Here is a 51,665-nt window from a genome sequence, read left to right on the forward strand (position 1 = left end):
TTTACGCGTATGACAGGCTCCGGAAGACGGTTGTTGCGCACGTATTCGGTGAACGCACTATGGCGACGCTGGGGCGTCTTATGAGCTTGCTGTCACCCTTTGACGTGGTGATATGGATGACGGATGGCTGGCCACTGTATGAATCCCGCCTGAAGGGAAAGCTGCACGTAATCAGCAAGCGATATACGCAGCGAATTGAGCGGCATAACCTGAATCTGAGGCAGCACCTGGCACGGCTGGGACGGAAGTCGCTGTCGTTCTCAAAATCGGTGGAGCTGCATGACAAAGTCATCGGGCATTATCTGAACATAAAACACTATCAATAAGTTGGAGTCATTACCCACTAACCAGACGGTAATTTATCGAATACACCCTGATGCGCGTAATCGCCTGACCGCAGGTTACATGACCAGCTACTTTATTGGCGGTGCCGCCGGTTCGCTAATTTCAGCCTCAGCCTGGCAACATGGCGGTTGGGCTGGTGTTTGTCTGGCTGGCGCGACGATTGCCCTGGTTAACTTACTGGTCTGGTGGCGAGGTTTTCATCGTCAGGAAGCCGCAAATTAAGCAATCAGCAACCGTTTTCGTGGCTTTACACTTATAAGGGTGTTAAGAAGCCCATCAGTCTGATAAGGTTAAGATATTCATTCAGTCTATTTATAATATTAACAATCGTTAAGCGTACACTCTATGGAAAGCCCTACTCCACAGCCTGCTCTTGGTTCGGCGACCTTCATGGAAGGATGCAAAGACAGTTTACCGATTGTTATTAGTTATATTCCGGTGGCCTTTGCGTTCGGTCTGAATGCGACCCGTCTGGGATTCTCTCCTCTCGAAAGCGTTTTTTTCTCCTGCATCATTTATGCAGGCGCGAGCCAGTTCGTCATTACCGCGATGCTGGCAGCCGGGAGTAGTTTGTGGGTTGCTGCACTGACCGTCATGGCAATGGATGTTCGCCATGTGTTGTATGGCCCGTCACTGCGTAGCCGTATTATTCAGCGTCTGCAAAAATCGAAAACCGCCCTGTGGGCATTTGGCCTGACGGATGAGGTTTTTGCCGCTGCAACCGCAAAACTGGTACGCAATAATCGCCGCTGGAGCGAGAACTGGATGATCGGCATTGCCTTCAGTTCATGGTCATCGTGGGTATTTGGTACGGTAATAGGGGCATTCTCCGGCAGCGGCTTGCTGCAAGGTTATCCCGCCGTTGAAGCTGCATTAGGTTTTATGCTTCCGGCACTCTTTATGAGTTTCCTGCTCGCCTCTTTCCAGCGCAAACAATCTCTTTGCGTTACCGCAGCGTTAGTTGGTGCCCTTGCAGGCGTAACGCTATTTTCTATTCCCGTCGCCATTCTGGCAGGCATTGTCTGTGGCTGCCTCACTGCGTTAATCCAGGCATTCTGGCAAGGAGCGCCCGATGAGCTATGAGGTTCTGCTGCTTGGGTTACTGGTTGGCGTGGCGAATTATTGCTTCCGCTATTTGCCGCTGCGCCTGCGTGTGGGTAATGCCCGCCCAACCAAACGTGGCGCGGTAGGTATTTTGCTCGACACCATTGGCATCGCCTCGATATGCGCTCTGCTGGTTGTCTCTACCGCACCAGAAGTGATGCACGATACACGCCGTTTCGTGCCCACGCTGGTCGGCTTCGCGGTACTGGGTGCCAGTTTCTATAAAACACGCAGCATTATCATCCCAACACTGCTTAGTGCGCTGGCCTATGGGCTCGCCTGGAAAGTGATGGCGATTATATAACCCACAAGAATCATTTTTCTAAAACAATACATTTACTTTATTTGTCACTGTTGTTACTATATCGGCTGAAATTAATGAGGTCATACCCAAATGGATAGTTCGTTTACGCCCATTGAACAAATGCTAAAATTTCGCGCCAGCCGCCACGAAGATTTTCCTTATCAGGAGATCCTTCTGACTCGTCTTTGCATGCACATGCAAAGCAAGCTGCTGGAGAACCGCAATAAAATGCTGAAGGCTCAGGGGATTAACGAGACGTTGTTTATGGCGTTGATTACGCTGGAGTCTCAGGAAAACCACAGTATTCAGCCTTCTGAATTAAGTTGTGCTCTTGGATCATCCCGTACCAACGCGACGCGTATTGCCGATGAACTGGAAAAACGCGGTTGGATCGAACGTCGTGAAAGCGATAACGATCGCCGCTGCCTGCATCTGCAATTAACGGAAAAAGGTCACGAGTTTTTGCGCGAGGTTTTACCACCGCAGCATAACTGCCTGCATCAACTCTGGTCCGCGCTCAGCACAACAGAAAAAGATCAGCTCGAGCAAATCACCCGCAAATTGCTCTCCCGTCTCGACCAGATGGAACAAGACGGTGTGGTTCTCGAAGCGATGAGCTAACGCGTCATCTCGCTCAAAAATCCAGATTTATAAAAGAAAAAATGACCGGCCAGCATCGCAACATGCTGGCCTTTTTGGCAAGCAGGTCGGCTCAGCCGATGAGTTAAGAAGATCGTGGAGAACAATATGAGCGCAAATGCGGAGACTCAAACCCCGCAGCAACCGGTAAAGAAGAGCGGCAAACGTAAGCGTCTGCTCCTCCTTCTCACCTTGCTCTTTATAATTATTGCCGTAGCGATAGGGATTTATTGGTTTTTGGTACTGCGTCATTTCGAAGAAACCGATGACGCATACGTGGCAGGGAATCAGATTCAAATTATGTCTCAGGTGTCTGGCAGCGTGACGAAAGTCTGGGCCGATAACACCGATTTTGTAAAAGAAGGCGATGTTCTGGTCACTCTCGACCCGACAGATGCTCGCCAGGCGTTTGAAAAAGCCAAAACTGCACTGGCTTCCAGCGTTCGCCAAACCTACCAGCTGATGATTAACAGCAAACAGTTACAGGCGAATATTGAGGTGCAAAAAATCGCCCTCGCGAAAGCACAAAGCGACTACAACCGCCGTGTGCCGCTGGGCAATGCCAACCTGATTGGTCGCGAAGAGCTGCAACACGCCCGCGACGCCGTCACCAGTGCCCAGGCGCAACTGGACGTCGCTATTCAACAATACAATGCCAATCAGGCGATGATTCTGGGGACTAAACTGGAAGATCAGCCTGCCGTGCAACAGGCTGCCACCGAAGTACGTAACGCCTGGCTGGCGCTGGAGCGTACCCGTATTGTCAGTCCGATGACCGCTTATGTCTCCCGCCGCGCGGTACAGCCTGGGGCGCAAATTAGCCCAACGACGCCGCTGATGGCGGTCGTTCCAGCCACCAATATGTGGGTGGATGCCAACTTTAAAGAGACGCAGATTGCCAATATGCGTATCGGTCAGCCGGTCACTATCACCACGGATATTTACGGCGATGATGTGAAATACACCGGTAAAGTGGTTGGTCTGGATATGGGCACAGGTAGCGCATTCTCACTGCTTCCGGCGCAAAATGCGACCGGTAACTGGATCAAAGTCGTTCAGCGTCTACCTGTGCGTATCGAACTGGACCAGAAACAGCTGGAGCAATACTCGCTGCGCATTGGTTTGTCCACGCTGGTGAGCGTCAATACCACTAACCGTGACGGTCAGGTACTGGCAAATAAAGTACGTTCAACACCGGTCGCGGTAAGTACCGCGCGTGAAATCAGCCTGGCACCTGTCAATAAACTGATCGACGATATCGTAAAAGCTAACGCTGGCTAATCCAGAGGTGCGTGTGATGCAACAGCAAAAACCGCTGGAAGGCGCGCAACTGGTCATTATGACGATTGCGCTGTCACTGGCGACATTCATGCAGGTGCTGGACTCCACCATTGCTAACGTGGCGATCCCCACTATCGCCGGGAATCTGGGCTCATCGCTCAGCCAGGGAACGTGGGTAATCACTTCTTTCGGGGTGGCGAATGCCATCTCGATCCCGCTTACCGGCTGGCTGGCAAAGCGCGTCGGGGAAGTGAAACTGTTCCTTTGGTCCACCATCGCCTTTGCTATTGCGTCGTGGGCGTGTGGTGTCTCCAGCAGCCTGAATATGCTGATCTTCTTCCGTGTGATTCAGGGGATTGTCGCTGGGCCGTTGATCCCACTTTCGCAAAGTCTTTTGCTGAATAATTACCCGCCAGCCAAACGCTCAATCGCGCTGGCGTTGTGGTCGATGACGGTGATTGTCGCGCCAATTTGCGGCCCAATCCTCGGCGGTTATATCAGCGATAATTACCACTGGGGCTGGATATTCTTCATCAACGTGCCAATTGGCGTGGCGGTGGTGTTGATGACACTGCAAACCCTGCGCGGACGCGAAACCCGCACCGAACGGCGGCGGATTGATGCCGTGGGGCTGGCACTGCTGGTTATTGGTATCGGTAGCCTGCAGATTATGCTCGACCGCGGTAAAGAGCTGGACTGGTTTTCATCACAGGAAATTATCATTCTTACCGTGGTGGCGGTGGTGGCGGTGGTGGCGGTGGTGGCTATCTGCTTCCTGATTGTCTGGGAGCTGACCGACGATAACCCGATAGTCGATCTGTCGTTGTTTAAGTCGCGCAACTTCACCATCGGCTGCTTGTGTATCAGCCTCGCGTATATGCTCTACTTCGGCGCGATTGTTCTGCTGCCGCAGTTGTTGCAGGAGGTCTACGGTTACACGGCGACCTGGGCAGGTTTGGCCTCTGCGCCGGTAGGGATTATTCCGGTGATCCTGTCGCCGATTATCGGCCGCTTCGCGCATAAACTGGATATGCGGCGGCTGGTAACCTTCAGCTTTATTATGTATGTCGTCTGCTTCTACTGGCGTGCCTATACCTTTGAACCAGGTATGGATTTTGGCGCGTCGGCCTGGCCGCAGTTTATCCAGGGGGTTGCGGTGGCCTGCTTCTTTATGCCGCTGACCACCATTACGCTGTCTGGTTTGCCACCGGAACGACTGGCGGCGGCATCGAGCCTCTCTAACTTTACGCGAACGCTGGCGGGGTCTATCGGCACGTCGATAACCACGACCATGTGGACCAACCGCGAGTCGATGCACCATGCGCAGTTGACTGAGTCGGTAAACCCGTTCAACCCGAATGCCCAGGCGATGTACAGTCAACTGGAAGGGCTTGGGATGACGCAACAGCAGGCATCAGGCTGGATTGCCCAGCAGATCACTAATCAGGGGCTGATTATTTCCGCCAATGAGATCTTCTGGATGTCAGCCGGGATATTCCTCGTCCTGCTGGGGCTGGTGTGGTTTGCTAAACCGCCCTTTGGCGCAGGTGGCGGCGGAGGTGGTGCGCACTAAGTACAACTAAGCCAGTTCATTTGAACTGGCTTTTTTCAATTAATTGTGAAGATAGTTTACTGACTAAATGTGCAGTTCCTGCAACTTCTCTTTCGGCAGTGCCAGTTCTTCGTTGCTGTTGATGCGTACGTCACGTTCCAGAATGCTACGCGCAATATCCTGCGCTTCCTGCAACGAGTGCATCTGGTAAGTGCCACACTGGTAGACGTTCAGCTCCGGGATCTGATTCTGATCCTGCACTTTCAGCACGTCTTCCATTGCCGCTTTCCAGGCATCAGCAACACGCTGCTCATCTGGCGTACCAATCAGACTCATATAAAAACCGGTGCGGCAGCCCATTGGCGAGATATCGATAATCTCTACACCATTACCGTTAAGATGGTTACGCATAAAACCAGCAAACAGGTGCTCCAGAGTATGGCTCCCTCTTTCTGGCATCACTTCTTTGTTCGGCACGCAGAAGCGCAGATCGAACACGGTGATTGCGTCGCCATGCGGGGTGTTCATTGTTTTCGCCACCCGAACTGCAGGCGCTTCCATCCGGGTATGATCGACTGTGAAGCTATCTAACAACGGCATTTAGCCACCTCCGGTAATTTTTTTAAAAATTTTCTGAACTCTTTCTTCCCAGGCGAGTCTGAGTATATGAAAGACGCGCATTTGTTATCATCATCCCTGAATTCAGAGATGAAATTTTGGCCACTCACGAGTGGCCTTTTTCTTTTCTGTCAGGCGTGTTTTTCCAGCCACACCGCAAACGGTTCGGTATCAGCGGTTTCCATTTCCTGCTGACGGCGTTCAGATGCCTCGCGCTCGGCTACAAAATCCTCTTCGCGCAGAATTTCCAACGGCTCTTCACGCAGCAGATTACGGTAGGCTTCTGCAAACGCTTTGCCTGTTCCGCCAATACCAGTATCAATCATAGACCTTAAGATACGGGCAGAGAAAGTCAGATCGGGATTATCGAAGCAGGCGACCAGTTCATCACACACTTTCTGATACGCTTCGCCGCCGTTAATGCTATCCAACGTTTGCGCGACGCGTTTCAGATCGCGGAACAGATCTTTACCCACCTGCGGTAACGGGAACTGCGCGGTTTCGCAGCCGATACCCAGCGTCAGGCCCGGTTTGCGACCTTCGAGGATCACCCGGTTCCAGTTAACGCGTGTACAGGCAAGTTCGCTACTGCTCATTTCCGGTGCATCAGCCAGCGCACACCAGACCATAAACAGGTCGAGGAATCGCACCTGCTGTTCATCTACACCAATCGGCGAGAACGGGTTGATGTCCAGCGAACGCACTTCAATATATTCAATGCCGCCACGTAACAGCGCATCAGAAGGTGACTCGCCGCTGCGGGTAACGCGTTTTGGACGAATCGGCGCATACAGTTCGTTTTCAATTTGCAGCACGTTGCTATTGATTTGCAGCCTCTTACCGTCTTTCTCAATACCAATCTTCGCGTACTCTTCCGATGGCGTTTTGATTGCCTGTTTAAGGCCCGCTACGTACTCGTAAAGATCGTTGAAGGTAATACCAAGATTGCTTTGCGATTTATTGGTATAGCCGAGATCGCTCAAACGAAGAGAGGTCGCATACGGCAGGTAATACATACCGCACTCGGTTTTCTCAAACGGCAGCGACGTTGGTTTTCCTTGCAGGAAAGAAGAAAAAATCGCCGGAGATGCACCAAACAGATAAGGAATGACCCAACCGAAACGATAGTAATTGCGGATAACGCGGAAATAGCCCGCAGAAATTTTCTCTTTGGCATCAGTGCCCGAGATATCACCGCACTTCGCTTGCCAGAATGCCATTGGCAAAGAGAAATTGTAGTGCACGCCGGAAATGGTTTGCATCAGCGCGCCGTAGCGATTTTTCAGCCCTTCACGATACAGCGTTTTAAAGCGTCCGGTGTTAGAAGTGCCGTACTGTGCCAGTTCGATGTCCTGACCTTCTGCGATGTAGCATGGCATACTTAACGGCCACATCCGCTCATCGCCCATATTGCGCGCCGTATAACGATGCAGATCGCGCATAAAGGTCAACATATGTTCAATATCACCATCCACTGGTGTAATGAATTCCAGCAATGCTTCCGCAAAATCGGTAGTAATCCATTTGTGCGTCAGTGCGGAACCTAATGCTTCAGGATGACCTGTTGTTGCCAGTGTGCCATCAGCATTAACACGCAAAGTTTCGCGCTCCAGCCCACGCTGTATCCCCTTTAACGCCTGAGGATGTTTTTCCAGCCAGGCCAGCGCCTGTGATACGTCCGGGATCAAATTGACCTCCCGCCTGTCAAAATCGTTTTAATTAGCATAACTGTAATGGTGACCATATGTGCAGGCCTACAATTAGTGCCACCACATCATGCCCTGAACGGTAGCTGCTGCAACTGCAACATAGCGTAACGCTTTACCAAGGCACAAAAAAAAGATTACCGGTCCCCACGAGATGCGCATCCATCCCGCTAACAGACACAGTAAATCGCCAACCACGGGCATCCAGCTTAATAATAGCGTGACTGCACCATAGCGTTTCAGCCAGCCAGTAGCTTTCTCTTGCCAGCGCGATGTTTTACGCAATGGAAAGAAACGCCCAAGGATAACGTTAGTTAACCCTCCAAGGCTATTACCCATTGTTGCTGTTAAAACTAAAACCCAGGGATAACTGATCCCGGAAAGCAACATTGCCACCAGCACGACTTCGGAGTTGCCGGGTAATAGTGTAGCGCTGAGAAAACTACGGGCAAACAACGAGAAAAGCGATAACGCTTCACTCACAGCAAGCGAACATCCACGGCGTCCATGCCTGCTGCACGGGCCGCCTGAATACCGAAATCGGCATCTTCAAAGACCACACACTGCGTCGGTTGCACGCCCATACGCTGCGCGCACAAAAATGTGTCTGGCGCGGGTTTATGGTGTTTGACGTGATCAGCAGCGACGACGGCGTCAAAATAACGGCGTAATCCCAGGTGCGCCAGCAATGCCTCAGCGATGGCGCTTTCACTCCCCGTTCCTACAGCCATTGGGCGACGACCATGCCAACTTTTCACCACTTCAACAAGAGGAAGCGGCTCGACACTATCCAGCAGCATACTTCTTACTGCTTCTGTTTTTTCACGCGCTAACGCATGCGGGTCGAGATCGGCCTGATTCAGCTCAATAATTGCCTGAGCAATACGCCAGGTGGGCGATCCATTAAGCGCAATCATTGCCTGAACATCGTACTGAAGACCGTAGTGCCCTAATACTTCGCGCCACGCTTTACGGTGCGTAGGCTCCGTATCCAGGATTGTGCCATCCATATCAAAAATTAAACCTGCATAACGCTCGTACATGGTCTTCTCGCAAGTCGAAAAATATGACGCTACTTTAGCGTAATTGCTTGATTTTGTCGCTGATGGCGAAGGAGAAGAAAATTCAGGAAATGGATAAAGTAGTTATTTAGAAATGAGATATTTTTGAAGGAAATTTTTGGGAGAAGATGGTGCATCCGGGAGGATGACTCACTGGCGTTCGCCCTTCGGGCCTTGCTGACGCAACGTTATCCTCCCTGGTGCCTGCGGTTAATACCGCTATCTCTTCGATACCTTCATTGCTGAAGGTTACGGAGAATATGGTGCATCCGGGAGGATTCGAACCTCCGACCGCTCGGTTCGTAGCCGAGTACTCTATCCAGCTGAGCTACGGATGCATCGGGAAAATTTATTTTACTGCTGATATTGATATCGCTACTAAAGCCATATCAAGTAAGAGATGGTGCATCCGGGAGGATTACTCGCCTTGCGGCTCGCCCTTCGGGCCGTTGCTAAAGCAACGTTATCATCCCTGGTGCCTGCGGTTAATTCCGCTACCTCTTCGATACCTTCATTGCTGAAGATTTCGGAGAATATGGTGCATCCGGGAGGATTCGAACCTCCGACCGCTCGGTTCGTAGCCGAGTACTCTATCCAGCTGAGCTACGGATGCATCGGGAAACTTACTTTACTGCAGATTTTTTGATACCGCTACTAAAGCCGTATCAAGTAAGAGATGGTGCATTCGGGAGGATTACTCGCCTTGCGGCTCGCCCTTCGGGTCGTTGCTAAAGCAACGTTATCCTCCCTAGTGCCTGCGGTTATACCGCCACCTCTTCCATACCTTCATCGCTGAAAGTACGTAGAATATGGTGCATCCGGGAGGATTCGAACCTCCGACCGCTCGGTTCGTAGCCGAGTACTCTATCCAGCTGAGCTACGGATGCAAATGGCGGTGAGGCGGGGATTCGAACCCCGGATGCAGCTTTTGACCGCATACTCCCTTAGCAGGGGAGCGCCTTCAGCCTCTCGGCCACCTCACCACACGCCTCTTACGAGTGCTTCGAAGAACTTGTTTATCGCTCATCGTCGCTGCGTGGCGCACATATTACTTTCTGAGACTTATAAGTCAAACAATTTTTCCCACACTTTTATCGTTTGCACACTTCACGCTCAATTAGTCTGTAAAAACGTCAAAGAGTGTTTTATCTACAGAAAAACGGAGGTCTGGCAGATAGCAGTAATGCAAAAAAATGGAGACTTAAGTTGAATGAACGGGAGTAAAGCGAAAAGACTATAGAGTGAAGGAGAAATTTTGAGGGTGCGTCTCACCGATAAAGATGAGACGCGGAAAGATTAGTAACTGGACTGCTGGGATTTTTCAGCCTGGATACGCTGGTAGATCTCTTCACGGTGAACAGAAACTTCCTTCGGGGCATTTACGCCAATACGTACCTGGTTGCCCTTCACCCCTAAAACTGTCACGGTGACCTCATCCCCAATCATGAGGGTCTCACCAACTCGACGAGTCAGAATCAGCATTCTTTGCTCCTTGAAAGATTAAAAGAGTCGGGTCTCTCTGTATCCCGGCATTATCCATCATATAACGCCAAAAAGTAAGCAATGACAAACACATTACATGTAAGCAGTCATGGCATTACATTCTGTTAAACCTAAGTTTAGCCGATATACACAACTTCAACCTGACTTTATCGTTGTCGATAGCGTTAATGCGAATGCCGTGAAGCGAGTCCACGGCATTGCCTGACGCTTATATTATTGCAATTTCGCGCTGACCCAGCCTTTCACACTGGCTAACGCTGCAGGTAAGGCCGCAGCATCCGTACCACCGGCTTGCGCCATGTCAGGACGTCCACCACCCTTGCCGCCCACCTGCTGAGCGACCATACCAATCAGTTCCCCTGCTTTCACACGATCTGTGACGTCCTTAGATACGCCTGCAATCAGAGAAACCTTACCTTCGGCTACCGTTGCCAGCACGATAATTGTCGACCCCAGCTGATTTTTTAAATCGTCAACCATGGTACGCAACATTTTCGGCTCAACACCGCTAAGCTCGCTAACCAACAGCTTAACACCATTAACATCAATTGCCTTACTGGAAAGATTTGCGCTCTCCTGTGCGGCAGCTTGTTCTTTAAGCTGTTGTAGTTCTTTTTCTAACTGACGCGTACGTTCCAGTACTGAGCGCACTTTATCCGCCAGATTATTGCTATCGCCTTTCAGCAGATGCGCGACTTCGCTTAAGCGATCGCTGTCTGCATGAACGGTGGTGATAGCGCCTTCTCCGGTTACCGCTTCGATACGACGAACGCCTACAGCAGTACCCGATTCAGAGATGATGCGGAACAGACCAATATCACCAGTGCGGCTGGCGTGAGTACCGCCACACAGCTCGGTGGAGAAATCGCCCATGCTCAGCACGCGTACACGCTCATCATACTTCTCGCCGAACAGCGCCATCGCACCTTTCGCTTTCGCCGCTTCGAGATCCATGATGTTGGTTTCGATCGGCAAATTGCGACGAATCTGTGCGTTCACCAGGTCTTCGACCACACGAATCTCTTCCGGTTTCATCGCTTCGTTGTGTGAGAAGTCGAAGCGCAGCACCTTGTCGTTAACCAGTGAACCTTTCTGCGATACATGAGTCCCCAGAACCTGGCGCAGCGCAGCGTGCATCAGGTGCGTTGCGGAGTGATTCAGACGAATACGGGCGCGACGAGCCTCATCAACATCAGCCTGCACAGCGTCGCCCACTTTCAGAGAACCCGCAGCAAGTTTACCGATGTGACCAATCGCCTGGCCGTATTTCTGCGTATCTTCCACCGCGAAGGAGAAGTTAGCGCCTTTCAGTTCGCCTTTATCACCAACCTGACCGCCGGATTCCGCATAGAATGGTGTTTGATCTAGCACGACCACAGCTTCCTGGCCTGCATTGATGGCATCAACCGCTTTACCATCAACAAACAGCGCGGTCACTTTGCCGTTCAGTTCCAGATGGTCATAGCCTTTAAATTCAGATGCACTATCAACACGGATCATTGCGTTGTAATCGGCACCAAAGCCGCTGGCTTCGCGCGCGCGACGACGCTGCTCTTCCATTGCTGCTTCAAAACCAGCTTCGTCAACTTTGATGTTGCGCTCACGACAAACATCAGCCGTCAGGTCAACCGGGAAGCCATAGGTGTCGTACAGACGGAAAGCCGTTTCACCATCCAGCGTATCACCAGAAAGTTTTGCCAGCTCTTCATCCAGCAACGCCAGACCGCGCTCCAGAGTACGGGCAAACTGCTCTTCTTCAGTCTTCAGCACCTGCTCAACCTGCGCCTGCTGGCGTTTCAGGTCTTCACCCGCAGAGCCCATAACGTCGATCAGCGGACCAACCAGTTTGTAGAAGAAGGTTTCTTTCGCGCCGAGCATATTGCCGTGACGCACTGCGCGACGAATGATACGACGCAGTACATAACCACGGTTTTCATTGGACGGCATTACGCCATCCGCGATCAGGAACGCACAAGAACGAATGTGGTCAGCGATTACGCGCAGCGATTTATTGCTCAGATCGGTCGCGCCAGTGACTTTCGCTACCGCCTGGATCAACGTGCGGAACAGGTCGATGTCATAGTTAGAGTTAACGTGTTGCAGCACCGCAGCAATACGCTCCAGACCCATACCGGTATCTACAGACGGCTTCGGCAGCGGTTCCATCGTGCCATCTGCCTGGCGGTTGAACTGCATGAAGACGATGTTCCAGATCTCAATGTAGCGGTCGCCGTCTTCTTCCGGACTTCCCGGAGGGCCACCCCAAATGTGGTCGCCGTGATCGTAGAAGATTTCGGTGCACGGGCCGCACGGACCAGTGTCACCCATCTGCCAGAAGTTGTCAGATGCGTATGGCGCACCTTTGTTATCGCCGATGCGAATAATACGTTCGCGCGGGATCCCGACTTCTTTTTCCCAGATTTCGTAGGCTTCGTCGTCGCTTTCATAGACGGTAACCCACAGACGCTCTTTCGGCAGGGCAAACCATTTTTCGCTGGTCAGCAGTTCCCATGCAAACTGAATGGCATCGTGTTTGAAATAGTCGCCGAAGCTGAAGTTGCCCAGCATTTCGAAGAAGGTATGGTGACGCGCGGTGTAACCGACGTTTTCCAGGTCGTTGTGTTTACCACCCGCACGCACGCAGCGTTGGGAAGTGGTAGCGCGGGAATAATTACGCTTGTCGAGCCCAAGGAACACATCCTTGAACTGATTCATCCCGGCGTTGGTAAACAACAAAGTTGGGTCGTTATGGGGTACCAGGGAGCTGCTGGCAACTACCTGATGTCCCTTACTATGGAAAAAGTCGAGAAACGCCTGACGGATCTCAGCGGTGCTCTTGCTCATAATTATCCTGAAATCAAGCTAACGAAATATCGCCACCAGCTCCAGCGTGTCTTAACCGCCGGGCTGGTAACTGAAAAGTGGGAATAAGATAAGTTTTCTTGACTGGGAAGTAAAATACCGTATGCGTTCAGTCGGCAAAATTTCGCCAAATATCCTGGATATCTTCCATCAGATAGCCACGATAGAGCAGAAAACGCTGGATCTTAACTTTTTCTGAAAAGACAGTTGGCAAAGGTTCACCATATTTTCGCGTCGCCTGATCGCGCGCCAGTGCGCACCAGTCGATGTCACATTCACGCATCGCTTTTTCTGTCGCTTCGCGGGAAATACCTTTCTGATTCAGTTCCTGACGAATACGTGCAGGTCCATAACCTTTGCGGCTACGGCTGGCGATAAAGCGCGCAACAAATCGGCTGTCATCGAGATAGCCATGTTCATGGCACCAGGCAATAACGCGCTCGTAATCTTCTGCCGTAGCATCAATCTCTTCTGGGCCATTTTTGCCCATAATCGGTGCCGCGAGTTTACGTCGCAGTTCTTGCTCACTGTGATCGCGCACCGCCAGAATGTGTACCGCACGATCCAACAGGCGAGCATATGCCGGGCGACGGGACGTTGATTCTGTCATGGCATATCCTTACAACTTAAAAAAGCAAAAGGGCCGCAGATGCGACCCAGGTTTTGCTGATAAACAGATTTAATAGTCAATGAGTGTGCAGAATGTTCCCGCAGGCCCAATTCGTTAGAGGATCGAGGTGAGAGTAATTTTTCACGCCAGTGCTGGCCTGTTCCCCTCACCCTAACCCTCTCCCCAAAGGGGCGAGGGGACCGTCCGTGCACACATTATCTATTATCATCAATAACGAACGATTAAAAATCTTCGTTAGTTTCTGCTACGCCTTCGCTGTCATCTACAGAGAAATCCGGCGTTGAGTTCGGGTTGCTCAGCAGCAACTCACGTACTTTCTTCTCGATCTCTTTCGCGGTTTCCGGGTTATCTTTCAGCCAGGCAGTTGCATTCGCTTTACCCTGACCGATCTTCTCACCTTTGTAGCTGTACCACGCGCCTGCTTTCTCGATCAGCTTCTCTTTTACGCCCAGGTCAACCAGTTCGCCGTAGAAGTTGATACCTTCGCCGTAGAGGATCTGAAATTCAGCCTGTTTAAACGGTGCAGCGATTTTGTTCTTCACCACTTTCACGCGGGTTTCGCTACCCACCACGTTTTCGCCCTCTTTCACCGCGCCGATACGACGGATGTCGAGACGAACAGAGGCGTAGAATTTCAGCGCGTTACCACCGGTAGTGGTTTCCGGGTTACCGAACATCACACCAATTTTCATACGGATCTGGTTGATGAAGATCAGCAGCGTGTTGGACTGCTTCAGGTTACCCGCCAGCTTACGCATCGCCTGGCTCATCATACGTGCCGCAAGGCCCATGTGAGAGTCGCCGATTTCGCCTTCGATTTCCGCTTTCGGCGTCAGTGCCGCCACGGAGTCAACGACGATAACGTCTACTGCACCAGAACGCGCCAGGGCGTCACAGATTTCCAGTGCCTGCTCGCCGGTGTCCGGCTGGGAGCACAGCAGGTTGTCGATATCGACGCCCAGTTTACGTGCGTAGATTGGGTCCAGCGCGTGTTCAGCATCGATAAACGCACAGGTTTTACCTTCACGCTGCGCTGCGGCGATCACCTGCAGCGTCAGCGTGGTTTTACCGGAAGATTCCGGTCCGTAGATTTCGACGATACGGCCCATCGGCAGACCACCTGCCCCAAGCGCGATATCCAGTGAAAGCGAACCGGTAGAGATGGTTTCCACATCCATGGAACGGTCTTCACCCAGGCGCATGATGGAGCCTTTACCAAATTGTTTCTCAATCTGGCCCAGTGCTGCCGCCAACGCTTTCTGTTTGTTTTCGTCGATAGCCATTTTTACTCCTGTCATGCCGGGTAATACCGGATAGTCAATATGTTCTGTTGAAGTAATTATACTGTATGCTCATACAGTATCAAGTGTTTTGTAGAAATTGTTGCCACAAGGTCTGCAATGCATACGCAGTAGCCTGACGACGCACCGCATCACGGTCGCCGCTGAAGCATTCCCGCCGGGTAATGCCTTCACCGCGGGCAGTGGCAAAAGCAAACCAGACGGTGCCGACAGGCTTCTCTTCACTGCCGCCATCCGGCCCGGCGATACCACTAATAGACACGGCATAATCAGCACGAGCCGCTTTCAGTGCGCCTATCACCATTTCCACCACGACGGGTTCACTCACCGCGCCATGCTGCGCCAGCGTCTCTTCGCGTACGCCGATCATCTGCGCTTTGGCTTCGTTACTGTAGGTGACAAATCCGCGTTCAAACCAGGCGGAGCTATCGGCAATATCGGTAATCACTTTCGCTACCCAACCACCGGTACAAGACTCGGCAGTTGTTACGGTTGCGCCACGGGCTTTCAGCGCCTGCCCAACCTGTTCACTTAACTGCATCAGTTCACTGTCAGTCATCACAACCTCTGTCAGTCAAAAATTTATGCCGGACAAGATAGCACTTTCGTCAGGAAGATGGTGTTGGCGTTGCAATTTTACGAGGAGGATTCAGAAAAAAGCTGATTAGCCAGAGGGAAGCTCACGCCCCCCTCTTGCAAATAGTTACTGCACGCGCGCCAGCGCCACGGCTTGTCCTAACTGCCAGACCGCCATTGCGTAATGGGTGCTGTGGTTATAACGGGTAATGGTGTAGAAGTTCGGCAGACCGTACCAGTACTGGTAACCGGTACCGACATCCAGACGCAGCAGGCTGGCTTGTTGATGGTTGCCCAGCGGCTGCTGTGGCGTTAAACCTGCCGTGGCAAGCTGCGAAATGCTGTACCTGGTTTTGAAGCCATTTGGCAAGCCTGGAGCCTGACCGTTTGCCATTACCGCGACCTGATCGCCTTTCACCCAGCCGTGCGCTTTGAAATAGTTCGCCACGCTACCGATCGCATCAACCGGATCCCACAGGTTGATATGCCCGTCGCCGCTGAAATCTACCGCATATTGTTTGTAAGACGACGGCATAAACTGTCCGTAGCCCATCGCCCCGGCAAAGGAACCTTTCAGATTGAGCGGATCGTCCTGCTCGTCGCGCGCCATCAGCAGGAAGGTTTCCAGCTCGCCAGAGAAATACTCCGCGCGGCGTGGGTAGTTAAATGACAGCGTTGCCAGCGCATCGAGGATGCGAGTTTTCCCCATCACGCGCCCCCAGCGGGTTTCAACGCCGATAATCCCGACGATAATTTCCGGCGGTACGCCATACACCTGCCACGCGCGATTCAACGCATCTTCATACTGATTCCAGAAAACCACACCGTTCTGCACGTTGTCCGGCGTAATAAATTTTTTGCGATAACGCAGCCATGCGCCGTTCGGACCTGATGGCGGTTTCACCGATGTGGTTGGTGCCTGGTTATCCATCAGCCGCAGTACCGAATCCAGACGCTTCGCCTGGGAGAGAATTTCCTGCAACTGCTGACGATCGAAACCGTGTTTGTTCACCATTTTGTCGATGAACTGCTGGGCATTCGGGTTATTAGCGAAATCGCCGCCCATCTGCATCACATTGTGCTGCGGCTCAAGCAGGAAGCCGCCAGACGGCGTTCCGGTGGTCGTTTCAGTCTCAGTAGGTTTTGGCTTGCTGCTACAGGCGGCAAGCAACACAAAAAGGGGAAGCAATGTTACATAACGACGCTTGAACATGAGGGGGCCATTTAACAGATTCAACCAGGGGCAAGTATGGTAAAGCATCACGCCCCGCACAAGGAAGCGGTAGTCACTGCCCGATACGGACTTTACATAACTCAACTCATTCCCCTCGCTATCCTTTTACTCAAACTTTCAAATTAAAATATTTATCTTTCATCTTTAGATCAAAATAACACTTTTAAATCTTTCAATCTGATTAGATTAGGTTGCCGTTTGGTAATAAAACAATAAATCCTGAAGGAGAGAACAATGATAGAAACCATTACTCATGGTGCAGAGTGGTTTATCGGGCTGTTCCAAAAGGGCGGAGAGGTGTTTACCGGGATGGTGACCGGCATTCTTCCGCTGTTGATTAGCCTGCTGGTTATCATGAACGCACTGATTAATTTTATCGGTCAGCATCGTATTGAACGTTTTGCTCAACGTTGCGCCGGTAACCCTGTTTCCCGTTACCTGCTGCTACCGTGCATTGGCACGTTTGTCTTTTGCAATCCGATGACCTTAAGCCTGGGTCGCTTTATGCCGGAAAAGTACAAACCCAGCTACTACGCGGCGGCCTCTTATAGCTGCCACTCAATGAATGGCCTCTTTCCCCATATCAACCCTGGCGAACTGTTTGTTTATCTTGGCATTGCCAGCGGTCTGACAACGCTGAACCTGCCACTTGGCCCACTGGCGGTGAGCTATCTGCTGGTTGGTCTGGTCACCAACTTCTTTCGCGGCTGGGTGACCGATCTGACCACCGCCATTTTTGAGAAAAAGATGGGCATTCAACTTGAACAAAAAGTTCACCTGGCAGGAGCAACATCATGACGTGTATTCGGATCGAAAAAGGAACGGGTGGCTGGGGCGGCCGCTTGAGCTGGAAGCCACGCCGGGCAAAAAAATCGTCTATATCACCGCCGGTACCCGGCCTGCGATTGTTGACAAACTGGCACAACTTACTGGCTGGCAGGCTATTGACGGATTTAAAGAAGGTGAACCCGCGGAGGCGGAAATTGGTGTCGCGGTAATCGACTGTGGCGGCACATTACGCTGCGGCATCTATCCGAAACGACGTATTCCCACCATTAATATCCACTCGACGGGCAAGTCCGGTCCGCTGGCGCAGTACATTGTGGAAGATATTTATGTCTCTGGCGTAAAAGAAGAAAACATCACTGTAGTGGGTGATGCGACACCACAACCCTCTTCCGTGGGACGTGACTATGACACCAGTAAGAAAATCACCGAACAAAGCGATGGTTTACTGGCGAAGGTGGGAATGGGCATGGGGTCCGCCGTTGCGGTGCTGTTTCAATCTGGTCGTGACACCATCGACACTGTATTAAAAACCATTCTGCCGTTTATGGCATTCGTCTCGGCGCTCATTGGCATCATTATGGCTTCTGGCCTTGGTGACTGGATTGCCCACGGTCTTGCTCCGCTGGCGAGCCATCCACTGGGTCTGGTCATGCTGGCGCTCATCTGCTCCTTCCCACTGCTTTCACCTTTCCTCGGCCCAGGCGCAGTTATCGCACAGGTTATCGGCGTATTGATTGGCGTGCAGATTGGTCTCGGCAATATTCCGCCGCATCTGGCTTTACCGGCACTGTTTGCCATCAACGCGCAGGCGGCCTGCGACTTCATCCCGGTCGGTTTGTCGCTGGCGGAAGCCCGTCAGGACACGGTTCGCGTCGGTGTCCCTTCTGTACTGGTGAGCCGCTTTTTAACCGGCGCACCGACTGTACTGATCGCCTGGTTTGTCTCCGGTTTTATCTATCAATAGAGGCTGAAACATGACCGTTATTTATAAGACCACCATCACCCGTATCGGCGCGAGTGCCACTGACGCCCTCAGCGACCAGATGCTCATCACCTTTCGTGAAGGCGCGCCAGCGGACCTCGAAGAGTATTGCTTCATTCATTGCCACGGCGAGTTGAAAGGTGCACTCCATCCCGGTTTGCAATTTACGCTCGGGCAGCATCGCTATCCGGTGACCGCTGTTGGCAGTGTGGCGGAAGACAACCTTCGCGAACTGGGTCATGTCACCCTGCGCTTCGATGGTTTAAACGAAGCGGAATTTCCGGGCACTGTCCATGTGGCAGGCCCTGTACCCGACGATATCGCGCCGGGATCGGTTTTGAAGTTTGAATCTGTTAAGGAGTAAAAAATGAATCAGGTTGCCGTTGTCATCGGTGGTGGGCAAACCTTAGGCGCGTTCCTGTGCCACGGTCTGGTTGCCGAGGGGTATCGCGTCGCGGTTGTCGATATTCAGAGCGACAAAGCCGCAAATGTGGCACAAGAAATTAACGCCGAATATGGTGAAAGTATGGCGTACGGTTTTGGTGCTGACGCCACTAGCGAGCAAAGCGTTCTGGCGCTCTCTCGTGGGGTAGATGAAATCTTTGGTCGCGTGGATTTGCTGGTCTATAGCGCCGGAATAGCAAAAGCAGCCTTTATCAGCGACTTCCAGCTCGGCGATTTTGACCGTTCGCTACAAGTGAATCTGGTGGGTTATTTCCTGTGTGCCCGTGAATTTTCGCGTTTGATGATCCGCGACGGGATTCAGGGTCGCATTATTCAGATCAACTCGAAATCCGGCAAAGTGGGCAGCAAACACAACTCTGGCTACAGCGCAGCGAAATTTGGTGGCGTCGGGCTGACTCAATCACTGGCGCTGGATCTGGCGGAGTACGGCATTACGGTGCATTCACTGATGCTCGGTAACCTGCTGAAATCGCCGATGTTCCAGTCACTGTTGCCACAATACGCGACCAAGCTGGGTATCAAACCGGATCAAGTCGAGCAGTATTACATCGACAAAGTACCGCTCAAACGCGGCTGCGATTATCAAGATGTGCTGAATATGCTGCTGTTCTACGCCAGTCCTAAGGCGTCGTACTGCACCGGACAGTCGATCAATGTCACCGGCGGTCAGGTGATGTTCTGATCAACAGCGAGATCCATTAAGGATCTCCGTGAGACTATAGAATGCCTGATGCGCTACGCTCATCAGGCATACAGGACTTCCGCCACTACATTAAGGGAAAGTTATGGTATCCGCACTCATCACCGTCGCCGTTATCGCCTGGTGTGCGCAACTGGCCTTAGGCGGCTGGCAAATTTCTCGTTTTAACCGTGCCTTCGACACACTATGCCAGCAAGGGCGGGTTGGCGTGGGCCGTTCCAGCGGGCGCTTTAAACCGCGGGTCGTGGTCGCCATCGCGCTGGACGATCAGCAGCGCATCGTCGACACCTTGTTTATGAAAGGACTGACCGTCTTCGCCCGACCGCAAAAAATTCCCGCAATTACCGGTATGCATGCGGGTGATTTACAGCCCGATGTGATCTTTCCCCATGATCCACTATCACAGAATGCTCTATCATTGGCGCTTAAACTGAAACGTGGATAATTTCGTTGTGAATGTTACTTGCTTGCGAAGTTATCATTTTGAAACCTAAATCAGGTAATCACGCCCATGAAACCTCGTCAGCGTCAGGCCGCCATTCTGGAGTATCTGCAAAAGCAGGGTAAATGCTCGGTTGAAGAATTGGCGCAATACTTTGACACCACAGGCACAACCATTCGCAAAGATCTGGTCATTCTGGAACATGCCGGAACCGTCATTCGTACTTATGGCGGAGTGGTGTTGAATAAAGAGGAATCCGATCCGCCTATCGATCATAAAACACTCATCAACACCCACAAGAAAGAGCTGATTGCAGAAGCTGCCGTTAGTTTTATCCATGATGGCGATTCGATCATTCTTGATGCTGGCAGTACCGTTTTGCAGATGGTTCCCCTGCTCTCGCGCTTTAATAACATCACGGTGATGACCAACAGCCTGCATATCGTCAATGCGCTATCCGAACTGGATAACGAACAAACTATCCTGATGCCAGGCGGAACGTTTCGTAAAAAATCGGCCTCATTTCACGGACAGCTGGCAGAGAATGCCTTCGAACATTTCAGTTTCGATAAATTGTTTATGGGCACCGACGGCATCGATCTCAATGCGGGCGTAACCACCTTCAACGAGGTTTATACCGTCAGTAAGGCAATGTGCAATGCCGCGCGCGAAGTGATTTTGATGGCGGACTCATCAAAGTTTGGCCGTAAAAGCCCCAACGTAGTTTGCAGTCTTGAAAGCGTCGATAAGCTGATTACCGACGCAGGTATCGATCCGGCGTTTCGTCAGGCGCTGGAAGAGAAAGGGATCGATGTGATCATAACCGGAGAGAGCAATGAGTGAAGCACTACTGAACGCGGGACGTCAGACGTTAATGCTGGAGTTGCAGGAAGCAAGCCGTTTACCGGAACGTCTGGGCGATGATTTTGTTCGCGCCGCCAATATCATCCTGCACTGCGAAGGCAAAGTGGTGGTTTCGGGAATTGGCAAATCGGGCCACATTGGTAAGAAAATCGCCGCAACACTTGCCAGTACCGGCACACCGGCTTTTTTGTCCATCCGGCAGAAGCACTGCACGGCGATCTGGGGATGATTGAAAGCCGCGATGTGATGCTGTTTATCTCTTACTCCGGTGGCGCGAAGGAACTGGATCTGATTATTCCGCGTCTGGAAGATAAATCTATCGCGCTGCTGGCGATGACCGGCAAACCGACGTCACCGCTGGGCCTGGCGGCAAAAGCGGTGCTGGATATCTCCGTAGAACGCGAAGCCTGCCCGATGCACCTTGCGCCGACCTCCAGCACCGTCAATACCCTGATGATGGGTGACGCGCTGGCGATGGCGGTCATGCAGGCGCGCGGATTTAATGAAGAAGATTTTGCCCGCTCCCACCCAGCCGGGGCACAGGGCGCTCGCTTGCTGAATAAAGTGCATCATCTGATGCGCCGTGACGATGCCATCCCACAGGTGGCGTTAACCGCCAGCGTGATGGATGCGATGCTGGAACTCAGCCGCACCGGTCTGGGGCTGGTGGCGGTATGTGACGCTCAACAACAGGTACAAGGCGTCTTTACCGACGGCGATTTACGTCGCTGGCTGGTAGGCGGCGGCGCACTCACCACGCCAGTTAATGAAGCGATGACGACAGGCGGCACCACGTTACAGGCGCAAAGTCGCGCCATCGACGCCAAAGAGATCCTGATGAAGCGCAAAATCACTGCCGCACCGGTGGTGGATGAAAACGGCAAACTCACCGGCGCAATTAACCTGCAGGATTTCTATCAGGCCGGGATTATTTAATCCTTCATTCCCAGACGTTTCGCCAGCCGATGCAGGTTGCGACGTCGGTTTCCAGCATCCGCGCGCAGGCAGCCCAGTTATGATGATTTTGTGCCAGTGCCTGGCGAATAGTTTCACGCTGGAACGCTTCTGTCGCTTCACGCAGGTTTTGCTTAACAACGGGCACCGCCGCCGCTTCTGGCGGCGGCAACGTCACCTCAGGAAAAGCAAAATGTTGCGCCTCAAGAATCACTTCATCGCCGTTGCGGGTGGCTCTCGCCAGCACTACCGCCCGATGAATAGCATGTTCCAGTTCGCGCACGTTCCCCGGAAAACGATAGTGTTGCAGTAAATTTCGCGCTCCGGCACTTAATACCACGCGGGAGAGCCCCAGCCGCAAACGACACTGTTCGCAGAAATACCCCGCCAGCAGAATGACATCATCGCCCCGCTCACGCAGCGGCGGCACCGAAAGTGGAAACACGCTCAGGCGATGAAACAAGTCAGCGCGAAATCGCCCTGCCAGCACCTCTTCGCGTAAGTCGCGGTTAGTCGCCGCCAGCACGCGCACATCGACCCGCAAACTACGGTCATCGCCAACGCGCTGAATATCGCCATACTGCAACACCCTCAGCAGCTTGGCCTGCAATGCCAACGACAACTCGCCGATCTCATCCAGAAACAGAGTGCCGTTATCCGCCATTTCAAACTTCCCGCTGCGGTTACTGATAGCGCCAGTAAACGCTCCTTTCACATGCCCGAACAACTCACTTTCCGCCACACTTTCCGGCAGTGCAGCACAGTTGAGATAGACCAGCGGATTCACCGCCCGTGGCGAGGCTTCATGAATCGCTTTCGCCACCAGCTCCTTACCGGTTCCCGTCTCACCGCTGATCAGGACGTTGAGATCGGACGCCGCCACAATCTCAATCTCTTTTTTCAGTTGCGTCATGCCAGGGGACAAGCCAATCATCTGCGTCTGTTTCACCGCTTCAAACGGCGTGGCATCGCCTGGCATCATATTCTGGCTTTCCAGTTGTTCAATCAGCAACGCATTGCTTAACGTTCCCGCCGCCAGCGCAGCAATCAGCCGTAGCTCTTCGTCGCTGAAAACATCGAACTGATCGGGCTGCATCCCGTCGAGCGTCAGTGCGCCGATCAGGTTTTGCCCGGCAAACAATGGCAGACCAACGCAGGCGTGAACCTTCAGACTCTCCTGCCCAGGAATCAAACCGTCATAGGGATCGGGCAATTCGCTGTCTGCGGGAAAGCGCACCACATCCCCGGCGCGGGCAATCGCTTCCAGCCGTGGATGCCCTTCCAGCGCAAAGCGTCTACCGAGTACACCCTTTGCCAGACCGTCGATGGCAAGCGGAATAAACTGCCGCGAATCGTAACGTAGCAACGCAGACGCATCGCACTCCAGCACCTGACGTAGCGTGGTGATCAGGCGCTGAAAACGATCCTGATGACCAATCCCACGCTGCAATTCGATGGCGATATTCGCCAGCACATCAACGGAAAAACTCATCTTTGCCTCACTGTCAATTTGACTATAGATATTGTCATATCGACCATTTGATTGATAGTCATTTTGACTACTCATTAATGAGCATAATTTTATTTATATAGTAAAAACAATCAGATAAAAACTGGCACGTAATCTGCAATTAGCAAGACATCTTTTTAGAACACGCTGAATAAATTGAGGTTGCTATGTCTATTGTGGTGAAAAATAACATTCATTGGGGTGGTCAACGTGACTGGGAAGTGCGTGATTTTCACGGTACGGAATATAAAACGCTGCGCGGCAGCAGTTACAACAGCTACCTCATCCGCGAAGAAAAAAACGTGCTGATCGACACCGTCGACCATAAATTCAGCCGCGAATTTGTGCAGAACCTGCGTAATGAAATCGATCTGGCGGATATCGATTACATCGTGATTAACCATGCAGAAGAGGACCACGCTGGGGCGCTGACCGAACTGATGGCGCAAATTCCCGATACGCCGATTTACTGTACTGCCAACGCTATCGACTCGATAAATGGTCATCACCATCATCCGGAGTGGAATTTTAATGTGGTGAAAACTGGTGACACGCTGGATATCGGCAACGGCAAACAGCTCATTTTTGTCGAAACGCCAATGCTGCACTGGCCGGACAGCATGATGACTTACCTGACAGGCGACGCGGTGCTGTTCAGTAACGATGCTTTCGGTCAGCACTACTGCGACGAGCATCTGTTCAACGATGAAGTGGATCAGACGGAGCTTTTCGAGCAGTGCCAGCGTTACTACGCCAATATCCTGACGCCGTTCAGCCGCCTGGTAACACCGAAAATTACCGAGATCCTGGGCTTTAACTTACCAGTCGATATGATAGCGACCTCTCACGGCGTGGTATGGCGCGATAACCCGACGCAAATTGTCGAGCTGTACCTGAAATGGGCGGCTGATTATCAGGAAGACAGAATCACCATTTTCTACGACACCATGTCGAATAACACCCGCATGATGGCTGACGCTATCGCCCAGGGGATTGCGGAAACCGACCCACGCGTGGCGGTGAAAATTTTCAACGTCGCCCGAAGCGATAAAAACGAAATCCTGACCAATGTCTTCCGCTCAAAAGGCGTGCTGGTCGGCACTTCGACGATGAATAACGTGATGATGCCGAAAATCGCCGGGCTGGTGGAGGAGATGACTGGTTTACGCTTCCGTAACAAACGCGCCAGTGCTTTCGGCTCTCACGGCTGGAGCGGCGGTGCGGTGGATCGTCTTTCCACGCGCCTGCAGGATGCGGGTTTCGAAATGTCGCTTAGCCTGAAAGCGAAATGGCGACCAGACCAGGACGCTCTGGAGTTATGCCGTGAACACGGTCGCGAAATCGCCCGTCAGTGGGCGCTCGAGCCGCTGCCGCAGAGCACGGTGAATAAGGTAGTCAAAGAAGAAACCTCTGCCACCACGACGGCTGACCTCGGCCCACGGATGCAGTGCAGCGTCTGCCAGTGGATTTACGATCCGGCAAAAGGCGAGCCAATGCAGGACGTTGCGCCAGGAACGCCGTGGAGTGAAGTCCCGGATAACTTCCTCTGCCCGGAATGCTCCCTCGGCAAAGACGTCTTTGAAGAACTGGCATCGGAGGCAAAATGAGTAACGGCATTGTGATCATCGGTTCGGGCTTCGCCGCCCGCCAACTGGTGAAAAATATTCGCAAACAGGACGCCACTATTCCATTAACCCTGATTGCCGCCGACAGCATGGATGAGTACAACAAACCTGACCTCAGCCATGTTATCAGTCAGGGGCAACGTGCCGATGACCTTACCCGCCAGACGGCGGGTGAATTTGCCGAGCAGTTTAATCTGCACCTGTTTCCACAAACCAGGGTGACGGATATCGATGCCGAAGCCCGTGTGGTGAAAAGCCAGAATAATCAGTGGCAATACGACAAGCTAGTACTGGCAACCGGTGCCAGTGCCTTTGTCCCGCCTGTGCCTGGGCGTGAGTTAATGCTGACGTTAAATAGTCAGCAAGAGTATCGCGCCTGTGAAACGCAACTGCGGGATGCCCGACGCGTGTTGATTGTTGGCGGTGGTTTGATTGGTAGCGAACTGGCGATGGATTTTTGTCGTGCAGGCAAAGCGGTCACGCTAATCGACAACGCTGCCAGTATTCTGGCGTCGTTAATGCCACCGGAAGTAAGCAGCCGCTTGCAGCATCGGTTGACGGAAATGGGCGTTCATCTGCTGTTGAAATCTCAGTTACAGGGGCTGGAAAAAACGGATTCTGGCATTCTGGCAACGCTGGACCACCAGCGTAGTATCGAAGTGGATGCGGTAATTGCCGCCACCGGACTGCGCCCGGAAACAGCCCTGGCACGACGCGCCGGGCTGACGATTAATCGCGGCGTTTGCGTCGATAGTTATCTGCAAACCAGTAATGACGATATTTATGCGCTGGGCGATTACGCGGAAATCAACGGTCAGGTACTGCCATTCCTGCAGCCGATTCAACTTAGCGCGATGGTGCTGGCAAAAAATCTTCTCGGCAATAACACGCCGCTGAAACTACCGACGATGCTGGTGAAAATCAAAACGCCGGAATTACCGCTGCATCTGGCAGGCGAAACCCAGCGTCAGGATTTACGCTGGCAAATTAATACCGAACGCCAGGGAATGGTGGCTCGCGGTGTTGACGATGCTGACCAGCTTCGCGCCTTTGTGGTCAGTGAAGATCGGATGAAAGAGGCATTTGGATTGTTGAAAACATTGCCGATGTAGGTGGGCTACTGTGCCTAAAATGTCGGATGCGACGCTAGCGCGTCTTATCCGACCTACGGGGACGCATGTGTAGGCCGGATCAGGCGTTTACGCCGCATCCGGCAATGGTGTCCAAATGCAACACGTTTTATCCGTTCTGGACTTCACCCGCTAACCAACGCGCCGCAGCAATAACCCCCTGCCCCAGAGACAAACCGCCATCACCCGCCGGTAAACTCTGAGGAAAGAGCAATGTGAAATCAGCGAGATAATGCGACAGACGAGCACGCAGCAAACGGTTATGAATAACCCCGCCGCTAAATACCAGCGTAGTGATACCACGCATCGTGGCCTGCTCACGCATCAACGCGGCAAAACCCTGCGCCAGCGCATCATGAAACGCCCACGCGCGTTGATTAACCTGTGCCTGCCAGTTCAGCCACTGCTGCCAGAAAGCGGCGAGATCCAGTTGATTGTCCACCAGCGGCATCGTCACCGGATGCGTCACTCCGTGGCATGAGGCTGCGAGCGCCTCCAGAGCACAAGCCGCTTCACCTTCATAACTTAACGTGGCTGGCGCACAGCCCAGTGCCGCCGCCACTGCATCGAACAACCGCCCACACGATGACGCCAGCGGCGCGTTAATTCCACGCTCAATGGCCCGCGCCAGCACGCTCCAGTTTTGCTGTTGCACACTTGCTGTTTCAGGGTAATTCTGCCACTCCGGCACAAAGCGCAGGCACTGCGCCAGCAGGTTTCGCCACGGCTGCTTCGCTGCCAAATCGCCACCCGGAAGCGCCACTGCAGGCAAGCCGCCCAGGTGCTCACATTCGCGATAGTTCACCCGCAGGCACTCGCCGCCCCACAAAGCGCCGTTCTTCCCCATACCGATACCGTCGAGCGTCAAAGCAATGACATCACCGCCATCCAGCGGCCACTGATGCTCTGCCAGACACGCCGCTGCATGGGCATGATGATGCAGTACCGTTTGCGTCGGCAGATTCATTTCACGCGCCCACTGGCTGGAGACATAGCCCGGATGCGCGTCATGCACAACGTATTTCGGGGTAAAATCGTAGATGTTTTGCATCAGGCGTAACGCTTCGCGCCACTGCATCTGGATGCCATCGTCACTTAAATCGCCCAGATGCTGACTCAACACCGCTTGTTCACCGCGCACCAGGCAGAAGGTATTTTTCAGATCCGCTCCGAGACACAGCACAGGCGGAACATTTTTAAAGCTCGGAGGCAAAGCCAGCGCATCCGGCACATACCCCCGCGAACGGCGCAGCATTTCGCCGCTTTCGCGCACCACCGAATCATCCATCCGCTGCACGATGTCGCGGTTATGTATCAAGAATCCGTCGGCAATGCCCTGCAAATCCGCCAGCGCCTGTTCGTTGCTGATAGCTGGTGGTTTACCGCTCAGGTTGCCGGAGGTCATCACCAGCGGGCATTGCAGTTCCTGTAACAGCAAATGCTGGAGCGGGTTCGCAGGCAACATTACCCCGACTTCGTTAAGGTCAGGGGCGATATCATCACAAAGCTCAGGAACGTATTTTTTATCCACCAGCACAATCGGCGCGGCGGGCGTGGTAAGCAACTGGCGCGCAGCGTCTGGTAAACCGTCAGCCACTGGCAACATGACCGCCAGCGGTTTCGCCGGGCGATGTTTGCGCGCCCGAAGTGTCGCCACCGCGTTACTGTTACGTGCATCGCAGGCAAGATGAAATCCGCCAATCCCTTTGATGGCGACAATGTTGCCCATTTTTAACTGTGCGATAGCCGCCTGTAATGCCGCCTCTTGTTCTGCATGTTCACCATGACTTACCCATTCAAGATGCGGGCCACACTCTGGGCAGGCCACCGGCTGGGCGTGGAAGCGACGATCGAGCGGGTCGCGGTACTCTTTGTCACAAGCCGGACACAACGGAAACGCCGCCATCACGGTAAACGGGCGGTCGTAAGGCATGGCGCGAATAATGGTGAAACGCGGGCCGCAGTGGGTACAGTTGATAAACGGATAACGATAACGCCGTTCGCCTGGGGTATTCATTTCGGCAAGGCAAGCAGGGCAAGTAGCGGCATCCGGGACAATTTGCGTATTCATGGCACCTCCCGCGCTCTGGCGGATGGTGAACTCAGTGGGCAGTTGTGACCAGATGTACGGCTCACGCTCGACGCTATCAATACGCGCCAGCGGCGGGCAGTGCTGATGCAATTGAACAAGAAACGTTTCCGGGTCTTCCCGCAGCCGGACTTCTACGCCATCGCCGTCATTACAGACATCGCCGTGAAGATTTAATTGCTGTGCCAGCTGCCAGACAAACGGACGAAAACCGACGCCCTGCACTTTGCCACGAATACGCAGTTGGACACCGCAAGATGTGTTTTTTGCCATTGAGTTATTCCCGCCATCATGAATTGCGTAACCCGCCCAGCCGGACACGACAGCGTCGCATCCGGCAGTCACAGGTCGGCGATACCGCCCGCTCCGTATTCTACGAATATTTCCGGGAATTCCTTTGATGCCAGAACAGTTCTGTAAGATTTTTAGAACATCAGCGCCGTACGGCGGCGTTTTTCTGCACTCAGTTGTTCAAGTTTATTACGATCGACACAAATCAGCGCATGAGTCGGGCAAGCCGCCATACACGCCGGGCCGTCTTCACGATGGTTGCACAGGTCACATTTATTGGCTTCGGCTTTGTCAGCCCGTACATTCAGCCCCGCGCCGCTGTTGCGAATCACCGGACGTACCACCACTTCCATCGCGCCATACGGGCAAGCCACAACGCAGGTTTTGCAACCAATGCAACGTTCCTGCATCACATGAACAAACCCTTTATCACGGCTGATAGCACCATTCGGGCAGACGTTAGCGCACGGTGCATCTTCACACTGACGGCAAACTGTCGCCGTGGAAATGTTCACACCTTTAATGACATGGATACGCGGTAAAAATGTTTCCGGGGTCAGCGATGCACAGTCCTGATTTTCCTGATGAGAAACCACGCACGCCACTTCACAGGTACGGCAACCAATACATTTACTCGCGTCAGCAATGATGAAACGGTTCATCAAATTCTCCAGCAATGACAGTTAATGCGCCGATACATTCACAAATCATGCCAGTTTTTAATTCACTGTTATTTAAGGAAATTAATTTCTGTAATGCAGGAAAAAAGATGTCATCGACACTAGTGACGATGACATGTGATGACAATGTTTATCGCGAAAGAGCAATGAGTGAGTCGCGGTGGATCAGTTTTCCGCTGAAGGTTTTCGGCGGTGAGAAATCCCCGCCATCGAGCATAAAAATCAGCCGTCCAATAATTTCCTGAATCATCTCAGTCACCGGAATTTTTACGCTGGAGAGCGCCGGAACGATATAGGGGGCAATTGCGATATCATCGAATCCGATAACTGACACCTGCTCTGGCACCGCTACGCCGCGCTCGTGCAACGCTTTCATCGCACCTATCGCCATATCGTCGTTACTGGCAACTAACGCGCTAAATTTAGCCCCACGTTCGAGCAACGTTTCTACCCCTTCGGCCCCGCTGGCGGGCGTCCATTTACCGTTAGCGATAAGTTTTTCATTGAGCGCAATACCATGCTGCGCCAGCGCGTCTTTATACCCAGCAAGACGTTCAATGCTGGTGGGGGAATCCATCGAGCCGGTAAGGAAAGCAATCTCCTGATGTCCGGCGTTTATCAACTCTGCCACGGCATTAAAGCTGGTCTGTTTATGATCGCACCAGACGCTATGGCTGCTGTTTTTGCGCAGGCGGCGATTAAGCACCATTATCGGCTGACTGTGCGCGTCAATGATGTCATCGATCTCATCCACGCTTAAAAAACGCGGGTAAATCATAATGGCGTCGCAGCGCAAATCCAGCAGATACTGAATCGCCTGGCGCTCTTCTTCGGCGCTGTGTTTACCATCTGCCAATAGCAACTGCCGCCCTTTCTCTTCCGCCATTCGCGCGGCATGAAAGAGTAATTCACTAAAATAAATGCCGTGGTAAAGCGTGTTGGTCACTACCAGCCCCAGCGTCTGAGTACTCTTCGCCGACAGATTGCGCGCCAGCAAGTTTGGGCGGTAACCGCTCTCTTCTACCGCCTGAAACACGCGATCTTTAGTCTCCTGGCTGACGTAGCCATTACCTGAAAGCACGCGGGAAACGGTCGCTTTTGAAACCCCGGCGCGCTTCGCCACTTCCAGCATCGTCGTCATCATTTTCATCCCTTTACACGCAATCAACGCAGTGTACTGCACCGTTTGCCGATTGTCCTTGCGCAATCGGCGGGAAAAATATTCAGGTGACCGGTTTCACAAATATAAAAAATGAATAATTAACTCTCTTGCTTATTTAGTGACAAGTATTCATGATTTTGTGAAACGGTTTCCTAATTCCGTTTCAGCATCGGCATTTTTCCGTTACGTCGACTGATAACAACTACATCTACCCTACTGATAACAGGATAAAATCCGATGGCCAAAAATTATGCGGCGCTGGCACGCTCGGTGATAGCGGCACTGGGCGGCGTTGATAACATCTCGGCGGTCACGCACTGTATGACGCGTTTGCGCTTTGTTATCAAAGATGACCAGCTTATCGACAGCCCGACGTTAAAAACCATCCCCGGCGTGCTCGGCGTGGTACGTAGTGACAACCAGTGTCAGGTGATTATCGGCAATACCGTTTCACAAGCCTTTCAGGAAGTCGTCAGCCTGCTGCCGGGAGATATGCAGCCCGCACAGCCCGTGGGTAAACCCAAACTCACGCTGCGTCGCATTGGTGCGGGGATCCTCGATGCGCTGATCGGCACCATGTCACCGCTGATCCCGGCGATTATCGGCGGATCGATGGTCAAACTGCTGGCGATGATCCTCGAGATGAGCGGCGTGCTGACAAAAGGATCGCCGACCTTAACCATTCTGAATGTGATTGGTGACGGTGCTTTCTTCTTCCTGCCGCTGATGGTCGCGGCATCTGCCGCCATCAAATTTAAAACCAATATGTCGCTGGCGATTGCCATCGCGGGTGTGCTGGTACATCCGAGTTTTATTGAACTGATGGCGAAAGCGGCCCAGGGTGAACATGTCGAATTTGCCCTGATTCCGGTCACCGCGGTGAAATACACCTACACAGCGATCCCGGCGCTGGTGATGACTTGGTGCCTGTCATATATCGAACGCTGGGTGGATCGCATTACACCGGCGGTGACCAAAAACTTCCTCAAGCCAATGCTGATTGTGTTGATTGCCGCACCGCTGGCAATCCTGCTGATTGGCCCGATTGGTATCTGGATCGGTAGCGCCATTTCGGCGCTGGTTTACACCATTCATGGTTATCTGGGCTGGCTTTCAGTCGCCATTATGGGCGCGCTGTGGCCTCTGCTGGTAATGACCGGGATGCACCGCGTCTTTACGCCAACCATCATTCAGACCATTGCCGAAACCGGCAAAGAAGGGATGGTCATGCCGTCAGAGATCGGCGCTAACCTGTCGCTGGGCGGTTCATCACTGGCGGTGGCGTGGAAAACGAAAAAACCGGAACTGCGCCAGACGGCGCTGGCTGCGGCGGCATCAGCCATTATGGCGGGGATTTCCGAACCGGCGTTATACGGCGTGGCGATCCGCCTGAAACGTCCGCTTATCGCCAGTCTTATCAGCGGTTTTATTTGCGGCGCGGTTGCCGGTATGGCGGGGCTTGCCAGCCACTCAATGGCAGCGCCGGGGCTATTTACCAGCGTGCAATTCTTCGATCCGGCGAATCCAATGAGCATCGTCTGGGTGTTCGCGGTCATGGCGCTGGCGGTGGTGCTGTCGTTTATCCTCACACTGTTGCTCGGCTTTGAGGATATTCCTGTTGAGGAAGCGGCTGCCTAGGCGCGAAAGCATCAGAGCGTACAACCGACCGTCGCCAAAGAAGTAAGTCTTAATTGAGGATGAAAATGTCAGTATTTCCAGAAGGTTTTTTATGGGGCGGCGCGCTTGCCGCCAACCAATCTGAAGGTGCGTTCCGTGAAGGCGGAAAAGGGCTGACCACCGTCGATATGATCCCACACGGCGAGCATCGAATGGCGGTGAAACTGGGGCTGGAAAAACGTTTTCAGTTGCGCGATGACGAGTTTTATCCCAGCCATGAGGCGACGGATTTTTATCATCGTTATAAAGAAGATATCGCCCTGATGGCAGAGATGGGATTCAAGGTTTTCCGTACCTCAATTGCCTGGAGCCGTCTCTTTCCGCAGGGCGATGAAATCACGCCCAATCAGCAGGGCATTGCTTTTTATCGTTCTGTCTTTGAAGAGTGTAAAAAGTACGGTATCGAACCGCTGGTCACGTTGTGCCACTTCGATGTGCCGATGCATCTGGTCACCGAATATGGCTCCTGGCGTAACCGCAAGCTGGTGGAGTTTTTCAGCCGCTACGCCAGAACCTGCTTTGAAGCATTTGATGGTCTGGTGAAATACTGGCTAACCTTCAATGAAATCAACATTATGTTGCATAGCCCGTTCTCCGGCGCGGGTCTGGTGTTTGAAGAAGGTGAAAATCAGGATCAGGTGAAATATCAGGCCGCGCATCACCAGCTGGTTGCCAGTGCGCTAGCCGCCAAAATCGCCCATGAGGTTAACCCGCAAAATCAGGTGGGCTGTATGCTGGCGGGCGGCAACTTCTACCCTTACAGCTGCAAACCGGAAGATGTCTGGGCGGCGCTGGAGAAAGATCGGGAAAACCTGTTTTTTATCGATGTGCAGGCGCGCGGCGCGTATCCGGCTTACTCTGCCCGCGTATTTCGCGAAAAAGGGGTAACCATAGATAAAGCGCTGGGCGATGATGAGATCCTGAAAAACACCGTCGATTTTGTCTCTTTCAGCTATTACGCCTCGCGCTGCGCCTCGGCGGAGATGAACGCCAACAACAGCAGTGCGGCGAACGTGGTGAAATCGCTGCGTAACCCGTATCTGCAAGTGAGCGACTGGGGCTGGGGAATTGATCCACTCGGTCTGCGTATCACCATGAATATGATGTACGATCGTTATCAGAAGCCGCTGTTTCTGGTGGAAAACGGCCTCGGCGCAAAAGATGAACTTGCTGCCAATGGCGAGATTAACGATGACTATCGCATCAGCTATTTACGCGAACATATCCGCGCAATGGGCGAAGCGATTGCAGATGGCATTCCGCTGATGGGCTACACCACATGGGGCTGTATTGATTTAGTTTCCGCCTCTACGGGTGAAATGAGCAAACGCTACGGTTTTGTCTACGTAGACCGTGACGACGCAGGCAACGGCACGCTGACGCGCACACGTAAGAAATCGTTCTGGTGGTATAAAAAAGTGATTGCCAGTAATGGGGAAGATTTAGAGTAAGTAACAGTGCCGGATGCGGCGTGAACGCCTTATCCGGCCTACATGTCGCACGAACCAGGAAGGCCCGATAAGCGCAGCGCATCGGGCAATTTAGCATTTGGCATCAGAGCTGGTTCACCCCATCAAGAACATCCCTGTCCTGATTCCTTAATGAAAAACTACTCTTCTTCCACCGCTAACTGCGCGAAGCCGCCATTCCCTTCCCAGCCTTCCAGTCGTTGATAAACGGTTTCTACCGCATCTTTAATCGGCTGGGTCATCGGGTAGTAAAAGCCGACGATATCCGGCTGTATGCCGAGGAAAATCACTTCGCCAATATCTTCTTTCAACTGGTCGATAAGATAGTTCAGAGGCATGTTATGGGTAGTCATCATAAACATCTCGGCGATATCATCCGGGTCGATGATGCGGATCTCGCCGGGGTTTAGCCCCATATCCGTGGCGTCGACAATCAGTAACCGCGTAGGGCGCAGTTCACGGATGGCGACGATGTCGTTTTCCGGTGCACTACCGCCGTCAATCACCACCCAGTTACCTTTCGGCGCGGCGGCGCACTTTTCCGCCAGCAGCGGACCTGCGCCATCATCGCCCATCATGCTATTGCCAACACAGAGTAAAACGTCAGTCACGCAATCTCCTCACCATCAAATAGATGGCGTTTTCCTGATGAATATCATGCAGCATACTTAACAGCATTGTACTCCATTCCTGCTGCTGCGAAGTTTGCGCTGCCCGGGCTTTATCGAATGCGTTGGCCAGCATCGGCACATGGTTAATGTCGATGACGATCTCACCGTACTTCGGTACGCCTTCCATTTTGCGGCGGGCTTCACTGCCCGCCTCCAGAGTGGCAATCCATGCCAGATATTCATCCCACGGGCAGGTGAGCGCCGCTTCCAGGCAATCGATAACCCCAAGGTGGTGACCAATCGCCAGGCTGTAATAGACCACCTGCTGCGCCTCGGCGGGCGTGGCATCGTTCTCATCAATAAATTTACGGCTCAGTTGACTGAACACCACCTTTTCACTCATCGGATACGCACCTCTTCTACAACATGATTCAGATGGCTGACAATCTCGTTCAGACGCGGATCGTTTTCCGCTTCCAGCCAGCGTGCAACCTGTTCTTCGCCCTGCCCTAACTGTGTCAGGAAGTCATCGGCAATCTGACGACCGTAACGATAACCCGCCAGGCGGCGTGCTTCGCGATCCACTTTCACGCGCAGCGGCTGCACCATATCGCCATGCAGGATCTCCGCCGGTTGTTCATCCAGTTCACCCGGCCCACGGGCGTGAATTTTCTGCTCCAGCAGGCCGAGCGCCATTGCAAAGCCGTACAGCGTGGCGGCAGGCGTTGGCGGGCAGCCAGGGATATAAACATCCACAGGGACAATTTTATCCGTACCGCCCCACACGCAGCGCAGGGGATCGCATTGCACGGGTGACCGCGCCGGTAAACAGTAAAATATCCGCATGACGCGGTGAAGGAACGACTTTAATGCCGAAGCGTTCTGCATCAAACAGCGGCGATAAAGTGGCGAAAATTTCGATTTCGCAGCCGTTGCAGCCGCCGCAGTCCACGCGGTAAACATAGGCAGAACGTTTGATTTTTTTCAGTAACGACGCCTTCATGCTGGCGATGGATTCATCCACCGTCATCGGGACCGGAATGCCGTTGGCGTCACGGGGGCCTAATAAATTGCTCATCAGATGGCCTCTTTCATATGGCGAGTCAGTTCAATACGGTCGGACGGCACCTGGCATTTCTGGCGCTTACATTCCGGGCAAGTCTCAAAGCTTTCGCGGTGGTTTTCCGCGCGGCTGTCGCCGTTGTGCTTAAGCAGCGCAATGGCGTAGTCGATCTCTTTCTGGACGGCGAAAGGATGATTGCAGACGCGACAGTTGCACAGCGCGAAGCGAGACTGTTGCAGGAAGTCTTCTTTCTTCCACACCGCCAGTTCGTACTCTTGCGACAGCTTAATCGCCGCCGTCGGGCAAACTTCTTCGCAGCGTCCACAGAAGATGCAGCGCCCGAGATTAAACTCCCAGGCCAGCTCTCCTGTGGCGAGGTCAGTTTCAACCGTTAAGGCGTTTGACGGGCAGGCATTGACGCAGGCCGCGCAGCCGATGCACTGCTGCGGGTTCTGCTCTGGCTTACCACGGAAGTTTTTATCAACCGCAATCGGCTCCAGCGGATAAGACGAGGTCGCCGTGCCGGTTTTGATAACTTTTTTGATAAAGGTAAACATGGCGATTCCTTATTTCAGCGGCGAGTTTTTACGCTCAATGCTGTAGCGCTCGAGTTCTTTGTACGGCACCACTTTGCTCTTCTTCTTACGTACATCGACCACAGTCATGCGGTCGGTACAGGAGTAGCAAGGGTCCAGGCTACCGATAATCAGCGGCGCATCGGAAACAGTGTTGCCACGCAGCATGTAGCGCAGGGTCGGCCAGTTCGCGTAGGTCGCGGCACGGCAGCGCCAGCGGTACAGCTTCTGGTTGTCGCCAGTCATGCTCCAGTGGATATCATCACCGCGCGGCGCTTCGGCAAAGCCCAGCGCGAAACGGTGCGGAATGTAGGTAAAGCCTTCCACCATCAGCGGGCCACCCGGCAGGTTATCCAGACCGTAGTCGATCATGTTCAGCGCGGTATAGACTTCGTTGATACGCACTTTCAGACGCGAAATAACGTCGCAGCCCTGCTCGCTGTGGACTTCCATTGGCAGCAGGCCATAACCAACAAACGGGTGATCAGCGCGGGTATCGCGAGCGTGTCCGCTGGCGCGGACCATCGGGCCAACGTTACTGAAATCGCGGGCAATTTCCGGGTCCAGACGACCAATGCCGATGGTGCGCTGTTCCATGTTCGGTGTGCTCAGCAGCACATCCACCAGCTCCTGCACTTCACGACGCATCTGTTGCGCCAGCTGGCGGGTCTGGATCATGTCATCTTTCAACAGATCGCGACGAATCCCGCCGATCAGGTTCAGGCCGTAGGTTTTACGCGCACCGGTGAGGATCTCGGCCATTTTCATGGAGGTTTCACGCACGCGGAAGAACTGCATAAAGCCGGAGTCGAAGCCGGTAAAGTGGCAGGCGAGGCCGAGGTTGAGCAGATGCGAGTGCAGGCGTTCCACCTCCAGCAGAATGGCGCGGATCATCTGCGCACGTTCTGGCACCTGAATACCCATCGCGTTTTCCACCGACGTGGTGTAGGCGGTGCTGTGGGCGAAGCCGCAGATCCCGCACACACGGTCAGAGAGGAAGGTCACTTCGTTATAACCCATGCGGGTTTCCGCCAGTTTTTCCATACCGCGATGGACATAGAACAAGCGGTAGTCTGCGTCGATAATGTTTTCGCCATCGACGAACAGACGGAAGTGGCCCGGTTCGTCAGAAGTGACGTGCAGCGGACCAATCGGCACGACGTTGTTTTTCTTGTCGCCCAGTTCGTTGATGAACTCGTAGGTTTCAGCATCGGTGGTCGGTGCCGGACGCTGACGATAATCCATGCTGTCTTTACGCAGCGGATAAAGTTCATCCGGCCAGTCATCCGGCAGCACCAGACGGCGTTCATCCGGCAGACCAACCGGAATCAAACCGTACATATCGCGCACTTCGCGCTCGCCCCACACCGCCGCCGGAACGCGCGGCGTCACGGACGGATACTCCGGTTTGTTGGCATCAACTTCGACGCGAACCGTTACCCAGCACTTAGTCCCCTTCTCCATCGACAGCACGTAATAAACGGCGTAATGACCATTCAGTTTGCGTTCGTCGTTACCAAAAAGCACCGACAGCCAGCCCCCCTGCTTGTAGTAGAGAAACTCCACCACTTCCGGCAGATAGTTCACCTTTACGGTGATAGTCAGCTGATCTTTGGTCTGCCAGGCGTGGTCCAGCACGACGCCCGGAAATGCCTCATTCAGCGCGGCGAGATAATGTTGACCTAATTTTTCTTCAGACATGCTCAAACTCTCTTTAATCACGCCGCCAGCAAGGAGACGAACGCTAAAAATGCAAAGCCAAACCCAGCCCAGGTAATGCGCGGAGTAATATCAAGACGCAGACGGGCCATGCTGTTTTCGAACAGCGCGATAACCAGGACGCCGACCACCAGTTTTACGATGGCAATCACCAGCGCCAGCAGCAGTCCACCGGCGGTGAAGGTTTCCATTTGTCCCCACGGAATAAACACCCCGACGAACATCTGCAACACCACCAGCTGTTTCAGGCTGATACCCCATTTCATGACGCCAAAGCCGCTGCCGCTATACTCAGAGAGCGGACCTTCCTGCAACTCCTGCTCGGCTTCCGCCAGGTCGAACGGCAGTTTGCCCATTTCGATAAAAGTGGCGAACGCACAGGTGCAGAGCGCCAGCACCAGCGGGATGCTTTGGCTCAGCGGCCAGTGATAAACGGTGTCGGTAATGTTGCTGATGTTGGTGGAACCGGCAACCTGTGCGGCAACCCACAGACCAAGCAGCAACATCGGTTCGACCAGCACGCCAAGCATCGCTTCACGGCTCGCACCGATAGCGGTAAACGGGCTACCGGTATCCAGACCGGAAATGGCAAAGAAGAAACGCGCGATGGCGAAGAGATACAGTAAGGTGATCAAATCGCCCAGTTGCGGCAGCGGAGAACCGACGGTCACCACCGGCAGCGCAGTAGCGATAGTCAGCATGACGCCCACCATCACATACGGCGTCAGGCGGAACACCCAGCCAGAGGCATCCGGGCCAACGCTCTGGCGGCCCAGCAGTTTGATAATGTCGCGATACTCCTGCAACACGCCCGGCCCGCGACGGTTATGCAGACGGGCGCGCGCCACGCGGGTAATACCGGAGAGCAGCGGCGCAACGGCAAATAACACCAGCGCCTGAATTAACGGATATAAAACACTCATTCTCAGGCTCCTCGTGAAACAATAATCACCACCAGTACCGCCAGTTCAACCAGCGCCATCCGGCGGAACAGCAACGCACTACCTTCGCACTGCCAGCCCGGCACCAGCGACACCGGATTCAGCCATTTGCGCAGTTTCAGCACTGGCGCAAACGCCTGTTTAACCGGCATGGCAAAACCGTGAGCGGTAATCACCATTGATTTTTCATGGTCGTAGCCGCACACCCAGGCCGCACCGCGGGAACGTGACGGCAGGCGGTCGCCTTTGCAAATCGCCATAATGATGAATGGCAGCAGAGAGCATCGGCAGCAGCCACGGCGCAGCAACACCGCCAATTACGCAGCAAATCGCCAGTGCCACTACGCTTACGCTCATCAGGAGCGGCGCACAGGTGGCGTTTTCGGCTTCTTTGGTACGCGGCGCGCCGAGGAACGTGACGCCATAGACTTTCGCCATACACATCACCGCCAGCGCACCGGTAATTGCCAGACCCACAGCGAGCAGCGGCCCCAGCAGACGGGCAACAAACGCGCCACTATTGCTCAGTTTGAAAAAGGATTGATAGATAACCCATTCCCCGGCAAACCCGTTCAGCGGCGGCAGCGCAGCCATTGCCATCAACCCGACTAACATGGCGATGGAGATAACCGGCATTTTCTTGCCAATACCACCGAGTTTTTCGATATCGCGATGACCGGTACGGAACCAGACGCTCCCCGCCCCGAGGAACAGTACGCTTTTGAACAGGCTATGGTTAAGCAGATGGTACAGACCACCGACCAGGCCAAGAGCAATCAGCGCCGGTTGTTCGAGCGCGATACCCGTTACGCCAGCGCCCAGCCCCAGCAGGATAATGCCGATATTTTCCAGGGTGTGGTAAGCCAGCAGGCGCTGGATGTTGTGCTCCATCAGCGCATACAGACCACCGACAAACGCGGTGATCATGCCGAGCACCAGCAGCACGATCCCCCACCACAGCGGTGCATTACCGCCCAGCAGTGACAGGGTTAAAATGCCCAGCAGGCCAATTTTCATGACTACCGTAGAAAACAACGCGGCAGCTGGCGCAGAGGCGTTAGCATGTGCCTGCGGCACCCAGCCGTGCAGCGGAATAATCCCGGCGAGCAGGCCAAAGCCAATCACACCGAGCAGCCAGATATCGGAACCGAGCGGCAGCTGTTGCATACGCATATCCAGCAGGCGCAGATCCAGCGTGCCATAACGCTGCCACAGCAGCCAGCAAGCAATCGCCAGCAGCAGAGTGCCAAGACGCCCCAGCGCAAACCACAGTTTGCCCTCTTTGCTGTTGCTGGTGAGGAACACCGCACACAAGGCCATGACTTCGGCCATTACCACGAACATGCCGAGGTTGCTGGCGATGACGGCGCAGACGGCGGCAGCCATCAACATATTGATCTGCAAGCCGTTGCACTTCACCTGCGCGTGGCGATGCCAGTCAATGTTGTAGAGGCTGACAAACAGACCGCACAGACCGAGCGTAATCAGCCAAATCGCGTTAAGCGGGGAGATTTGCACATCGTAGCTTACCAGCGACAGCGCACCGCTCACGCCAACCGCGCCAGTCAGCACAGTGAAGCCCGCGGCTGCCGTATACAGGCTACCAACCGCGCCGCCAATTCCGGCTATCCAGCCACTTAGCGTCTTTTGAAAAGAAAAGAGAAATGCCAGAACAGCGGCGGCGACAAACCACACCACGCCGCTATTGATCAGGGAAATTGCGCTCATTTAGCCTCTCCACTTTGAGCCTGCTGAAACAAGGTGAGATCGCCAAAGTCCGTATTAAAAGTCAGCTCACGCTTACGTTTGCTGACGCGGGCGATATCGGTGTTATCCACCAGATGCAGGGCTTTGGTCGGGCACATCCGCACGCAGGCCGGACCTTGTTCATCAAAGCTACAAAGGTCACATTTGACGGCGATCGCGCGAATACCCGGCACCCAGTCAAGCAGCGTACTGATACGCGCCGGAGCAGGCGGTGCCGGTGGCGCTTTCGGGGTATTGGCATTTGCAGGAATATCCAGCGGACGGCTGCCGGAAAATTCAATTGCGCCAAACGGGCAGGCGATGCCGCACAGCTTGCAGCTTACGCACAGGCTTTCATTCAACTGCACGGCCCCATCAACGCGGGTGATGACGTTAACCGGGCAGACCACCGCGCAGGGTGCATCTTCACAGTGGTGACAGAGCTGCGGCGCAGATTCTTTTTCATTCAGCATCACTCTCAGGCGCGGCATTGATTGCAGGCCGTGCTGGCGATGCGTCTCTGAACAGGCTGCCTCACAAGTGTGGCAGCCGATACAGAGCGTGGAGTCAGCAATTACAAAACGATTCACCAGGCATTCCTCAGGTGATTGTCATTTTTGACGAAAACATGCCGATGAAATGTCATTTTCGACACTCATCGACACGCCCATCCCCAAACAGGCGTAACGCCTGCAAAACGGGCAAAGCCTCAGCTCATGCTGCCGGGCTTTGTCCCTTTACCAGTTGGCTTAAATTCACCGGCACATTGTTTTCAATGGCGGTGTATAAGCTGTCGTAAACGCCAGCGATTTTTTCGAGATAGTGTTCCAGAACCTGTTCGCGATCGCGGATGTTGACCTTGCCATCAATCATGCCGTCAATGCTCAGTTGCGCCTGCGCAATCCGCTGTTTGTCTTCGCCCTCTTTTGTTTCGACGTAATACTCGATGGTGTGGCTGTTAAAGCCATCCGCCAGGGTGACGTAAATACGAAAATGTTCAAAAAGGACGAAACAGAGTTCTTTGTCCGGCGCGCAGCTCATGGCGTGATGCAGGCGCGCTTTCGATAACGTGATCCCCTGAACCAGCGAATTGCAGTAGATGTGCCACTGGTCCTGTAGGCGACGATGCCGCTGTGCGATGTAATCGGCTTTCTCGCTTATTTCCCAAATAGTCATTGTCAGGTTACCCGTTTAACAGAGATGCCAGCTTTAAGCATTTTCTGTGCCAATTTTTAATTTATTGTTATTAAAACGATTTTTAAGCTAAAGATGAATTTCGTCGCCGTGTCGACGTGTCATTTCGACATCATCGACATTATTCACCTCAGGGATAATCAACACTGGCACAATTATTGCTTGTAGCTGGCAATAGTTAATGGGAGGTGATATGCACGAAATAACCCTCTGCCAATGGGCACTGGAATTGATCGAACAGCAGGCCGCAAAACACGGCGCAAAACGCGTAACTGGGGTCTGGCTCAAAATTGGCGCATTTTCTTGTGTCGAAACCAGCTCTCTTGCCTTTTGTTTTGATCTGGTTTGCCGCGGCAGCGTGGCGGAAGGTTGTAAACTGCACCTCGAAGAACAAGAGGTCGAATGCTGGTGTGAAACATGCCAACAGTATGTGACGCTATTGACCCAGCGCGTCCGCCGCTGTCCACAGTGTCATGGTGACATGCTACAGATTGTGGCAGACGACGGTTTACAGATTCGGCGGATAGAAATAGACCAGGAGTGAGCGATGTGTACAACATGCGGTTGCGGTGAAGGCAACCTGTATATCGAGGGTGATGAACATAACCCTCATTCCGCGTTTCGTAGCGCGCCATTTGCCCCGGCGGCACGCCCGAAGATGAAAATCACCGGCATTAAAGCGCCTGAATTTACCCCCAGCCAGACTGAAGAAGGCGACCTGCATTACGGTCATGGCGAAGCGGGCACTCACGCACCGGGCATGAGCCAGCGTCGGATGCTGGAAGTCGAAATTGACGTGCTGGACAAAAACAACCGTCTGGCTGAACGCAACCGCGCGCGCTTTGCTGCCCGCAAGCAACTGGTGCTCAACCTGGTTTCCAGCCCAGGTTCCGGTAAAACCACCCTGCTGACGGAAACCCTAATGCGCCTGAAAGACAGCGTTCCGTGCGCGGTTATTGAAGGTGACCAGCAAACCGTGAACGATGCCGCACGCATTCGCGCTACCGGCACACCAGCGATTCAGGTGAACACAGGTAAAGGCTGCCATCTTGACGCACAGATGATTGCCGACGCCGCACCGCGTCTGCCACTGGACGATAACGGTATTCTGTTTATCGAAAACGTTGGCAACCTCGTATGCCCGGCCAGCTTCGATCTCGGTGAAAAACACAAAGTGGCGGTGCTTTCCGTTACCGAAGGTGAAGACAAACCGCTGAAATATCCGCATATGTTTGCCGCCGCCTCGCTGATGCTGCTCAACAAAGTTGACCTGTTGCCGTATCTCAACTTTGACGTTGAGAAGTGCATCGCCTGCGCCCGCGAAGTCAATCCAGAAATTGAAATCATCCTTATTTCCGCCACCAGCGGTGAAGGGATGGACCAGTGGCTGAACTGGCTGGAGACACAGCGATGTGCATAGGCGTTCCCGGCCAGATCCGCACCATTGACGGCAACCAGGCAAAAGTCGACGTCTGCGGCATTCAGCGCGATGTCGATTTAACGTTAGTCGGCAGCTGCGATGAAAACGGTCAGCCGCGCGTGGGCCAGTGGGTACTGGTACACGTTGGCTTTGCCATGAGCGTAATTACTGAAGCCGAAGCACGCGACACTCTCGACGCCTTACAAAACATGTTTGACGTTGAGCCGGATGTCGGCGCGCTGTTGTATGGCGAGGAAAAATAATGCGTTTTGTTGATGAATATCGCGCGCCGGAACAGGTGATGCAGTTAATTGAGCATCTGCGCGAACGTGCTTCACATCTCTCTTACACCGCCGAACGCCCTCTGCGGATTATGGAAGTGTGCGGTGGTCATACCCACGCTATTTTTAAATTCGGCCTCGACCAGTTACTGCCTGAAAACGTTGAGTTTATCCACGGTCCGGGTTGCCCGGTGTGCGTACTGCCGATGGGTAGAATCGACACCTGCGTGGAGATTGCCAGCCATCCGGAAGTCATCTTCTGTACCTTTGGCGACGCCATGCGCGTACCAGGGAAACAGGGATCGCTGTTGCAGGCAAAAGCACGCGGTGCCGATGTGCGCATCGTTTACTCGCCGATGGATGCGTTGAAACTGGCGCAGGAGAATCCAACCCGCAAAGTGGTGTTCTTCGGCTTAGGTTTTGAAACCACCATGCCGACCACCGCCATCACTCTGCAACAGGCGAAAGCGCGTGATGTGCAGAATTTTTACTTCTTCTGCCAGCACATTACGCTTATCCCGACGCTGCGCAGTTTGCTGGAACAGCCGGATAACGGTATCGACGCGTTCCTCGCGCCGGGCCACGTTAGTATGGTTATCGGCACTGATGCCTATAATTTTATCGCCAGCGATTTTCATCGTCCGCTGGTGGTCGCTGGTTTCGAACCCCTTGATCTACTGCAAGGCGTGGTGATGCTGGTGGAGCAGAAAATAGCGGCCCACAGCAAGGTAGAGAATCAGTATCGTCGGGTGGTACCGGATGCCGGTAACCTGCTGGCGCAACAGGCGATTGCCGATGTGTTCTGTGTCAACGGCGACAGCGAATGGCGCGGCTTAGGCGTGATTGAATCTTCTGGCGTGCACCTGACGCCGGATTATCAACGATTCGATGCCGAAGCACATTTCCGCCCGGCACCGCAGCAGGTCTGCGATGACCCGCGCGCGCGTTGTGGTGAGGTATTAACGGGCAAATGTAAGCCGCATCAATGCCCGCTGTTTGGTAACACCTGTAATCCTCAAACCGCATTTGGTGCACTGATGGTCTCCTCCGAAGGAGCGTGCGCCGCGTGGTATCAGTATCGTCAGCAGGAGAGTGAAGCGTGAATAATATCCAACTCGCCCACGGCAGCGGCGGCCAGGCGATGCAGCAATTAATCAACAGCCTGTTTATGGAAGCCTTTGCCAACCCGTGGCTGGCAGAGCAGGAAGACCAGGCACGTCTTGATCTGGCGCAGCTGGTAGCAGAAGGCGATCGTCTGGCGTTCTCCACCGACAGTTACGTCATTGACCCGCTGTTCTTTCCTGGCGGTAATATCGGCAAGCTGGCGATTTGCGGCACCGCGAATGACGTTGCGGTCAGTGGCGCTATTCCGTGCTATCTCTCCTGTGGCTTTATCCTCGAAGAAGGATTGCCGATGGAGACACTGAAAGCCGTAGTGACCAGCATGGCAGAAACCGCCCGCACGGCAGGCATTGCCATCGTTACTGGCGATACTAAAGTGGTGCAGCGCGGCGCGGCAGATAAACTGTTTATCAACACCGCTGGCATGGGCGCAATTCCGGCGAATATTCACTGGGGCGCACAGACGCTAACCGCAGGCGATGTATTGCTGGTTAGCGGTACACTCGGCGACCACGGGGCGACTATCCTTAACCTGCGTGAACAACTGGGGCTGGATGGTGAACTGGTCAGCGACTGCGCGGTGCTGACGCCGCTTATTCAGACGCTGCGTGACATTCCCGGCGTGAAAGCGCTGCGTGATGCCACCCGTGGTGGTGTAAACGCGGTGGTTCATGAGTTCGCGGCAGCCTGCGGTTGTGGTATTGAAATTTCTGAATCAGCACTGCCGGTTAAACCTGCTGTGCGCGGCGTTTGCGAACTGCTGGGACTGGACGCCCTTAACTTTGCCAACGAAGGCAAACTAGTAATAGCTGTTGAACGCAACGCAGCAGAGCAAGTGCTGGCAGCGTTACATTCCCATCCACTGGGGAAAGACGCGGCGCTAATTGGTGAAGTGGTGGAACGTAAAGGTGTTCGTCTTGCCGGTCTGTATGGTGTGAAACGAACCCTCGATTTACCACACGCCGAACCGCTTCCGCGTATATGCTAATAAAATTCTAAATCTCCTATAGTTAGTCAATGACCTTTTGCACCGCTTTGCGGTGCTTTCCTGGAAGAACAAAATGTCATATACACCGATGAGTGATCTCGGACAGCAAGGGTTGTTCGACATCACTCGGACACTATTGCAGCAGCCCGATCTGGCCTCGCTGTGTGAGGCTCTTTCGCAACTGGTAAAGCGTTCTGCGCTCGCCGACAACGCGGCTATTGTGTTGTGGCAAGCGCAGACTCAACGTGCGTCTTATTACGCATCGCGTGAAAAAGACACCCCCATTAAATATGAAGACGAAACTGTTCTGGCACACGGTCGGGTACGCCGCATTTTGTCGCGCCCTGATACGCTGCATTGCAGTTACGAAGAATTTTGTGAAACCTGGCCGCAGCTGGTCGCAGGTGGGCTATACCCCAAATTTGGTCACTATTGCCTGATGCCACTGGCGGCGGAAGGGCATATTTTTGGTGGCTGTGAATTTATTCGTTATGACGATCGTCCCTGGAGCGAAAAAGAGTTCAATCGTCTGCAAACATTTACGCAGATCGTTTCTGTCGTCACCGAACAAATCCAGAGCCGCGTCGTCAACAATGTCGACTATGAGTTGTTATGCCGGGAGCGCGATAACTTCCGCATCCTGGTTGCCATTACCAACGCGGTGCTTTCCCGCCTGGATATGGACGAACTGGTCAGCGAAGTCGCCAAAGAAATCCATTACTATTTCGACATTGACGATATCAGTATCGTCTTACGCAGCCACCGTAAAAACAAACTCAACATCTACTCCACTCACTATCTTGATAAACAACATCCCGCCCACGAACAGAGCGAAGTCGATGAAGCCGGAACCCTCACCGAACGCGTGTTCAAAAGTAAAGAGATGCTGCTGATCAATCTCCACGAGCGGGACGATTTAGCCCCCTATGAACGCATGTTGTTCGACACCTGGGCAACCAGATTCAAACCTTGTGCCTGTTACCGCTGATGTCTGGCGACACCATGCTGGGCGTGCTGAAACTGGCGCAATGCGAAGAGAAAGTGTTTACCACTACCAATCTGAATTTGCTGCGCCAGATTGCCGAACGTGTGGCAATCGCTGTCGATAACGCCCTCGCCTATCAGGAAATCCATCGTCTGAAAGAACGGCTGGTTGATGAAAACCTCGCCCTGACCGAGCAGCTCAACAATGTTGATAGTGAATTTGGCGAGATTATTGGCCGCAGCGAAGCCATGTACAGCGTGCTTAAACAAGTTGAAATGGTGGCGCAAAGTGACAGTACCGTGCTGATCCTCGGTGAAACTGGCACGGGTAAAGAGCTGATTGCCCGCGCGATCCATAATCTCAGTGGGCGTAATAATCGCCGCATGGTCAAAATGAACTGCGCGGCGATGCCTGCCGGATTGCTGGAAAGCGATCTGTTTGGTCATGAGCGTGGGGCTTTTACCGGTGCCAGCGCCCAGCGCATTGGTCGTTTTGAACTGGCGGATAAAAGCTCCCTGTTCCTCGACGAAGTGGGCGATATGCCACTGGAGTTACAGCCGAAGTTGCTGCGTGTATTGCAGGAACAGGAGTTTGAACGTCTCGGCAGCAACAAAATCATTCAGACGGACGTACGTTTAATTGCCGCGACTAACCGCGATCTGAAAAAAATGGTCGCCGACCGAGAGTTCCGTAGCGATCTCTATTACCGCCTGAACGTATTCCCGATTCACCTGCCGCCACTACGCGAGCGTCCGGAAGATATTCCGCTGCTGGCGAAAGCCTTTACCTTCAAAATTGCCCGTCGTCTGGGGCGCAATATCGACAGCATTCCAGCCGAGACGCTGCGCACCTTGAGCAACATGGAGTGGCCGGGTAACGTACGCGAACTGGAAAACGTCATTGAGCGCGCAGTATTGCTAACACGCGGCAACGTGCTGCAGCTGTCATTGCCAGATATTGCTTTACCGGAGCCTGAAACGCCGCCTGCCGCAACGGTTGTCGCTCAGGAGGGCGAAGATGAATATCAGTTGATTGTTCGCGTGCTGAAAGAAACCAACGGCGTGGTTGCCGGGCCTAAAGGCGCTGCGCAACGTCTGGGGCTGAAACGCACGACCCTGCTGTCACGGATGAAGCGGCTGGGAATTGATAAATCGGCATTGATTTAACTGCAAATTGCCGGACAGATCTGCCTGTCCGGCATACTATTCACGAGGTTTTTTCGGACGATATTTTTCCGGCAGTTCTGGCACCGGACGCTTGTCATCGATGAGATGACGCACGGTTAAGATCGGATGACGCCACAGCATTCTCGGCCCGGCCCAACGCATAATCTGTTTCATCTCTTCACGCTTTGCAGGCTGGTAACAGTGCACCGGACACTGCTTACAGGCTGGTTTCTCTTCGCCGAACACACATTTATCCAGCCGCTTTTGCGCGTAAACAAACAACGCCTCGTAATGCTCCGGCTCCGCTGACGCCTGCGGGCATTTCGCTTGATAAAGATCGATCATTTTTTTAATCGTCAGTTTTTCACGAGAGATACGCTTGCCGGACATGCTGCCTCCATACTCTTAAGGTGTATTTATATTACAACTTAATTTGAAAGGGGACTATGGCTCTGAAGGAGGAGGTTTATTCAACCGACGCAATTTTGCGTACTTGCTTCATAAGCATCACGCAAAAGCTGCAAAACAGCATCTTTCCCGGAACCAGCATCAAGAACTCGCCGTTCGCTTCTTCCCCTGAAATGATTAACTCCGGTATCATGTGCGCCTTATGTGATTACAACGAAAATAAAAACCATCACACCCCATTTAATATCAGGGAACCGGACATAACCCCATGAGTGCAATAGAAAATTTCGACGCCCATACGCCCATGATGCAGCAGTATCTCAGGCTGAAAGCCCAGCATCCCGAGATCCTGCTGTTTTACCGGATGGGTGATTTTTATGAACTGTTTTATGACGACGCAAAACGCGCGTCGCAACTGCTGGATATTTCACTGACCAAACGCGGTGCTTCGGCGGGAGAGCCGATCCCGATGGCGGGGATTCCCTACCATGCGGTGGAAAACTATCTCGCCAAACTGGTGAATCAGGGAGAGTCCGTTGCCATCTGCGAACAAATTGGCGATCCGGCGACCAGCAAAGGTCCGGTTGAGCGCAAAGTTGTGCGTATCGTTACGCCAGGCACCATCAGCGATGAAGCCCTGTTACAGGAGCGTCAGGACAACCTGCTGGCGGCTATCTGGCAGGACAGCAAAGGTTTCGGCTACGCGACGCTGGATATCAGCTCCGGGCGTTTTCGCCTGAGCGAACCGGCCGACCGCGAAACGATGGCGGCAGAGCTGCAACGCACTAATCCGGCGGAACTGCTGTATGCAGAAGATTTCGCCGAGATGTCGCTGATTGAAGGCCGTCGCGGCCTGCGCCGTCGCCCGCTGTGGGAGTTTGAAATCGACACCGCGCGCCAGCAGTTGAATCTGCAATTTGGCACCCGCGATCTGGTCGGTTTTGGCGTCGAGAACGCGCCGCGCGGACTTTGTGCTGCCGGTTGTCTGTTGCAGTATGCGAAAGATACCCAACGCACGACCCTGCCGCATATTCGTTCTATCACCATGGAACGTGAGCAGGACAGCATCATTATGGATGCCGCGACACGTCGTAACCTGGAAATTACTCAGAACCTGGCGGGCGGTGCGGAAAATACGCTGGCTTCTGTGCTCGACTGCACCGTCACGCCGATGGGTAGTCGTATGCTGAAACGCTGGCTGCATATGCCAGTGCGCGATACCCGCGTGTTGCTTGAGCGCCAGCAAACTATTGGCGCATTGCAGGATTTCACCGCCGGGCTACAGCCGGTACTGCGTCAGGTCGGCGACCTTGAACGTATTCTGGCTCGTCTGGCTTTACGAACTGCTCGCCCACGCGATCTGGCCCGTATGCGCCACGCTTTCCAGCAACTGCCGGAGCTGCGTGCACAGTTAGAAACTGTCGATAGTGCACCGGTACAGGCGCTACGTGAGAAGATGGGCGAGTTTGCCGAGCTGCGCGATCTGCTGGAGCGAGCAATCATCGACACACCGCCGGTGCTGGTACGCGACGGTGGTGTTATCGCATCGGGCTATAACGAAGAGCTGGATGAGTGGCGCGCGCTGGCTGACGGCGCGACCGATTATCTGGAGCGTCTGGAAGTCCGCGAGCGTGAACGTACCGGCCTGGACACGCTGAAAGTTGGCTTTAATGCGGTGCACGGCTACTACATTCAAATCAGCCGTGGGCAAAGCCATCTGGCACCCATCAACTACATGCGTCGCCAGACGCTGAAAAACGCCGAGCGCTACATCATTCCAGAGCTAAAAGAGTACGAAGATAAAGTTCTCACCTCAAAAGGCAAAGCACTGGCACTGGAAAAACAGCTTTATGAAGAGCTGTTCGACCTGCTGTTGCCGCATCTGGAAGCGTTGCAACAGAGCGCGAGCGCGCTGGCGGAACTCGACGTGCTGGTTAACCTGGCGGAACGGGCCTATACCCTGAACTACACCTGCCCGACCTTCATTGATAAACCGGGCATTCGCATTACCGAAGGTCGCCATCCGGTAGTTGAACAAGTACTGAATGAGCCATTTATCGCTAACCCGCTGAATCTGTCGCCGCAGCGCCGTATGTTGATTATTACCGGCCCGAACATGGGCGGTAAAAGTACCTATATGCGCCAGACCGCACTGATTGCGCTGATGGCCTACATCGGCAGCTATGTACCGGCACAAAAAGTCGAGATTGGACCTATCGATCGCATCTTTACCCGCGTAGGCGCGGCAGATGACCTGGCTTCCGGGCGCTCAACCTTTATGGTGGAGATGACTGAAACCGCCAATATTTTACATAACGCCACCGAATACAGTCTGGTGTTAATGGATGAGATCGGGCGTGGAACGTCCACCTACGATGGTCTGTCGCTGGCGTGGGCGTGCGCAGAAAATCTGGCGAATAAGATTAAGGCATTGACGCTGTTTGCCACCCACTATTTCGAGCTGACCCAGCTACCGGAGAAAATGGAAGACGTCGCCAACGTGCATCTCGATGCGCTGGAGCACGGAGACACCATTGCCTTTATGCATAGCGTGCAGGATGGCGCGGCGAGCAAAAGCTACGGCCTGGCGGTTGCAGCTCTGGCAGGCGTGCCAAAAGAGGTGATTAAGCGCGCACGGCAAAAACTGCGTGAGCTGGAAAGCATTTCGCCGAACGCCGCCGCTACGCAAGTGGATGGTACGCAAATGTCTTTGCTGTCAGTACCGGAAGAAACCTCGCCAGCGGTCGAAGCTCTGGAAAACCTGGACCCGGATTCACTGACTCCGCGTCAGGCGCTGGAATGGATTTATCGCTTGAAGAGCCTGGTGTAATAACAATTCCCGATAGTCTTTTGCTATCGGGAATATTAACGACAACTGACGAATAAAATAAAAACACCCTGTATAATAGGAAAGCTTATTTTACAGGGTAAAACCATGCCATCTACACGCTATCAAAAAATTAATGCCCATCACTATCGCCATATATGGGTCGTTGGTGATATTCATGGTGAATAATCAATTATTACAATCCCGCTTACATCAACTCTCTTTTTGCCCTGAAACCGACTTACTTATTTCTGTCGGCGATAATATTGATCGTGGGCCGGAGAGTCTTGACGTCCTGCGCCTGCTAAACCAGCCCTGGTTTATCTCCGTTAAAGGCAACCACGAAGCAATGGCGCTGGATGCGTTCGCGACCGGCGATGGCAATATGTGGCTTGCCAGCGGTGGTGACTGGTTTTTCGATTTAAATGATTCAGAGCAACAAGAGGCAATAGATCTGTTGCTGAAATTCCATCACCTTCCACATATTATTGAAATCACTAACGACATAATAAAATATGTCATCGCACATGCAGATTATCCGGGTGATGAATATCTCTTTGGCAAAGAAATAGCGGAGAGCGAATTACTCTGGCCTGTTTATCGTGTGCAGAAATCGCTTAATGGCGAGTTACAACAAATAAACGGCGCTGATTATTTTATATTTGGACATATGATGTTTGATAACATTCAGACGTTCGCTAACCAGATTTATATTGATACCGGATCGCCGAAAAGTGGGCGGCTGTCATTTTATAAAATAAGGTAGTCTCATGCTTCTTCTGTGAAGCATGAGTAACCAGATGTTATTGCAGGCCATTGGTAATGCTGCCAACTTACTGATTTAGTGTATGATGGTGATTTTAAGGTGCTTGCGTGGCTTCCATTTCCATCAGATGTCCTTCCTGCTCCGCTACTGAAGGCGTGGTGCGTAACGGCAAAAGCACTGCCGGACATCAGCGCTATCTCTGCTCTCATTGCCGTAAAACATGGCAACTACAGTTCACTTACACCGCCTCTCAGCCCGGTACGCACCAGAAAATCATTGATATGGCCATGAATGGCGTCGGATGTCG

General features: G+C 53.2%; 43 protein-coding genes, 4 tRNA genes and 9 pseudogenes. 27 read left to right on the top strand and 29 right to left on the bottom strand.

Going from position 1 to position 51,665, the window contains the following annotated elements; all coding sequences use genetic code 11:
- The 7 genes and pseudogenes from BFF42_RS22005 to emrB all read left to right on the top strand — a co-directional run.
- Positions 1 to 326: pseudogene (locus BFF42_RS22005) on the top strand (IS1-like element IS1B family transposase); the annotation flags it as partial.
- 16 nt (positions 327 to 342) lie between these two features.
- A pseudogene (locus BFF42_RS22010) lies at positions 343 to 567 on the top strand (transporter); the annotation flags it as partial.
- Between the two features lie 123 nt (positions 568 to 690).
- Positions 691 to 1,428 carry an L-valine exporter subunit YgaZ gene (gene ygaZ / locus BFF42_RS22015; protein WP_000445646.1) on the top strand — a complete coding sequence of 246 codons (738 nt, stop codon included), beginning with the start codon at positions 691 to 693 and terminating at the stop codon, positions 1,426 to 1,428.
- On the top strand, positions 1,418 to 1,753 hold the full coding sequence (ygaH, locus tag BFF42_RS22020) for an L-valine transporter subunit YgaH (protein ID WP_000119763.1): 336 nt from the start codon (positions 1,418 to 1,420) through the stop codon (positions 1,751 to 1,753). Before ygaZ ends, ygaH begins: the two co-directional genes overlap by 11 nt.
- 90 nt (positions 1,754 to 1,843) lie before the next feature.
- On the top strand, positions 1,844 to 2,374 hold the full coding sequence (emrR, locus tag BFF42_RS22025) for a multidrug efflux transporter EmrAB transcriptional repressor EmrR (RefSeq protein WP_000378442.1): 531 nt from the start codon (positions 1,844 to 1,846) through the stop codon (positions 2,372 to 2,374).
- A 126-nt stretch (positions 2,375 to 2,500) separates the two neighbouring features.
- Entirely contained in the window at positions 2,501 to 3,673 is a 1,173-nt protein-coding gene (emrA, locus tag BFF42_RS22030) for a multidrug efflux MFS transporter periplasmic adaptor subunit EmrA (protein ID WP_012421237.1), read from the top strand.
- Between the two features lie 16 nt (positions 3,674 to 3,689).
- Entirely contained in the window at positions 3,690 to 5,246 is a 1,557-nt protein-coding gene (emrB, locus tag BFF42_RS22035) for a multidrug efflux MFS transporter permease subunit EmrB (protein WP_039060344.1), read from the top strand.
- A 63-nt stretch (positions 5,247 to 5,309) separates the two neighbouring features.
- Here the strand turns inward: emrB and luxS are convergent, their stop codons facing one another.
- The 14 genes from luxS to mltB form a co-directional block, all read right to left on the bottom strand.
- A complete protein-coding gene (gene luxS, locus BFF42_RS22040) occupies positions 5,310 to 5,825 on the bottom strand; it encodes an S-ribosylhomocysteine lyase (RefSeq protein ID WP_001130216.1) in 516 nt (171 codons plus the stop codon).
- 149 nt (positions 5,826 to 5,974) lie between these two features.
- Entirely contained in the window at positions 5,975 to 7,531 is a 1,557-nt protein-coding gene (gshA, locus tag BFF42_RS22045; protein ID WP_000611811.1) for a glutamate--cysteine ligase, read from the bottom strand.
- Positions 7,532 to 7,603: 72 nt separating this feature from the next.
- A complete protein-coding gene (locus tag BFF42_RS22050; RefSeq protein ID WP_001287447.1) occupies positions 7,604 to 8,032 on the bottom strand; it encodes a YqaA family protein in 429 nt (142 codons plus the stop codon).
- Positions 8,029 to 8,592 (bottom strand): fructose-1-phosphate/6-phosphogluconate phosphatase, encoded by a 564-nt coding sequence (yqaB, locus tag BFF42_RS22055; protein WP_000273304.1) that lies wholly within the window; start codon positions 8,590 to 8,592, stop codon positions 8,029 to 8,031. The genes BFF42_RS22050 and yqaB overlap by 4 nt, the downstream gene beginning before the upstream one ends.
- 279 nt (positions 8,593 to 8,871) lie before the next feature.
- Positions 8,872 to 8,948, bottom strand: a tRNA-Arg gene (locus BFF42_RS22060).
- A 198-nt stretch (positions 8,949 to 9,146) separates the two neighbouring features.
- Positions 9,147 to 9,223: transfer RNA gene (locus BFF42_RS22065), tRNA-Arg, on the bottom strand.
- Positions 9,224 to 9,420: 197 nt separating this feature from the next.
- A tRNA-Arg gene (locus BFF42_RS22070) sits at positions 9,421 to 9,497 on the bottom strand.
- A 3-nt stretch (positions 9,498 to 9,500) separates the two neighbouring features.
- Positions 9,501 to 9,593 (bottom strand) — tRNA-Ser (locus tag BFF42_RS22075).
- 313 nt (positions 9,594 to 9,906) lie between these two features.
- Positions 9,907 to 10,092: a carbon storage regulator CsrA gene (csrA, locus tag BFF42_RS22080; RefSeq protein WP_000906486.1), complete on the bottom strand. Its 186-nt coding sequence runs from the start codon at positions 10,090 to 10,092 to the stop codon at positions 9,907 to 9,909.
- A gap of 234 nt (positions 10,093 to 10,326) precedes the next feature.
- Positions 10,327 to 12,957 (bottom strand): alanine--tRNA ligase, encoded by a 2,631-nt coding sequence (gene alaS / locus BFF42_RS22085; RefSeq protein WP_039060343.1) that lies wholly within the window; start codon positions 12,955 to 12,957, stop codon positions 10,327 to 10,329.
- A 127-nt stretch (positions 12,958 to 13,084) separates the two neighbouring features.
- Positions 13,085 to 13,585, bottom strand: a complete 501-nt coding sequence (gene recX, locus BFF42_RS22090; protein ID WP_000140497.1) for a recombination regulator RecX — start codon at positions 13,583 to 13,585, stop codon at positions 13,085 to 13,087.
- Between the two features lie 242 nt (positions 13,586 to 13,827).
- A complete protein-coding gene (recA, locus tag BFF42_RS22095) occupies positions 13,828 to 14,889 on the bottom strand; it encodes a recombinase RecA (protein ID WP_000963143.1) in 1,062 nt (353 codons plus the stop codon).
- A gap of 79 nt (positions 14,890 to 14,968) precedes the next feature.
- Positions 14,969 to 15,466 (bottom strand): nicotinamide-nucleotide amidase, encoded by a 498-nt coding sequence (pncC, locus tag BFF42_RS22100; RefSeq protein WP_012421252.1) that lies wholly within the window; start codon positions 15,464 to 15,466, stop codon positions 14,969 to 14,971.
- A 144-nt stretch (positions 15,467 to 15,610) separates the two neighbouring features.
- On the bottom strand, positions 15,611 to 16,696 hold the full coding sequence (gene mltB / locus BFF42_RS22105) for a lytic murein transglycosylase B (protein ID WP_001299653.1): 1,086 nt from the start codon (positions 16,694 to 16,696) through the stop codon (positions 15,611 to 15,613).
- 255 nt (positions 16,697 to 16,951) lie between these two features.
- Between mltB and srlA the strand changes: the two genes are divergently transcribed.
- The 7 genes and pseudogenes from srlA to gutQ all read left to right on the top strand — a co-directional run bounded on the left by srlA (position 16,952) and on the right by gutQ (position 21,895).
- Complete coding sequence (gene srlA / locus BFF42_RS22110; RefSeq protein WP_000573321.1) at positions 16,952 to 17,515, top strand: PTS glucitol/sorbitol transporter subunit IIC; 564 nt, start codon at positions 16,952 to 16,954, stop codon at positions 17,513 to 17,515.
- Positions 17,512 to 18,470 (top strand): annotated as a pseudogene (gene srlE, locus BFF42_RS22115) (PTS glucitol/sorbitol transporter subunit IIB). Before srlA ends, srlE begins: the two are co-directional and overlap by 4 nt.
- A 10-nt stretch (positions 18,471 to 18,480) precedes the next feature.
- On the top strand, positions 18,481 to 18,852 hold the full coding sequence (gene srlB / locus BFF42_RS22120; protein ID WP_000216190.1) for a PTS glucitol/sorbitol transporter subunit IIA: 372 nt from the start codon (positions 18,481 to 18,483) through the stop codon (positions 18,850 to 18,852).
- A gap of 3 nt (positions 18,853 to 18,855) precedes the next feature.
- On the top strand, positions 18,856 to 19,635 hold the full coding sequence (srlD, locus tag BFF42_RS22125; protein WP_001077365.1) for a sorbitol-6-phosphate dehydrogenase: 780 nt from the start codon (positions 18,856 to 18,858) through the stop codon (positions 19,633 to 19,635).
- 103 nt (positions 19,636 to 19,738) lie between these two features.
- Positions 19,739 to 20,098: a transcriptional regulator GutM gene (gene gutM, locus BFF42_RS22130; protein ID WP_000252908.1), complete on the top strand. Its 360-nt coding sequence runs from the start codon at positions 19,739 to 19,741 to the stop codon at positions 20,096 to 20,098.
- 66 nt (positions 20,099 to 20,164) lie between these two features.
- Positions 20,165 to 20,938: a glucitol operon DNA-binding transcriptional repressor SrlR gene (gene srlR, locus BFF42_RS22135; protein ID WP_000804546.1), complete on the top strand. Its 774-nt coding sequence runs from the start codon at positions 20,165 to 20,167 to the stop codon at positions 20,936 to 20,938.
- Positions 20,931 to 21,895: pseudogene (gene gutQ / locus BFF42_RS22140) on the top strand (arabinose-5-phosphate isomerase GutQ). The gene srlR and the pseudogene gutQ overlap by 8 nt, the downstream one beginning before the upstream one ends.
- On the opposite strand, the pseudogene norR reads toward gutQ, so the two are convergent.
- Positions 21,892 to 23,405: pseudogene (norR, locus tag BFF42_RS22145) on the bottom strand (nitric oxide reductase transcriptional regulator NorR). The pseudogenes gutQ and norR overlap by 4 nt on opposite strands.
- Positions 23,406 to 23,590: 185 nt before the next feature.
- Between norR and norV the strand changes: the two are divergent.
- Entirely contained in the window at positions 23,591 to 25,030 is a 1,440-nt protein-coding gene (gene norV / locus BFF42_RS22150) for an anaerobic nitric oxide reductase flavorubredoxin (protein ID WP_000029585.1), read from the top strand.
- Positions 25,027 to 26,160: an NADH:flavorubredoxin reductase NorW gene (gene norW / locus BFF42_RS22155; RefSeq protein ID WP_039059519.1), complete on the top strand. Its 1,134-nt coding sequence runs from the start codon at positions 25,027 to 25,029 to the stop codon at positions 26,158 to 26,160. Before norV ends, norW begins: the two co-directional genes overlap by 4 nt.
- 127 nt (positions 26,161 to 26,287) lie before the next feature.
- On the opposite strand, the gene hypF is transcribed toward norW, so the two are convergent.
- The 3 genes from hypF to ascG all read right to left on the bottom strand — a co-directional run bounded on the left by hypF (position 26,288) and on the right by ascG (position 30,379).
- Positions 26,288 to 28,540, bottom strand: a complete 2,253-nt coding sequence (gene hypF, locus BFF42_RS22160) for a carbamoyltransferase HypF (protein WP_039060340.1) — start codon at positions 28,538 to 28,540, stop codon at positions 26,288 to 26,290.
- 152 nt (positions 28,541 to 28,692) lie between these two features.
- Positions 28,693 to 29,220 (bottom strand): electron transport protein HydN, encoded by a 528-nt coding sequence (gene hydN / locus BFF42_RS22165; RefSeq protein WP_001078777.1) that lies wholly within the window; start codon positions 29,218 to 29,220, stop codon positions 28,693 to 28,695.
- Positions 29,221 to 29,368: 148 nt separating this feature from the next.
- Positions 29,369 to 30,379 carry a DNA-binding transcriptional regulator AscG gene (gene ascG, locus BFF42_RS22170; RefSeq protein ID WP_001343660.1) on the bottom strand — a complete coding sequence of 337 codons (1,011 nt, stop codon included), beginning with the start codon at positions 30,377 to 30,379 and terminating at the stop codon, positions 29,369 to 29,371.
- Between the two features lie 258 nt (positions 30,380 to 30,637).
- Between ascG and ascF the strand changes: the two genes are divergently transcribed.
- On the top strand, positions 30,638 to 32,038 hold the full coding sequence (gene ascF, locus BFF42_RS22175) for a PTS cellobiose/arbutin/salicin transporter subunit IIBC (protein ID WP_039059517.1): 1,401 nt from the start codon (positions 30,638 to 30,640) through the stop codon (positions 32,036 to 32,038).
- Between the two features lie 65 nt (positions 32,039 to 32,103).
- Complete coding sequence (gene ascB / locus BFF42_RS22180; RefSeq protein WP_000110311.1) at positions 32,104 to 33,528, top strand: 6-phospho-beta-glucosidase AscB; 1,425 nt, start codon at positions 32,104 to 32,106, stop codon at positions 33,526 to 33,528.
- Between the two features lie 158 nt (positions 33,529 to 33,686).
- On the opposite strand, the gene hycI is transcribed toward ascB, so the two are convergent.
- From hycI to hycA, 9 genes and pseudogenes are all read right to left on the bottom strand, one after another.
- Complete coding sequence (hycI, locus tag BFF42_RS22185; protein WP_000132961.1) at positions 33,687 to 34,157, bottom strand: hydrogenase maturation peptidase HycI; 471 nt, start codon at positions 34,155 to 34,157, stop codon at positions 33,687 to 33,689.
- A complete protein-coding gene (gene hycH, locus BFF42_RS22190) occupies positions 34,150 to 34,560 on the bottom strand; it encodes a formate hydrogenlyase assembly protein HycH (RefSeq protein WP_001291921.1) in 411 nt (136 codons plus the stop codon). The genes hycI and hycH overlap by 8 nt, the downstream gene beginning before the upstream one ends.
- Positions 34,557 to 35,235, bottom strand: a pseudogene (locus BFF42_RS22195) (NADH-quinone oxidoreductase subunit B family protein). Before BFF42_RS22195 ends, hycH begins: the two are co-directional and overlap by 4 nt.
- Positions 35,235 to 35,777: a formate hydrogenlyase subunit HycF gene (hycF, locus tag BFF42_RS22200; protein WP_000493783.1), complete on the bottom strand. Its 543-nt coding sequence runs from the start codon at positions 35,775 to 35,777 to the stop codon at positions 35,235 to 35,237. Before hycF ends, BFF42_RS22195 begins: the two are co-directional and overlap by 1 nt.
- 9 nt (positions 35,778 to 35,786) lie before the next feature.
- A complete protein-coding gene (gene hycE, locus BFF42_RS22205; RefSeq protein WP_001288110.1) occupies positions 35,787 to 37,496 on the bottom strand; it encodes a formate hydrogenlyase subunit HycE in 1,710 nt (569 codons plus the stop codon).
- 17 nt (positions 37,497 to 37,513) lie between these two features.
- Complete coding sequence (hycD, locus tag BFF42_RS22210; RefSeq protein WP_000115229.1) at positions 37,514 to 38,437, bottom strand: formate hydrogenlyase subunit HycD; 924 nt, start codon at positions 38,435 to 38,437, stop codon at positions 37,514 to 37,516.
- A gap of 2 nt (positions 38,438 to 38,439) precedes the next feature.
- A pseudogene (hycC, locus tag BFF42_RS22215) lies at positions 38,440 to 40,183 on the bottom strand (formate hydrogenlyase subunit 3).
- Positions 40,180 to 40,791, bottom strand: a complete 612-nt coding sequence (gene hycB / locus BFF42_RS22220) for a formate hydrogenlyase subunit HycB (RefSeq protein WP_001079188.1) — start codon at positions 40,789 to 40,791, stop codon at positions 40,180 to 40,182. The pseudogene hycC and the gene hycB overlap by 4 nt, the downstream one beginning before the upstream one ends.
- A 124-nt stretch (positions 40,792 to 40,915) precedes the next feature.
- Positions 40,916 to 41,377 carry a formate hydrogenlyase regulator HycA gene (hycA, locus tag BFF42_RS22225; protein ID WP_000158061.1) on the bottom strand — a complete coding sequence of 154 codons (462 nt, stop codon included), beginning with the start codon at positions 41,375 to 41,377 and terminating at the stop codon, positions 40,916 to 40,918.
- 211 nt (positions 41,378 to 41,588) lie between these two features.
- On the opposite strand from hycA, the gene hypA reads away from it, so the two are divergent.
- The 6 genes and pseudogenes from hypA to flhA all read left to right on the top strand — a co-directional run bounded on the left by hypA (position 41,589) and on the right by flhA (position 47,357).
- The gene (gene hypA, locus BFF42_RS22235) at positions 41,589 to 41,939 is read left to right on the top strand and encodes a hydrogenase maturation nickel metallochaperone HypA (protein ID WP_024258643.1); all 351 of its coding nucleotides are present in this window, start codon (positions 41,589 to 41,591) and stop codon (positions 41,937 to 41,939) included.
- A 3-nt stretch (positions 41,940 to 41,942) separates the two neighbouring features.
- Complete coding sequence (gene hypB / locus BFF42_RS22240; protein ID WP_000337665.1) at positions 41,943 to 42,815, top strand: hydrogenase nickel incorporation protein HypB; 873 nt, start codon at positions 41,943 to 41,945, stop codon at positions 42,813 to 42,815.
- Complete coding sequence (gene hypC / locus BFF42_RS22245) at positions 42,806 to 43,078, top strand: hydrogenase 3 maturation protein HypC (RefSeq protein WP_000334884.1); 273 nt, start codon at positions 42,806 to 42,808, stop codon at positions 43,076 to 43,078. The genes hypB and hypC overlap by 10 nt, the downstream gene beginning before the upstream one ends.
- Positions 43,078 to 44,199 (top strand): hydrogenase formation protein HypD, encoded by a 1,122-nt coding sequence (gene hypD, locus BFF42_RS22250; RefSeq protein ID WP_001212982.1) that lies wholly within the window; start codon positions 43,078 to 43,080, stop codon positions 44,197 to 44,199. The genes hypC and hypD overlap by 1 nt, the downstream gene beginning before the upstream one ends.
- A complete protein-coding gene (gene hypE, locus BFF42_RS22255) occupies positions 44,196 to 45,206 on the top strand; it encodes a hydrogenase maturation carbamoyl dehydratase HypE (RefSeq protein ID WP_001059906.1) in 1,011 nt (336 codons plus the stop codon). The genes hypD and hypE overlap by 4 nt, the downstream gene beginning before the upstream one ends.
- A 73-nt stretch (positions 45,207 to 45,279) precedes the next feature.
- Positions 45,280 to 47,357, top strand: a pseudogene (gene flhA / locus BFF42_RS22260) (formate hydrogenlyase transcriptional activator FlhA).
- Between the two features lie 36 nt (positions 47,358 to 47,393).
- On the opposite strand, the gene BFF42_RS22265 reads toward flhA, so the two are convergent.
- Complete coding sequence (locus BFF42_RS22265) at positions 47,394 to 47,747, bottom strand: nitrous oxide-stimulated promoter family protein (protein WP_000015498.1); 354 nt, start codon at positions 47,745 to 47,747, stop codon at positions 47,394 to 47,396.
- A gap of 76 nt (positions 47,748 to 47,823) precedes the next feature.
- Positions 47,824 to 47,958: a hypothetical protein gene (locus BFF42_RS27130; protein ID WP_000611926.1), complete on the bottom strand. Its 135-nt coding sequence runs from the start codon at positions 47,956 to 47,958 to the stop codon at positions 47,824 to 47,826.
- 75 nt (positions 47,959 to 48,033) lie between these two features.
- On the opposite strand from BFF42_RS27130, the gene mutS reads away from it, so the two are divergent.
- The 3 genes and pseudogenes from mutS to BFF42_RS22280 form a co-directional block, all read left to right on the top strand.
- Entirely contained in the window at positions 48,034 to 50,595 is a 2,562-nt protein-coding gene (gene mutS / locus BFF42_RS22270) for a DNA mismatch repair protein MutS (protein WP_001272926.1), read from the top strand.
- Between the two features lie 105 nt (positions 50,596 to 50,700).
- Positions 50,701 to 51,358: pseudogene (gene pphB, locus BFF42_RS22275) on the top strand (protein-serine/threonine phosphatase).
- A 107-nt stretch (positions 51,359 to 51,465) separates the two neighbouring features.
- Positions 51,466 to 51,665: IS1 family transposase (locus BFF42_RS22280; RefSeq protein WP_001638972.1), on the top strand; the 200-nt coding region annotated here is incomplete at its 3' end.

It is taken from the genome of Shigella sp. FC1661 (genome assembly GCF_001712525.1).
GTDB lineage: Bacteria > Pseudomonadota > Gammaproteobacteria > Enterobacterales > Enterobacteriaceae > Escherichia > Escherichia coli.

What these genes read in the sequence shown, in the direction of transcription:
- srlD (WP_001077365.1), top strand. Translation starts at nt 18,856, where the DNA reads ATGAATCAGGTTGCCGTTGTCATCGGTGGTGGGCAAACCTTAGGCGCG.
- luxS (WP_001130216.1), bottom strand. Translation starts at nt 5,825, where the DNA reads ATGCCGTTGTTAGATAGCTTCACAGTCGATCATACCCGGATGGAAGCG.
- emrB (WP_039060344.1), top strand. Translation starts at nt 3,690, where the DNA reads ATGCAACAGCAAAAACCGCTGGAAGGCGCGCAACTGGTCATTATGACG.
- emrR (WP_000378442.1), top strand. Translation starts at nt 1,844, where the DNA reads ATGGATAGTTCGTTTACGCCCATTGAACAAATGCTAAAATTTCGCGCC.
- ascF (WP_039059517.1), top strand. Translation starts at nt 30,638, where the DNA reads ATGGCCAAAAATTATGCGGCGCTGGCACGCTCGGTGATAGCGGCACTG.
- emrA (WP_012421237.1), top strand. Translation starts at nt 2,501, where the DNA reads ATGAGCGCAAATGCGGAGACTCAAACCCCGCAGCAACCGGTAAAGAAG.
- BFF42_RS27130 (WP_000611926.1), bottom strand. Translation starts at nt 47,958, where the DNA reads ATGATACCGGAGTTAATCATTTCAGGGGAAGAAGCGAACGGCGAGTTC.
- csrA (WP_000906486.1), bottom strand. Translation starts at nt 10,092, where the DNA reads ATGCTGATTCTGACTCGTCGAGTTGGTGAGACCCTCATGATTGGGGAT.
- hypC (WP_000334884.1), top strand. Translation starts at nt 42,806, where the DNA reads ATGTGCATAGGCGTTCCCGGCCAGATCCGCACCATTGACGGCAACCAG.
- srlB (WP_000216190.1), top strand. Translation starts at nt 18,481, where the DNA reads ATGACCGTTATTTATAAGACCACCATCACCCGTATCGGCGCGAGTGCC.
- hycA (WP_000158061.1), bottom strand. Translation starts at nt 41,377, where the DNA reads ATGACTATTTGGGAAATAAGCGAGAAAGCCGATTACATCGCACAGCGG.
- hycE (WP_001288110.1), bottom strand. Translation starts at nt 37,496, where the DNA reads ATGTCTGAAGAAAAATTAGGTCAACATTATCTCGCCGCGCTGAATGAG.
- hycD (WP_000115229.1), bottom strand. Translation starts at nt 38,437, where the DNA reads ATGAGTGTTTTATATCCGTTAATTCAGGCGCTGGTGTTATTTGCCGTT.
- yqaB (WP_000273304.1), bottom strand. Translation starts at nt 8,592, where the DNA reads ATGTACGAGCGTTATGCAGGTTTAATTTTTGATATGGATGGCACAATC.
- recX (WP_000140497.1), bottom strand. Translation starts at nt 13,585, where the DNA reads ATGACAGAATCAACGTCCCGTCGCCCGGCATATGCTCGCCTGTTGGAT.
- srlA (WP_000573321.1), top strand. Translation starts at nt 16,952, where the DNA reads ATGATAGAAACCATTACTCATGGTGCAGAGTGGTTTATCGGGCTGTTC.
- norW (WP_039059519.1), top strand. Translation starts at nt 25,027, where the DNA reads ATGAGTAACGGCATTGTGATCATCGGTTCGGGCTTCGCCGCCCGCCAA.
- recA (WP_000963143.1), bottom strand. Translation starts at nt 14,889, where the DNA reads ATGGCTATCGACGAAAACAAACAGAAAGCGTTGGCGGCAGCACTGGGC.
- ascG (WP_001343660.1), bottom strand. Translation starts at nt 30,379, where the DNA reads ATGACGACGATGCTGGAAGTGGCGAAGCGCGCCGGGGTTTCAAAAGCG.
- gutM (WP_000252908.1), top strand. Translation starts at nt 19,739, where the DNA reads ATGGTATCCGCACTCATCACCGTCGCCGTTATCGCCTGGTGTGCGCAA.
- hycF (WP_000493783.1), bottom strand. Translation starts at nt 35,777, where the DNA reads ATGTTTACCTTTATCAAAAAAGTTATCAAAACCGGCACGGCGACCTCG.
- ascB (WP_000110311.1), top strand. Translation starts at nt 32,104, where the DNA reads ATGTCAGTATTTCCAGAAGGTTTTTTATGGGGCGGCGCGCTTGCCGCC.
- mltB (WP_001299653.1), bottom strand. Translation starts at nt 16,696, where the DNA reads ATGTTCAAGCGTCGTTATGTAACATTGCTTCCCCTTTTTGTGTTGCTT.
- hypB (WP_000337665.1), top strand. Translation starts at nt 41,943, where the DNA reads ATGTGTACAACATGCGGTTGCGGTGAAGGCAACCTGTATATCGAGGGT.
- hypF (WP_039060340.1), bottom strand. Translation starts at nt 28,540, where the DNA reads ATGGCAAAAAACACATCTTGCGGTGTCCAACTGCGTATTCGTGGCAAA.
- BFF42_RS22265 (WP_000015498.1), bottom strand. Translation starts at nt 47,747, where the DNA reads ATGTCCGGCAAGCGTATCTCTCGTGAAAAACTGACGATTAAAAAAATG.
- mutS (WP_001272926.1), top strand. Translation starts at nt 48,034, where the DNA reads ATGAGTGCAATAGAAAATTTCGACGCCCATACGCCCATGATGCAGCAG.
- hypA (WP_024258643.1), top strand. Translation starts at nt 41,589, where the DNA reads ATGCACGAAATAACCCTCTGCCAATGGGCACTGGAATTGATCGAACAG.
- norV (WP_000029585.1), top strand. Translation starts at nt 23,591, where the DNA reads ATGTCTATTGTGGTGAAAAATAACATTCATTGGGGTGGTCAACGTGAC.
- alaS (WP_039060343.1), bottom strand. Translation starts at nt 12,957, where the DNA reads ATGAGCAAGAGCACCGCTGAGATCCGTCAGGCGTTTCTCGACTTTTTC.
- srlR (WP_000804546.1), top strand. Translation starts at nt 20,165, where the DNA reads ATGAAACCTCGTCAGCGTCAGGCCGCCATTCTGGAGTATCTGCAAAAG.
- hycH (WP_001291921.1), bottom strand. Translation starts at nt 34,560, where the DNA reads ATGAGTGAAAAGGTGGTGTTCAGTCAACTGAGCCGTAAATTTATTGAT.
- pncC (WP_012421252.1), bottom strand. Translation starts at nt 15,466, where the DNA reads ATGACTGACAGTGAACTGATGCAGTTAAGTGAACAGGTTGGGCAGGCG.
- hydN (WP_001078777.1), bottom strand. Translation starts at nt 29,220, where the DNA reads ATGAACCGTTTCATCATTGCTGACGCGAGTAAATGTATTGGTTGCCGT.
- hypD (WP_001212982.1), top strand. Translation starts at nt 43,078, where the DNA reads ATGCGTTTTGTTGATGAATATCGCGCGCCGGAACAGGTGATGCAGTTA.
- ygaZ (WP_000445646.1), top strand. Translation starts at nt 691, where the DNA reads ATGGAAAGCCCTACTCCACAGCCTGCTCTTGGTTCGGCGACCTTCATG.
- ygaH (WP_000119763.1), top strand. Translation starts at nt 1,418, where the DNA reads ATGAGCTATGAGGTTCTGCTGCTTGGGTTACTGGTTGGCGTGGCGAAT.